We start from the raw sequence: 54,253 nt of genomic DNA on the forward strand, positions 1-54,253 counted from the left end.
CCACGGTCCACCACACCGACATTTCGTGCGGCACCAGATCCTCCGACGGATGCGGGACAGCACCGGACGGCTTCGGATCCGGACGATCCCCGGTCATGCCGCGTCTCCCAAGATCATGGCTGCCAGCAGGGAAGCCTCACCCGGGCCGGTCGCACGGCGCGCGATCAGGCCACGCACCGCCGCCACCTCACCCGCCCCGGGCGGGGCTGCCGGCATGTACCCGATACGCAGGTCCATATCCAGGCCGCGCCCGGCCCGCTGCTTCGCCAGCTTCTGCTCAAACGTCAACGGCTTCGGCGGCGGAGTAGGCCGAGGCGGACGAGCCGCCCGCGGGGCGCGCGGGGCCGGGGCCGGACGCTTGCGCGTCTTCGCCAATTGGGCAGCCTTCGCCGCCGCAGCTTCCTCGGCAAGCGCCACCTTGAACGCCTCCACATCAACACGGCGATACCGTGGCGTCCCCGTAGCGGACACCCGCGGCGGCAACGCCCGGCCCGCCCGCGTCCGCGAGTACACGGTCGCGCGCGCCCAACCCATCACCACGGCCATTTCCTCGGTCGTCAACAGATCCTCGGCGCTCATTCCGCGTCCTCCTTCTTGAAATTGCGTGCGATCGCCTCCGCACCCTGCGGGGTGACCTTGAGCGTGTGCATCACCTCACCCTTGAACCTGGGCGCATCATGTCTCAACACCGGCCGGAAATACGCCCGCTTCTGCGAGTACGCCGAATAGCGCACCATCTTCACGAGGTCCTGCTGCTTCTCCGACCAGCGAGTCGAGGTCTCCTCGTAGATCCAGCCGCGCGCGATCAACGCCTCACGCAGCTCACCCTCCGGGATACCGATAGTCTTCGCCACGGTCCGCAGCAACAGAAGATCCTCGTCCGCGACGAACTGATCCACATACGAAACCTTCGGGGAATCGATCTGGATCTTCGCCTCGAGCGCCGCGGTCTGCTCCACGGTCGCCGCGAGCTCCCGCAGCGCACCCGCATACGTCGCCGGGAGCGCGGGCGAGGTGAGCGCCTGCTTCATCGCGTAGAACTGCTTGACCAGTTCCAGCTTGAAACCGACCACCGCATCGCTGTTGCGCATGAAGGTCATGAGCAGTGTGGACTGCGGCTCGTTCAGCAGGGCGACCTGCAGAGCGGGCCCGGGCACCCCGGGCCGATCTCGCGTTTGAAACGCGAGATCGCCAAACTGCTCAAGTGCAGGGGTGTTCGTGCGAATCAACTCGAGAACGTTCTTGTGCTGGGTACCCGTTCGCTCCGAGATCATCAGCGATGAAACCCGCGGTTCACCGTTCACCGTTTCAAGGACCGAGGCGGCGACCTGCGCCCCGAACGGGGCTACCGCGCTCACTCGTCTCCTCCTACAGTGGGGGCGTCCACACTGCCCGTGGACCCATCAGAAGGAGAAACATGAGCTGGGATATGTACTACAACGGACAACGGATCGGAAGCGGCTTGTCCGACGACACGAAGAGCCAGATTAGTACCACCATCGACGAAGGAATCAGGGAGAGGGAGCCCGTTTGGATTAAAGGCCTCCACCCTGACGGAAGTGTCTTGGAGCTCCTCGTTACTCCGGGCGTTCCCTTTTGGTGGTATGCCAGCAAGGGCTGACCAGGTAACGCCGGGCTCGAGGAACTTGTTTCGGTTCTCAGGCTGCGAGTGCACGGACTCGTTTGATACAGTGTGCTTATTCATAGGTGCACGTCCTTTCGTGTAGTTGGACGCCCCGTTGCACCGGGGCGTTCTTCATTTGGTCGAGATTCCCCGGAGGGATCATCCATGCTTCTGGGGCCAGCTGGTGCCACAAATGCACAGGTGCACGTCGTCATGCACGAGCGAGTCCCTACACTCGTGGGTGCGCCCTGGGGCCTCCGTATGCTTTGACTTGCAGCGGACACGAATGTCACGAATGACCGGGCGGCGCGGGGGTTCCGGTGCCATGTGTTTCTCCTCTGTTATGTGTGCGCGTTTGCGCCGTGCCGCCTCGGGGGTCGATCCCGACAAGACCCCGGCACCAAACGGCACCCCAGGGGACGGCATTAAAGACAGGCGTGGGGTCGCCCCCGTTCACTACTGCCTGCCACCGGGCTGCTAGCCGGTGGGCTTCGCGACGCACCTACGTTCCTTGGCGGGGCCGACGCGGTTGGTCCGCTGCTCCCTCTCGCCGTATTAGTCACTGGTCATCTGCGCATTCCTTCTCGCGCCCCAAACGATGACCGGAAATATCCTCGGTGCTTCGCTGTGTTCAGTTGTTGGCTGGGATCCAGCCGAAGTTCGGTATCTACGCCCGGTTTTGGGCGCGACAATTACCCCTCTATTGGGGTGGCTTTGAAATCGACCTTTTACGCAGGTCGGGCGTGGGCCGCGCACAGAGGCGGCGGGGGAGCACTAGGCGCTGTTCAGCAGCGAGTTGATACGCGCGGAACGGGAGCGCTTAGTAGCAGTAGTGGGAGCCTTTTTCGGCTCGTGCCGGAGCATTTCGGAAACTCGGTCGATGTCCCCTTGGGACATGCGCCGGTTACGCGGGGAATACTCCACGTGAGGCCACCTCCCGGAGTAGACCGCCTTGCGGACTACGTCATACGGGAGCTGCAACGCCTCGGCAACCTGCGGCAGCGTGAACATCTGGTGATCCATTACGCCGCCGCGGATGCCTCAGCGGAGCCAATGATCAGGGAGGGGAGGGGCACCTGCAGGATTGCTGCGATCTGCCCGAGTTCACGGATCGTGAACTGTGCGGGATCCGCGAGGCGGCGGATGAGAGTCTTGTATGCGATGCCGGTGTTCTCTGCCACCCAGGCGACGCTACGTCCGTTGTTTGAGATAGCAGCCTTGACGCCGAGAGTGGCGTCTGCTGCGCTGTTCTGATTGGTCATATGGCTACTGTAATTGACCATTTGGGCAATTGCAAGCTTGAAAAGTGGCCTATTTGGTCAACTAAGTTGACCAAAAGGGTGCTACTATTGCGTACATGGGAAACTACGAAGAAGGCCGCGCATACGAAGATGCGGTCGTAAAGCAGTTGAAGGCCGAGATCTCGGCGGCCGACTATTCAGTCAAGAGCTTCGCCGAGAAGCTGGGTATGAACTACTTCACGATTCGCCGCTACCTAACCGGAGAGCGCGAAATGCCGTTCGGTGTGTTCGCGCAAATCTGCGCCGCGCTTAAGATCGACCCGGCCGACCTGATGGCCCGAGCGATAGCGCGCATGAAGTAAGAGAGGCGGGAGCCACCCCGAGGGCGACGGCGACACCAAATACGTCCCCGAGGGTTGGCTCTCGCCGCATTGCGGGCAGTAGTCCTCGGCAAGGGCAGGTGTGCGAATGTGTCAATTCTCTCCAAGTTATTCGAACGTTTGTTCGAATATTAGCGCACGCGTCGGACTTTTGCATGACACCAACACGGGGCAATTTCACGTTGACGCCGTCAACGCTAGACGGTTATTCGTGGCCACTTAGGGCCACATGTGAACATCTACACCCGCGTAATTCCGCGCCAGACACGCCCGGGCTGGCCGCTCGCGCGGGTTCAAATCCCGCCGTCTCCGCCACAATCAACAGCCCCGACATCCGCTCAGTGCGAGCGAATGCCGGGGCTGTTGTCGTTTCGGCCTCTGCCTCTGCTTCGGTCCCTGCCTCTGTTTCGGGGGCTGCCTCTGCCTCGGGTTCGGCCGTGGTGGCGGGGAAAGCGATTTCTCTCCACATCCTGTCCACACCCCCTGCGGCGTTTTGCACACCGGTTTCCACAGGTTTCAACAGAGTTATCCACAATCTGTGGAGAGTACGGTGGTCGAGTTCCTGATCTCCAGGGTGAGCCCCATCTGTTCGGCCAGGGTTTCGGCGGCGGTGCCCACGGCATCCCGAAACTGGGCGAGATTTCCGCCGGGTTCGGGGAACATCCCGATCACGGCCAGGACGCGGCCGTCCCGCCGCACATCCGCGCGCCCCACAAAGCGGGCACCCACCAGGACGCCGAGGACGTAGTGTCCATAGGTCCGCTTCGTTGCCGGCTTATAGGCCTCAAACGTGTAGTCAAAATTGAAGATGCGACGGCTGCGGTCGCGATCCCGAATCAGTGGATCGAAGGGCCCGATGAAGCGGGGATCCTCGGGGATCGGTTCGGGGGACGCGGCGATCGCGGCGGTTTCGGAGTCGGGACTCAGCCAGGCGGGGGTTCCCCACCCCTCCACCCGGGCGGGCAGCGCGTCCCCGTGTTCCAGGCCGAAGCCCGCATCGGCGGGTACCAGGTTGTAGTGCCGGGCCACATCCGCGGCGGTGGCGATGCCCAGCGAACGGATCGCGCGGTTGGCGAGCCCCACCAGGACCTCGGCGCGGGTGGGAACGCTGTCGCGTAGGCCCGCGGGGATGCGGCGCTCGGGGACGTCGTAGATTCGGCGGTTCAGCCGACGATCGGTGCTGACCACCTCGCCGCGCCACAGCAGGTGTTCGGTGATGCGTTTGCTCTCGGACCAGTCCCAGTCCCCGCCCGCGCGTGGGGCCGTCTCCTCGATCCGGGCGAGGGTGAGTCCGTGATCGCTCGAGCGGACCATCGAGGTGACCGCGGCGAGTTCGGTCCCGCCGGGGGCGTCTCGTCGCTGGGCCGCGGCGAGCCGGTTGAGCCGGAACAGGGGCCAGTCCTCGATCGGGATGAGGGCGGCGGCATGGGTGTAGGTCTCAAACGATATGGCCTCCCCGCGGGACCAGAGCCGCGCGTCGATATCGCCGGCTCGGGCCGCCCGCGGAAGCCGGGCCAGGCAGGTGAGGCGATGGGCGCGATCCACGCGGGTGAGGGCGTCTAACTGAATGAGCCCCACACGGCGTAGGACCGTGCGGGGCTCATCCGCCTGTCCCGGCAGGTGGCTTGCGGTCACCGCGAGGTGACGAGCCGCTTCGGGGCTGACAGTGATGGTGTGGTGCGGGGAGTTGTGGAGAGGCAACGGGGTCTCCGTTCGTCTAAACGCCGACCGGATCGGGCGGAGCACGAGGCACCCTCGGTGGGCCGAGGAGATACACCGGGATCGGTGCGGTGCCGACGTACCGCGCGAGGGGTTCGCGCCGCCGCACAAAAGTAACCACGCTAGCTGTGAATGTTGCCCATGGAAGATAGAAGAATGCTGAGTTTTTAGGACAAAACTACAGACATGTGTTATGAGTCCAACCGCTATGCAGGGCCGGATCCGAAGAGCAATCCGAGCAGATAGGTCACGCCCGCGGCACCGAATCCGATGGCCAGCTGGCGCAGGGCCCGCTTGAGCGGCGACGCCCCGCTCAGCACGCCGACGATCGCGCCGGTGCCCAGCAGGGCCGCGCCCACCAGGACCGCGGCAACCAGGACCGCGGCGAATCCGCCCAGGCCAAACAGGTAGGGCAGCACCGGGATGATCGCGCCCGAGGCGAAGAAGAGGAAGCTTGAGGTGGCCGCACCCCAGGCGGTTCCCAGCGACTCGTGGTCGGCCTCGGTCTCCTCGGCCACCGGTGCCTCCGGTGCGCCGTCGTGGGTGCAGGGAAGGCCCGCGAGGATCTCGTGTGCGTGATCGATCGACTCATCGGTTTCCATCCCACGGGCCCGGTACACCAGGGCCAACTCGTTGGCGTTGATGTCGAGGTGGGGAACCGCGCTCTGGGCCTCGGGGTTCGGGGTCGAGGCATCCAGAAGCTCGCGCTGTGAACGCACGGACACGTACTCACCCGCACCCATCGAGAGTGCGCCGGCGAGCAGCCCGGCCACACCGGCGGCGAGCACCACCGAGGTCTCCACGCCGGTCGCGGCCATACCCAGCACCAGGGCCAGGTTGGACACCAGGCCGTCGTTTGCACCAAAGACGGCCGCCCGGAAGGAGCCGGAGAGCTGGATCCGGCTGCGGGCCGCCAGGCCTCGGACAACCTCCTCGTGGATGCGCTCGTCGGCGGCCATCGCGTCGGTGGCGTGAACATCGGCTCCGTAGGGGGAGCGAGCCTCGGTGCGCTGCATGAGGGCCAGCACAAAGACCGGGCCGAAGTGGCGGGCGAGGAAGCAGCGGAAGCGGGTGCGCATCGCCACCGGCCGGGGCTTGCCGGCGTGCTCGCCCAGGAGGTTGAGCCAGTGCTGTTCGTGGCGACGCTCGGCCTCGGCGAGGGAGGTGAGGATCTCGCGCTCCTCGCCGCTACGGGCGTCGGCGAGGTCCTGGTAGACGGCGCGTTCGGCGCGCTCATCGGCGAGATATCTGCGCCAGCGACGGATCTCGGTGGGGGTGGGGGTGATGGTCACGATACGGCTCCTGGCTTTGGGCCGAAGCGCTCGAATGGCGGCTTCGGCTACGGTCAATAAGTAGCCGAAGGTCTCGCTCGCCCCGCGTGCGGGGTGGGCTGCCGGGCTTGCGCCAGTATGTCGACAGACCGCTTTGCGATTGTGATAATCGCCGGTGGGAACTACTCCCCTTCGTTGAAGCCAGTGTAGCGTAAATGGCTCTGATCAGGGATTCGGTGCACCGAACTTGTGTGATCCTTAAGCGGTTTGGGCGATCTCGGCCGCCCGGATCACATCGTGCAGGGTCTCGCGCAGGTTGGTGAGTTCGGGCAGGCTCATCCCCAGCGCCTCGATGATGCGCGGGGGAATCTTGGTGGCCTGCGCGCGCAGGTCGCGCCCGGTTTCGGTGAGCTCGATATCGAGCACTCGCTCGTCCCGAGTGCTGCGGGTGCGCGTGATTAGGCCGGCGTTCTCCAGACGCTTGAGCAGCGGGGAGAGTGTCGGTGGCTCGAGGGCAAGAGCCACTCCGAGCTCCTTCACCGAGCGTGGGCTGGATTCCCAGAGGGCGAGCATCACCAGATATTGGGGATGGGTGAGGCCCAGTGGTTCGAGGATCGGGCGATAGAGAGCCAGCACGTTTCGAGAGGCCACCGCCAGGGCGAAGCAGACCTGGTTCTCGAGCGCGAGGAGGTCGTCTGGGGTGGTGGTGTTCTCTGACATGTTCCCAGTGTAACAAAACAGGTGTACGCTAATAGTTATGGCACGAACTAAAGGTGAGCCCGGGCCGATTCGGGCCGCGGGTGGCTTTACCAACTGGCTCAATGGAAAGCTGCGTCCCTACATTGGGCCGCCGCCCCTGGGCCCGTACAACGAGGAGCCGCTGCCGGATACGGCCGAGGCTGCCTGCCCTCTGTGTGGGCATCCGATGTCGCAGCATATCGTGGACCGTAGCGGCGAGCGTACCCAGCTGCACTGCCCCAAATAGACGCCTGACATAACAAAGGTCGCACCCGGTTGGGTGCGACCTTTGTTATGTTGTTGGCTGTTCTATTGGCGGCGAGGAGCCGAGAACGAGGTCTGCGGCGTTTCCGGGTGCGTCGGAGCGCCGCGGGGAGCCGCCTAGAGGTTCGAGGAGCTCGCCCAGAGGTTCACGCCGGTGTCTCCGGTGCCCACGGCCTCGTCGATCTCGGCGAGTTCCTGTGCGGTGAATTCCAGGTTGTCGAGGGCACCGAGGTTCTCGTCCAGCTGCTTGATCGAGGAAACCCCGATCAGCGCGCTGGTGGCCCCACCGTCGCGCAGCACCCAGGCGATCGCCAGCTGGGCCAGGCTCTGGCCGCGACGCTGAGCGATCTCGTTGAGGGCGCGCAGACGGGCGATGTTGTCCTCGCTGAGGAAACCGTCCAGGAACGAGGTGCGTGCGGCCGAGGGGGCGGCGCTGGGGTCCTGCAGGTACTTATCGGTCAGCAGACCCTGGGCCAGCGGGGTGAAGGCGATCGAGCCGAGCCCGTTGGTCTTCAGGGTGTCCAGCAGGCCGTCCTCGACCCAGCGGTTGACCAGTGAGTAGGCGGGCTGGTGGATGACCAGCGGGGTGCCCAGCTCACGAGCCGCGGCGATCGCCCGCTCGGTCCGCTCGGCCGAGTAGGACGAGATGCCCACGTACAGTGCCTTGCCCTGACGCACGGCGGTGTCAAGGGCACCGATGGTCTCCTCGACCGGGGTATCGGGGTCCACGCGGTGCGAGTAGAAGATGTCCACGTAGTCGGTGCGCAGGCGCTCGAGCGACTCCTCGAGGCTGTTGAGCAGGTACTTACGGCCACCGAAGTTGCCGTAGGGGCCCGCCCAGTGCGGCCAGCCGGCCTTGGTCGAGACGATCAGCTCGCTGCGGTACGGCTTGAAGTCCGAGTGCAGCAGGCGGCCGAAGTTGTACTCGGCCGATCCGCCGGGAGGGCCGTAGTTATTGGCCAGGTCGAAGTGGGTGATGCCGCGATCAAACGCGTGGGTGAGGATCTCCCGCTGAGTATCAAACGGGCGGTTGTCACCAAAGTTGTACCAGAGGCCCAGGGAGATCGGCGGCAGCAGCAACCCGCTGTTACCCACCCGTCGGTAGCCGAGGTGGGTGTAGCGGTCCGCGGCGGCGCGGTAGGGCTGGTGGATGTCGGGATCTTCGGCGCTGAAGCGAACCTCGTTGGTCATTGCTAGTCCTTCGTGATGTAGGTGGAGAGGGGGAGCAGGAACGAGGTGCCGGGAGCCGCGGGACCGGGCTCGACCCTGCGGTAGTCGGCCACGTCGTGCAGGGTGGTCGCACGCACCTGACGGCGGATGGTCACCGGGGAGGTGGCCGGGGTGCAGCGCAGGTCGATGCGCGGGTTGGCCTCGGCGGCCGCATCCAGGGTGTTATCGGAGTGGGTGGTGCCGATCAGGTCACCGCGATCCACGGTGACCTCGGAGAAGCGCACCGGACCGGTCGAGGTGAGGCGGCTGGCACAGGCATCCCAGTCGCCCAGGTAGTGGGTGCCGGGGCGGCCGTGCTCGAGGATGATGGTGTGGAACCCGGAGGCCGTGCGCGCGCTGATCAGCATGACATCGCCCGCCGCAGCCCCCGGGCCGAGCATCGCGCGACCCTCAAGGCTGAAGGTGTCCGGTCCGGTGACCGTCAGGATCGGGGCGTCGGGGGCGGGCTCGGCGAGGGCCCAGATCCACTCCTCGGTGGCGCTTCGAGTTAGCCACGGGCAGCGCTCTCCCGAGGCCGCGGTGGTGACCAGCAGGGTCAGCGTGCGGTAGTGGTCGGCCAGGATGCGGGCGAGAACGTCATTGTGCTCGGCCAGGACCTGAACGACCTCGGTGCCCAGGCGCAGGGGTGCGCCGGTGCCGCCGTGCTCGCGGGGAATGGTGAGGGAGGCCAGGCCGCTCTCGCGCAGCAGATCCAGCGCGGCGCTCGGCTCGACGCCGCGTGCCTGCGCGGCCACACGGGTGGCAACGGCTCGCCAGTGAGCCGGCGTAGCGGGGCTGGGGAGGATGCTGTTGGGGGTCATCGTTCGCTCCAGGGTTGATGGTCTGTGCCCCGAACCTAACAGGGCTGGCAGTGGCTGCCAAGAGGGTGTGTAACACGAACGGTTGGATTCGATCAGTATGACTAAACATGACCTGTTATGACAATCCGCGGTTGCGGGCGGTCGAACCGCTATTGTCATGGGTATGGTGTTGCGTCGCTATCGCTGGTCGATGATCCTGGCTGTGCCGGCCGGGTTTGTGATCGGTGTGGTGTGGGGAATGATGCTCACCGGGGGAGACCTGGTCGCCTGGGGTGAGTTTGTGTTGTCGCTCGGGTGGTTTTCTGCCTTTATAGCGGCGCTGGCCGCGTTCGGATTATTTCTGGGGGTGCACCTCGGGGACCGAGAGCTTGGGCGTCGGATCGGATCCCGGGTGTTGCTCGGAGCCGCCGGTGCCGCGGGAGTTGTCTTTACGACGTTACTCCTGACTGGCCTGGTCACACAGATTGTTGCTAATCCAGGGTATGCGAATCCGCTGGCTTTTGTGGTGCTGTGGGCGATTCCGGTTTCGCTCGCGGCGGGGGCCGTGGCGGCGGTCGCCGTGCTGGCCACCGATGCCGGGTATCGAAAGCTGCGGATCCTCGCATGATCCCGGGGCGCGAGACGGTGTGGAGGCGGTACTGGCCGCTGGCCCTGATCGCGCTGCCCGAGGGGTTTGTGCTGGGCGGCCTCTACGGTTTGGTGACCGTGGGGGTCGCGAGTCCCGCCCAGCTCTGGCCCACCTTTGCCGGGTTTGGTCTGGGTGGACTGCTGTTTACGGTGCCCGCGGTGATGGGATCGGCGCTCGCCCTGTGGCTGGGGGATCGTGGCCTACGTCACACCCTGCGAGCCCGGGCGCTCCTCTCTGCCCTGGGGGCGGTCCTTGGGGTTGCCGTGATGGTCCTGGTGTTGGAGCTGGTGACGAGTCTGCAGGTGGTGGGACAGGACTTCGGACTGCGCTCGGTGCTGATCGTGGTGGTCCCGCTGGTGGGGCTTCCGGCTGCGCTGGTTGCGGCAGGTTCCGTGGTCGCCTGGGAGTGGCGGTTGAGGCCGCGAAAGCCGCATCCGGCCACGGTCTAAAAATCCGCGGAATCACGCGCGACACGTCGAAGAAAAGCCTCGATTGGCGCGAGCTAAAAAGCTGCGCTAAGCTATCTAACGGCCCGAGGGTGAGAAACAAGCCCGAGGCCACAACTGAAAAATGCGCCCGTAGCTCAACGGATAGAGCATCTGACTACGGATCAGAAGGTTGGGGGTTCGAATCCCTCCGGGCGCACCATATGAAAAGAGCCTCATCGAAAGATGAGGCTCTTTCGTTTAACACCAGTTCGGTTACCCCCGGGCGGATCATTCCGGTAGCCTCAGAAAAGGGCATCACATCGTTGTGTGTGCGGGAGCCGGAGGAAACATCAAGACTGACTTGAAAACGATGTTTACGAAGCCTGTTGACTGGAAAGATCCTCGAAAAATCGGCTTTTTCCTGGGGTTTTTGTGGAGCATCACCATCCTTGGAACCCTGATTGGTTTTCTCATCCAATCGGCTCTGGGGAGTCGCGTGTGGGCGGAGGTGCCCGCTGCAATGCTTCCTGTGTTTCTCGGGGTGTCGGTCGGATATGGTCTGCTTTTGCTGGCCAGTTTTCTCTACTCGAGGCAGCGCTCTCGAAATCATGACTCCTGATTTCACGTGAGGTGTCGGGCGAAGAGCCGAGGCCGCCTACCCGCTACGCGTGATAATTGGGCGCTGCTGTGATGCCTTCGAGATGGTGGGGATGCGACTCCTTGAGCCCGGCCGCTGTGATTCGGATAAATCTGGCACGAGATTGGAGCTCGCCGACATTGCGCGCGCCGACATAAAACATTGACTGGCGAAGTCCGCCGACGAGCTGGTGCAAGACATCACGAAGCGCCCCGCTGTGCGGGATTCGTCCCTCGATGCCCTCGGGGATGAGCTTATCGTCGGCTCCAACATCAGCTTGGAAGTAGCGGTCCTTGGAGTACGAGGTGCGCGCACCTCGGGTCTGCAGAGCGCCGAGGGATCCCATGCCGCGGTAGGTTTTGTATACCCTGCCGTCCGCCAGCACGTGCTCGCCCGGGCTCTCGTCCGTTCCAGCGAGGAGCGAACCGAGCATTACCGTGTTGGCACCCGCAACGAGCGCCTTCGCGATATCACCCGAATACTGTAAACCGCCATCGGCGATGACCGGAACGCCGGCCTGACGCGCGACCAGTGACGCCTCGTACACGGCGGTGATCTGCGGTACCCCGACACCGGCAACGACACGCGTCGTGCAGATGGACCCGGGGCCAACGCCGACCTTGATGGCATCAACCCCCGCTTCAACGAGCGCTCGCGCTCCGTCGCGAGTCGCGGCTTGTCCACCAATCACATCGACACCTTTAAACGCGGGATCCTTTTTGATCTTTCGAATGATGTCGAGAACGCCCTGGCTTTGTCCGTTGGCGGTATCGACGACGATGACATCCACTCCTGCCTCAAGTAGCTCACCTGCCCGCGCCCAGCCGTCTCCGAAAAATCCGATGGCAGCCCCGACACGAAGGCGTCCGGTCTCGTCCCGGGTGCCTCGGATATCCTCGCTCCGTTCCGCGGGTGTGGTGTCTTCCCGTTTGACCCGAGCGACCATGGCCGCCTGATCGGAGATCGATAGATTTCGATGCAGAATTCCCAGTCCCCCGAGCCTGGCCATTTCGATGGCCATTGTGGCTTCCGTCACGGTATCCATCGCGGCTGAAATGAGAGGGATGCTGAGTGACACTCGTTTGGTCAGTCGGGATCGAGTGTCGACCTCGCTGGGAAGCGCATCCGTATGGCCAGGCATGAGCATCACATCGTCATAGGTGAGGCCGAGCGGGCCGAACGGATCGTAGCCGGCGGAAGTCTCGGGCTCTTGGGGCATGATGCACTCTACTTTCACGGGGTCGGGTCGGGGAATCGTGCGGGCGGGAGGGCGTGAGTTATTGGGAGGTGATGACCCGGAGGAGGAGAAGGTGAAGGGTTTCCCGCTCCTGCGGGGACAGGGAGTGCAACAGCTCGTCTTCGATGCTGGCCAGCCGGGTGAAGGTTTTATCGAGCACGAGGGCACCCTCGTCTGTGAGCGCAACGATGTGACGACGTCGGTCCGCATCGTCGCGGCGTCGGAGGATGAGGCCGCGCTCTTCCATTTCGTTAAGGAGCCCCACGACGTTGCTGGCATCCAAGCCGAATACGCGCGTGATGTCCTGCTGCGCCAGGTCCCCGCGCTCCTTCAGGAGCGTGAGCGCAAGGAGCTGCCTGTGCGTGATGTCTCCGGGTTGCGCCGATGCATCCAAGGCTCGCCAGCCTGCTCGCGCCAAATAGCTGACAAGGGGGAGTGTGCGACCGTTATTCAACCATTCCATATCGTTAACGTATCGCAAATCATTTGTGAACCACAAACTATTTAGTGTGCCGGAGGGAAGGCTTCCGGAGGATGGCGGCGAGGGGATAGCCTGGGCAGATGAGCACTCGCCGTCCCTCCCCGCTGCGTGGGGAAAAACCCACTCGGGAGGATCTCCCGCGATTTGCCACCGACAACCCGAATGTGATCGACGACGTCATCGCCGAGGATGCGGACCTGCGTCTGCTGATTGTCGGGGTCAACCCGGGACTGTGGACCGCCGCGGTGAACGCGCCGTTTGCGCATCCGGGGAACCGGTTTTGGCCGGCGCTTGAGCGGGCGGGACTCACCGGCTACCGGATTGACACCGCGCGGGGGCTCAGTGCCGCCGATGAACACCACCTGCACGATCGCGGGATCGGGATCACCAACCTGGTCGGGCGAGCGAGTGTGCGTGCCGACGAGCTCACCCGGGAGGAACTGCAAGCCGGCGGAGAGCGCCTGGTGCGGCGGTTGCCCGAGCTGGCACCGCGGGCCGTAGCGATCGCCGGTATCACCTCGTTTCGCACCGCGTTTGGGTTGCCTCGGGCGGCGATGGGGCGCCAGGACACCGCGCTGATCCCCGGCTGGCCCGCAGACATCCCACTCTGGGTGGTGCCGCAGCCCAGCGGACTTAACGCCCACGAGACCATCGATACGCTTGCTCAGAAGTGGCGTGAGGTGTGGGCCGAGGGTGGCTGCGGAGAAAACGCCTAGATCCCGCCTCGCTCGGGCTGGACGATCGGTTTTGACCGGCGGACGATCGGTTGGGTGCGCGCGGCCGCCGCGCGCCAGAATCAAAATATGACAGTACCCGTAGCATCGCACCTTCCCGCGCGCACAGCGTGGGGCGCCATCGTGATCATGATGGCGACCAGCTTTATTCTCGTGACGGCCGAGTTCCTCCCGCCGAGCCTGCTCCCCACCATGGCCGCCTCGCTTGGCATCACCGAGGGACAGGCCGGACAGGCCGTGACCGCAACCGCGATCATCGGATTCTTTACCGCCCCCACCATCGGCATCATCTTCCCCCGGCTGGACCGGCGCAACCTGCTGGCCGTGCTTGCGGCCGCCGCCGCGGTCTCCAACCTCCTGGTGGCGATCGCGCCCAACCTCGCCCTGCTGCTGATCGCCCGCCTCATCCTGGGCGCGGCCATCGGCGGTTTCTGGGCCATGTCCATCGCCGTGGCCGCCCGCCTCTCCGAACCGCGACACCTGGGCCGTGCCCTGATGCTGGTCAACACCGGCACCACCGTCGCCACCGTCGCCGGGGTTCCGCTGGGCATCTACCTCGGCTCCATCTTCGACTGGCGCGTGGTCTTCGCGGCCGCCGCGATCATTTCGCTCGTGGTAGCCGCCGCGCTGCGCATCGTCCTGCCGCCGGTGGCTCCGGCCTCGGCCACCGGATTCCGCGCCCTCGGCGACACCCTGAAGGTGCCCGGCATGCCGCTGGGACTGCTCGGTCACGTCCTGGTGACCCTCGGCCACTTCGCCGCCTTCACCTATATTCGCCTGGCCCTCGAACGGCTCCCCGATATCGGGGCCGGCGAGATCGCCGTGCTGCTCGCGGTGTTTGGCGTGGGCGGGGTCCTCGGCAACTTCATCATCGGACTGCTCGTGGACCGCCACCTCACGGTCATGCGATTCCTGGTGCCCGCCTTCATCGGTGGCGGCATCGCCGTGGTCACGATCTTCCCCACCCAGCTCTGGGTGGTGGCGGTGGCCGTGGGAATCTGGGGACTGGGATTTGGGGCCTGGCTGCTCGTGGTCTCCACCTGGATGGGTCGCCTCGCCCCCGAGCGCATGGAGGCCGGCGGCGGACTGCTGGTGGCCGGATTCCAGCTGGCGATCACCATCGGCGCGGGCATCGGCGGCCTGATCGTGGACGGCGCGGGCATCACCGTGACCCTCGCCGCGGCCGCCGCCTCGGCCCTGATCGGCGGCCTGATCTTCGGACTGGTGCGCCAGAGCGCGGCCGTTCCCGAGCGTGAGGCCGAGGCCGTAGCGGTGGGTTAGCCGCTCGCCCGGGGATGCCCGGCGGGATCCGGTGGAGACCGGTCCCGCCGGGCATCGCCGCATGTGGGGTGGTACCTACGCCGCGGGCGAGCCGATGCCGAGTCGATGCCGGGGCCTGCGCCGATGCCGAGTCGATGCCGAGCCGATGCCGGGCCTACGCCGCGGGCTGCGATGTGCCGCGCCGGCGCTCGCGCCACACGGCCGGGGCGGAACCGGTGTGCCGACGGAAGGCGCGGCTAAACCCCGCCTCGGACTCGTATCCCAGGCGTCGGGCGGTATCCGAGACGCTGAGACCCTGCCGCGCGAGCAGGTCCATGCCCGCCTCCATCCGCACCCCGGTCAGATAAGAGGCCGGAGTCTGACCCACCAGGGTGTGAAAGCGTTCGGCGAAGGACGAGCGGGACATGGCGGCGACCCGGGCCAGGTCCTGCACGCTCCAGGCCCGGCCGGGTTCGGCGTGCAGGGCGTCGAGCGCGCGGGAGATATACGGGTCGGCAACCCGGTGCAGCCACCGCTCGGGGGCACACCCCAGTTCGACCCACTGGCGTACCAGCGCCGAGGCGATCATGTTGGTCATCAGCCCGCACACCACCAGGTCGCCATCCCGACGAGGCTTGGAAATCCCCGCCTCGGCGGCGCTCAGCACGCACCGCGCCATCGACTCGATCAGCAGGGCCAGGTTGGGTTCGTGTTCGTGAAACCGGGTCACCAGGAGCGCATCGGGAAAGAGCCCCAGCGTGTTCTGGCTGGGATCCGCCGCGGCGAAGGTGACGCTGATGACCTCCGAGTTCGTCCCGGCGCGCACCTCGTGCAGACCGCCACGTGGATAGAACAGTACGTCGCCGGCATCGAGCTCGATCCACTCGGATCCCACCCGCATCGATGCCGTGCCCGAGGACAGGTAGGAGAAACCGGGGGTGTCTACCGGGGAGAGCACCCGCTCGCCCGAGGAATACCGTGTCCGGTGCGATTCGGACAGGACCCATTCGAGCGACGCAAGCGCGCGATCCAGGGCCCCATAGACGGGCACGGCTTCCAGGGTGGGTGACATGTTTCATTCAACCGGATTCCGGGGGCGGGTTATTCCCCGGATGCGGGCCGCCGCCGCGAGAGCGCCGCACCGAGTCCAAGCAGCAGCGCGATGGCCGCGCCGAATACGGGCACGCTGAAACCCAGGCCGGTCGAGGCCAGCGCCGGGTTTTGCGTGGCACCGCCCGCGGTAACCGGGCTGCTCAGCGTCGAGAGATCGGTGATGTGGTTATGTGCATTCCCTCGATTGGGTTCAGCGCCCGGCTGCCAGCGTCGCCAGGGCCTGAGTGGTGGCGCGGGCGATCAGGGCGTTGCTGTATTCGGCGTCCTGCGCGTCCTTGCTGGACATCACCGCGAGCACGAGCGGTGCGCCGGTGGGAGGCCAGAGGATCGCGATGTCGTTGCGGGTGCCGTAGTAGCCGCCGCCGGTCTTATCGGCGACCACCCAGTCCGCCGGGACCCCGGCTCGAATCAGCTCGCCCCCGGTGGTATTGGCCTTCATCCAGCCGGTCAGGAGCTCACGCTTCTCGGCGGGGAGGTGATCGGAGATGCCGAAGCGCGCGAGGGTGTGCGCGTGGGCGCGCGGGGTCGTGGTGTCGCGTGGGTCTCCGGGGGTGGCCTCGTTGAGGTCGGGCTCGATGCGGTCCACGTTGATGGTGTGATCTCCGGACTCGCGCAGTAGTTGCTGCAGGCCGGAGGGGCCGCCCAGGCGATCAAACATGAGATTGGCGGCGGTGTTGTCGCTGTACTGAAGCGCGGCGGTGACCACCTCGTGCAGCAGCATGCCGTCCTCGAAGTGCTGCTCGGTGATCGGGGAATAGGAGACGATCTGCTCGGCGGTGAAGGTGACGTGCTCCTGGAGCGCGGCGATCTCGCGGGTCTGCAGGATTGCCGCCGCCTGATGCGCCTTGATCGTGGAGGCGAAGGCGAAGCGTTCATCCGCCCGATACTCGACCGTGCGTTGGGCGCCGGTGTCGATCAGGAACAACCCGAGTCGGGCACCGTATTCGGCTTCGAGGGCGGCGAAAGCCGTATCGGAACGGAGGGCCGTGGGGATGCCTGGGGAGTGTCGGAGGGCATGGTTGGAGGCGTCGAGTGCGCGGGTTTGGCCGTGCAGGCGGTTCGGGGTGAGGTTCTTTCTTGACTCACCCCGAACCCACCCGGTCGCTAGGAGCAGGTAATCCGGGTAATGCCGCTGGTGCTGGATGCGCCCGATCCGGTCGAGATCGTGTTCTTCAGCGTGGTGCCCGCATACGCGCGCACGGTGCCCGATCCGCGATTATTGGAGATCGACCGCACGGTGCCGATCGCACCCAGGCTCGTGTTGGTTGCCGGGCAGGCCGAGTAGGTGAGCCTGTCGCCGCCGAAGTTGAGCGAGGAATACGCGCAGTAGCGACCGCTCGCGCAGTTTCCCACCGAGAGCGCCGAAAGCGAGCGGGCGGACGCCGCTGACTCGGCACCGAGGGTGGCGATCACGTCGCCCCCGTCCCAGGTGATCTCGTTCCAGGCGGTCTGTACCCCGCCATGGGCGGCGATGATTGTGTCCACGCGCGCCTGCATGGGATCGGTCACCGATCCCTGCGCGGAGGCGATGCTCGGGACCGAGAGAGCCAGGAGGGTCAGGGCCGCGGCGGCCAGGGAGGTGCGGAGAAATCGCATGTTTCGGGTATCCGTTTCGGGAGGGCACGCGGTGGGTGACGCGTGTGCGACGGCGGATCCGCTAGCGCTCCCAGGCGACGTAGTCGATCACCGACGGGGAGGCGATATCGGTCCTTGAGCTTCCAACATAGAGGGTTTCCGCCGCCAGAATCTGCCCGTGTTTGGGGGACACGATGAGCCGATCCTCGAAGTCGGGTGAGCGATCTCGCGCCTGGAAAACGATGCCTTTGCGGCCCAGTCGGTCGGTGGTCTGGCCCGCCACCGTGATGTTGTCCAGGGTCGCCAGGTATCCCAGCAGCGCCGCCTCCTGGGCGCGCGTGATCGGGAAGTTGGAGAGGATGCCCGCGATCTCGCGAAGGGTTTGCCCGTCGCTCAGGTTCGGGTCATCGGTGAGGGCAGCCAGATAGGCGCCCACCTCGTCCACGCTCGTTGGCGGGCCCGCCTCCGCCGGGAACTCCCACTGCCCCGAGGGGAAGCTTTCATCCACCAGCACGGTGCCCGGCTTGGGCAGCCCGGCGGCTTCCTGCCCCGGGAAGGGTGGTGCCGCGGTGAGGACCAGGTGGACCGAGCCGTCCGCGGCAAAAACCGTCTCGCTGCGCTGAGGTTCGGTGACCGAGGACTCGATTGACCCGTCCTCGGCGATGGAGGTGTTGAGTGCCCACATCTGTGCGCGAATGGTGTCGCCCGCGGGAGGCTGGGTGCGTTGCATCTGGGCCATCTCCGTCAACAGTTCGGGTGCCGAACCCGACACCCTGGTGAGCTCAAGCAGGGGCGGGGTCGCGGCCAGAGCCGGCCCCGGATTGATCAGCGCCACAACAAAAATCGCCACCGCGGCGAACGCCGCAATCGCGCCGGCGGCCAGACCCAGCCGCCCGCGCGGGCGAAGGCGTGCGGGTCGTCCGGCCGGGCGTCGACTGCCTCGGGCCTCCACACCGCTTCCGCTTCGATCCGCCGACGATGGTCGACGGGTGCCCGCGCGCACGTGGTGTGCCTCGGCGGGGGTGGACGTACCGGCACGCTCGGCCGCCTCGGTGGCGGCAAGGTCGTGTTTGGCGGCCTCGTTGGTGGCGAGCTCGTGTTCGGACGTCTGGTTGGTGGCGGCAGGGTCGCGTTCGGACGTCTGGTTGGTGGCGAGCTCTCGTTCGGCCGCCTCAAAGGCGGCGAGTTCGCGTTCGGCCGCCTCAAAGGCGGCAAGTTCGCGCAGGGCCCGCTCGGAGAGCGGGGAGTCTCGACGCACGGTGCCCGGATCGGCCGCCCGGAGGACATCGCCCAGGAGATCATTCATGAGTTGAAACCTCCGTGCTGGTGTGCTGGTCAAGGTCGGCGAGGGCTGAACGCAGGAGTCTGCGTGCGCGCACCAGCCGGGTGCGTATCGCCAGCGGGGTGGTGCCCAGAATCTCGGCAATCTCCCGCGTGGTGAGATCCTCCCAGTAGGTCATCATCAGGACATCGCGATGAATATGAGGGAGGCGTTGCAGGGCATCACGCACATCGGCGTGGGTTTCATCAAGCGAGTCGGGGTGGGAGGAGAGCTCCTCCCCGAGGTGGGTGTGCAGGTTTTCCTGGCGGTCGCGGCGACGGTACTCGTTGCCGATCAGGTTGCGGACCACCCCGTAGAGCCACGGAACGCTGAGCGGTTCCCCGGCCCGGTGTCGTTCCCAGGCGATTCGGAACGCCTCGGTGGCGATCTCCTCGCCGTCCTGACGGGAGCTCAACCGGCGCTCGGCCACACCCACCACCAGCGAGTGGTTGGCGCGGAAGAACTCCGAAAACTCGCTCACCACGTCACCTCACCAACCTCGGGATTTCCACCAAAATGAGACGGAGATCCCGCCCGCCCCCGCCCACACGGGAACACCGAACTGTAGCATTCGGGTGCTGCCGGATGTGTGAGCATGGATTCTGCGGGGTGGGTGAACGTGGGCCGGTTAGTGATGACGCGGGGGACCGCTGCCGTGGAACAGGTGCGAGTCGAGTCGTCCCATACATGCCCCGAACAGGGCAAAGATGACGCCCGCCGTGCCCAAAAGTCGTCTCACATTCATCAGACGGCCCTCCCCCCGGATAGGCACGGCGGTTCTCGCGTGCAGTGCGAGGCGAAGTGCCTCATCTAGGTTGTTTCCGGAAGTGGGGGATATGTGACATCAGCCCCCAAACTTTTTTTAAAGTTTTTTCGGGGCCCGATGGATGACTAGTTTGTGGGCGGCAGGGTGAGGATTTCCACGCCGTTCTCGGTGATCGCCACCGTGTGCTCGGTGTGGGCGGTGCGCGCGCCCGTGGCGCTGCGCAGGGTCCAGCCGTCGGGGTCTGTGATCAGGCGGTCGGTGTCCTCCATGACCCAGGGCTCGATCGCCAGGAGGAGGCCCGGACGCAGGGTGAAGCCGCGGCCGGGGCGGCCGGCGTTGGAGATGTGCGGATCCTGATGCATGGTGGATCCGATGCCGTGGCCGCCGAATTCCAGGTTGATCGGATAACCGGCATCCGCCAGCACGCCCCCGATCGCGTGGGAGATATCGCCCGTGCGTTTTCCGGGCCCCGCGGCGGCGATCCCGGCGGCCAGCGCGCGCTCGGTGGTTTCGATCAGCGCGACGCTCGCCGGCGGGCGGGTCTCGCCCACGATAAAGCTGATCGCCGCGTCGGCCGAGATGCCGTCGAGGGTGACCGCCAGATCCAGGGTGAGCAGGTCGCCATCGGTGAGTGCATAGTCGTGGGGGAGGCCGTGGAGCACGGCATCATTGACGGCGGTGCAGATGTAGTGCCCAAATGGACCGCGGCCAAATGAGGGGGCGTAGTCCACGTAGCAGGAGACGGCCCCGGCGTCGAGGATCATCGCGCGTGCCCAGCGATCAATCTCCAGCAGATTGGTGCCGACGCGGGTGCGGTTCTTCAGGGTCTGCAGGATGGTGCCCACCAGAGCGCCGGTCTTGCGGGCGCGGTTCAGCTCGTCGGGGGTCAGGATTTCGATCATGGGGGCCTCTCGCCAAATTCCAATAACTATACCGGTCAAACTATACCGGTATAGGATTGGGGCATGGTTAGACTGCCCCTCACCCCGGAAGAGGTCGCCCGCGGGGAACGCCTCGGCGCACTCCTGCGGCGTGCCCGCGGCGAGCGATCGATGCTCATGGTCGCGCTGGATGCGGGGATCTCACCCGAAACCCTGCGCAAGATCGAATCCGGCCGGGTAGCCACCCCCGCCTTTTCCACCATCGCGGTGATTGCCGGGGTCCTGGGGCTCTCCCTCGATGCCGTCTGGGCCGAGATGAGCCCGGTCGAGTGCGCGGAAGACGCGCGCCGAGCGCAGCCACTGGCCTCCTAGCCGCGGAGGTCGGTGAGCACGTTCGTCGTGCCCCTCGGTGTCGCGCCTCCCGATCCCCAACTCTTAGCGCCGCTGGCCGCCGGCCGCCTACCGCTGCCGGGCGCCGCCGGCCGCTTGCCCTCGCCTACCGCTGCCTACTACCGATTGCGGTCGTCGCCGGTCGGCCCCACCTGCGGGCGTGGCCGCAGCTCGGCCACCGATGCCCAGTCGTCCCCGGCGTAACCGGCATCGATCGCCTGATCAAACACCGACTCCAGCACCGCACCGAGCGGAAGCTGCTGCCCCTGCGCCCTCGCCGCGGAAAGCGCCAGGCGCAGATCCTTTCGCCCCAGCTCGGTTGAGAGACCCGCGGGCTGGTAGGTGCGCGCGGCCATCAGCGCGCCATAGGCCGAGTAAACCGGGCCGGGGAAAATGGTCGAGGACAGCAGCTCCACCAGGTCGGCACCCTCAACGCCCGCGCCCTCGCCCACGCTCATCACCTCTCCGAGTGATTGGATGGCCGAGGCGATCAGATAGTTCCCGAGGACCTTCACCAGGTTCGCCCGTTCGGGGGTCTCCCCGAGCCGCCACGTCCGTGTTCCAAAGGTGGAAAGCAGGGGCTCAACCGCGTCAATGGCGAACGTGGGGCCCGCAGCCAGAACGTTGAGTGCCCCAGCCTCGGCCACCGGAACCCGGCCAAACACCGGGGCGGCGAGGTAGGTCAGGCCGTGCTCCGCGTGCAGGCGTGTGGCTTCTCGAGCCAACTCCACGCTCACGGTGGACAGGTTGATGTGGATGGCACCCGCGGGCGCCTGGGACAGAACATCCGCGTTGAGGAGGGTCTCGCGGACGGCAGCATCATCGGCGAGCATCGAGAAAATCACCGGTACTCGGAACGCCTCCGCGGGGGTGTGTGCCAGGTGGGCTCCGGCGGAAACCAGGTCGGCGGCGCGGGAGGCGGTGCGGTTCCAGACGGTCAGGGTATGCCCGGCGGTGAGCAGGTGCCCGGCCATCGGGCGTCCCATCGCGCCGAGTCCGATGAAGGAAATCTGGGTCATTATGTGCCTTTCGGGGAAACAAAAGGGTGGGGACCATGTTGGCCCCCACCCCTCGATCCGGAGTGTTAGTTGTTGTTGATCGCGGTGGCCACGAGGGTGGCCCGGGCAAGAATGTGGCCCGAAATGTTGAACCCGAGGAAGGCCGGAGTCGCATCGGGGCCCACGCCCAGATCGGCCACATCGAGGGCGTGCACGGTGATGAAGTAGCGGTGTTCGCCGTGGCCCGCGGGCGGGGCCGAGCCGAGGAAGAGTGCCGCGCCGCTGTCGCCGCGCAGCTGGAACGACCCGTCCGGGAGGCCCGATCCGGTCTCATCCCCGGCACCCTCGGCCAGCTCGGTGACCGAGGCGGGAATGTTCGCTACCGCCCAGTGCCAGAAGCCCGAACCGGTCGGTGCGTCCGGGTCAAAAACGGTGACGGCGTAGCTCAGGGTGCCCTCGGGGGCACCGCTCCAGGAGAGCTGCGGGGAGCGGTCCTCGCCGCCGGGAACACCGAACAGCCCCGAGTACTGGGCGGGACCAAACGCCTCGCCGTCGGCGACGGTGGTGCTGGTCAGGGTGAAGGAGGGGACCTCGGGAAGTCGGGCAAAGGGGTTGTTGAGGGTGGTCATGAATGCTCCTTATGAGTGGTGGGGGACGGGAGGCGGAGGAGGGCGAGAATGATCAGGGGAACCAGGCCCACGCCGACCATCATGGCCCCGATAGCTGAGGGTCCGGTGATACCGAGCGAGGACTCCAGGGCCAGCCCGGCCACCCAGGATCCCAGCGCGACGCCACCGTTGTAGGCGGCAACCGCGGAGGCGGCGGCGAGGGTGGGCGCGGTGGGGGCGAGTCGGATCGAGAGCCCGGTGGCCAGGGGCGGCACACACATACCCGCGGCACCCACCACGAAGAACAGGACAAAGCTCCAGACCGGGTTGATCGAGAGCGGCACCAGCAGGGCCAGGGCGATCGCGCCGATCAGCGTGGCCCCGAGGTAGGTCGCGATCGCGTGCCGGTCTCCCAGGCGCCCGGCCAGGTTGGTTCCCAGCAGGCAGCCGACGCCATAAACCACCAGCACGATCGGGACGCTCCAGCCGGGCAGGCCGGTGCGGTTCACCAGCAGCGGCTGAATGTAGCTGAACGCGGCCATGACGCCGCCGCTGACCACCGCGGTGGCCAAGAGGACCAGCCAGATGCGAATCTGGCCGAATGCGCGCAACTCGGCACCGATGGAGGTTTGGTCGCCGGTGTTGTGGGTGAGGGTGATGCGGGAGATGATCACCGCGGCGATCGCGGTGAGGATGGTGAGCAGCCAGAAGGTGCCGCGCCATCCCACCAGCTGGCCAACGAAGGCGCCCAGCGGGACACCGGCCACGGTGGCGAGCCCCACGCCGCTCATCATCAGCCCGAGCGCACGGGAGGCCAGTGCGGGGCCGGCGGCCGAGGTGGCAACCACCGCGGCGACGGCCCAGAATGCGCCGGTCGCCACCGCAGAGATGAACCGGGCAACCAGGCTCATCTCGAAGCTACTGCTCAGCGCGGTGAACGCATGGCCCAGCGCGAAGATCACCAGCGCGCCCACGAGGGTCACGCGCGGATGTAGTTTTCGGGTGGCCACGGCCATGACCGGTGCCCCGATGACCATGCCGATCGCGAAGATGGTGATCAGCAACCCGGCGCGAGCCTCGGTGACGCGGAGGTCGCCGGCGATCTGCGTGAGCAGGCCGGCCACGATGTTCTCGGTGGTGCACATGAGGAAGGCACCCACCATCAGAATCGGGACGACGGCCGGCATCCGACCGGGAGCGGCGTGGCGGGTGGCGGTGGTGCCCGGGGGACTCTGGTGTGACATTTTTACGCTTCCTGTTGAGACACGGGGATCGCGGAGCCGGGTTGAACACGGCTCGACGCGAAGATCATGTTTCTAGAAAACTCCCTTTCCCCAGGGGGCGGAACGCCCGCTCGAACAGTGGTCCGGCTCACCCAGGGTCTGGCAGGGCACCCCACACTCGACGGTTTGCAACCTAGGATGGGCCTCATGGACAATCGACGAGCCGAGATTAAGACGTTTCTCGCCTCGCGGCGTGCCCGAATCACCCCCGAGGAGACCGGCGTACCGACCTTCGGTGGGGTGCGACGGGTTCCCGGCCTGCGGCGCGAGGAGGTTGCGTTCCTGGCCGGGGTGAGTGTCGACTACTACGCCCGGATCGAGCGTGGGCATACGTCCGGGGTGTCCCCCGAGGTGCTGGACGCGATCGCCGATGCGCTGCGCCTGGACGAAGCCGAGCGCGAACACCTGTTTGACCTGGTGCAGGCAACCAGGCCGGTGGGTCCCGGCGCGCGCTCCGCCCGTCGCGCCATCCCCACCACCCGGGTGTCCCTGAATCTCCAGCTGGTGTTGGATGCGATCGCCGTCCCCGCATTTGTGCAGAATCTGCGTGGGGATCACGTGGCCGCCAATGCGATCGGCCGAGCCCTCTACGGGGACCCGAGCGACGAACCCGGTGCGCCCTTCAACTATGCGCGCTTTGTGTTCCTGAACCCCCGCGCCCCCGCGTTCTATCGCGATCTGGACCGGATGAAGCGTAATAACGTGGCCCTCCTGCGCCAGGCCGTGGGCCGTGCCCCCGAAGACCCGGGGCTCCAGGCGCTGGTGGGGGAACTCTCGACTCGGAGCGTCGAATTTGCGGACCTCTGGGCGTCCCATGACGTGCTGCGCTACCGGTCCGGGAGTAAGCGCTACCACCACGCGCTGGTGGGAGACGTGGAGTTTGGGTACGAGTCCTTCGAGGTGACCGGGGCCTCCGATCTGCTGATGCTGGTCTATACGGTCGAACCGGATTCGCCCACGGCACAGGCCATGCAGCTTTTGGCCAACTGGAGTGTTCCGGCGGAGAACTCCCACTGACGTCGGGGTCCCGAAGTGTGCGCTTGGCCGCGCCGCGGACCGGGACTTCTAGTCGGCCCGATCGCTGGTGCGAAAGCGCTGCTGAAACACGCTGGGCGGCATGCCGAGGCGGGTGACAAACAGGCGACGCATGGTCTCGGCGCTCTGGAATCCAGCACGACGGCTGGTGACACTCACCGACTCACCACGCAGGAGCAGAGCCTTGGCTGTGTCCAGCCGCACCCCCTCGATAAACCGGGCCGGGGTCATGCCCAGCTCGGCCTGGAAGAGACGTGAGAGGTGGCGGGTGCTGAGCCCGGCCGCGCCGGCGAGGTCGGTAATCGTATGGGCGGCGGCGGGGGTCTCGATGATGGTCTCGATCACCCGCCGCACCGCATCGTGGCTCCCGCGGGACACCTCGTTCAGGGTCGAGAACTGCGATTGCCCACCCGGTCGCCGCAGGTACACCACCAGCTGGCGGGCGACCTCGCGGGCCAGCTCGGGACCATGATCGGTCTCGATCAGCGACAGCGCCAGGTCGATGCCCGAGGAGACCCCGGCGGAGGTGTGAAAGCGACCGTCGCGAACAAAAATGGAGTCCGGCGTGACCGTGATGGACGGATACAGTCGGGCAAGAAGGCCCGCATGGGCCCAGTGGGTTGTGGCTCGGCGTCCGCTCAGCGCACCGGTGGTTGCCAGCAGGAAGGCTCCGGTGCAGACCGAAGCGACGCGGGCCGAGATGTCGACCAGTCGCGCGGTGGCCGCCAAGATATCCGGGGGAATCGCGGCCGTGGGGAGGGCGTCGCCGCCGGGGATGATCAGTGTGTCCGCGCGGGTGAGGTCCCGGGCACGGGTGGTCGCGGGGAACGGCGCACCGATAGAGGTGGAGACCGGGGCACCATCCGCCGAGACATACAGCAACTCGTAGCGGGCACCCAGCCGATTCGCCTCGGCAAAAACCTCGGCCGGGCCGACAATATCCAGCTGTTTGACACCGGGAAACAGCAGGAAGGCGATCGAGTGGCTGGGCATCCTTCAGTATGTCCATATTCGAGGGATATCTGTCAATTCGGACACTGTGAGATCGGCCGCGTCCGCGGGAGCCTGGAAGCAGGCTCCCGAGCGGTTCGGCGGGCCGGACATTCAAGGAGAACACCATGACCGAAACGATCGCCGGAATCACGATCCCCGACACCGCCCTAGTCCGCGATATCACCGAGTATGTGCGCGAACACGAGAGCGAGCTGCTCTTCCATCACTCCCGCCGCGTGTTCTTGTTTGGTTCCCTGATGGGGCAGCGCCGCGGGCTGAGCGTGGACCCCGAACTGCTCTACGCCGGCGCCATGTTCCACGACCTCGGGCTGACCGACACCTTCCATACCTCGCAGCTGCGCTTCGAGGTGGACTCGGCCAACGCGGCCCGGGCGTTCCTGACCGCCCGCGGCGTGAGCGCGGCGGATGCCCAGAAGGTGTGGACCGGCATCGCGCTGCACACCACCCCGGGGGTGCCCGAGTTTATGGAGCCCGAGGTGGCGCTGGTCACCGCCGGGGTGGAGACGGATGTGCTGGGCATCTGGTACCACGAGATCACCGCGGAGCAGCGGACTGCGGTGGCCGAGGCGCACCCGCGTCCGGACTTCAAAAACCGAATCCTGGCGGCCTTTACCGCGGGCAATGTGCACCGACCCGACTCGACCTTTGGCAACGTTAATGCCGATGTCCTGGCCCACTATCTGCCCGGGTTTGAGCGGGGTGACTTTGTCGAGGTGATCCGGCAGAGCCCCTGGTCCGAGTAGCGGGAGGCGCGGTGGCGGGTGGCGGATCTGTCGCCCGCCGCCTACCGAACGGGTTCCAGCGCGGCGTCCAGCGCGCGGATGACCGCCAGGTGCTGAAGCTGGGCCGTCCAGACTTCGGGATTGCCGGCGGCCAGCACGCACACCCCCTCGGTGGTCGCGGCGAGCAGTGCCGCGCGGGCTTCGGCCTCGGCGTCGTCGATCCCGGGAAGTGCCGCCTGGATGAGCCGGGCCAGCCGGATCCGGAACGAGCCGCTGTGGAGTGCATGGCGTTCGGCGAGCACCTCGTCGCCGAAGGCCGAGGCGAGAAACCCCACCCACACGCGGGCGTTTGCCAGGCCGTCGGGGTCGGCGGCGAGTGTCCCCAACGCAACCGAGCGGAGCGCGTCTTTTGGATCGGCGGCCTCGGCTTCGAGGCGTTCGGCGCGCAGCCGGGTGCGCTCGTGCAGTCGATCGCGAGCATCCAGCAGGAGCGCCCGCTTATCGGTGAACGTATGCAGGACCAGGCCGGTGGTGCACCCAGCCCGCTCGGCAACCGCGCGGAGTGTGAGGCCGCCCGGCCCGTGTTCGGCAAGGGTCGCCCATACGGCTTCGGAGAGCAGCTGACGCTGGGCGTGGGGGTCTCGAATTCGAGGCATGATCTCAGCGTAACATGTGTTACGGTAACACCTGTTACGAAAGGACTTTGGCATGAACTGGCAGATCGAAAGCGTTCCCTGGGACGATCCGGAGGGGGCCGCGCTGCGCCTCGCGCAGCGTGCGGAACTCGACGCCCGCTATGGGAGCGACGATCACGAACCCGGACACGCCCCCACCGCCGATGAGGTGCCGGTCTTCCTGGTGGCTCGCGATGAATCGGGAACCGCGATCGCCTGTGGCGGGCTGCGGTTTGTCCCCGAGGAGGTATGCGGCCCCGGACACATCGAGGTCAAGCGGATGTATGTCACCCCGGCCGCCCGCGGCACCGGCCTGTCCAGGGCGGTGCTGTACCGGCTGGAGGAGGCGGCCCGGGCGCTTGGCGCACACCGCATGGTGCTGGAAACCGGCGAGCGTCAGCCCGACGCGATCGGGTTCTACACCCGCGAGGGCTATCAGCCGATCCCCGGATTTGGCGTGTACGCGGGTGCCCCCGAATCGGTCTGCTTTGGCCGGGATCTGACGCCGAGAAATCCGGGAACGGTCGAGTCCGATTCTGGCCAGCCCTAGCGAATGAAACCTGCTTGGCTGGAGCCATGAAGCGGACCGAAACCTTCAGATCCCTGCACGTCGCATCCAACCCGCTCCTGCTGCCCAGTGCCGAGCTCAACCGCCTGGTTGCCCGGGGGTAGGGTTCGAACATGGGCGAGGAGATTGTGGCGGAGGAGAGCGGCGCGGTGTGCCGCCCCGGTGATCCCGGATTCGCCGCGCGCTATCGGGCCATCGATGCGCGGGATACCCGGTTCGACGGACAGTTCTATACCGCCGTCTCCTCCACCGGAATCTATTGCCGCCCGTCGTGTCCGGCCCGCACGCCCGCTGCCAAAAACGTGAGCTTTTATCGGTCGTCCGCGGCCGCCCAGATCGCCGGATTCCGGGCGTGCAAGCGCTGTGTGCCCGAGGCGGTGCCGGGAACACCCGAGTGGGATCTGCGCGGGGATGTGGCGGGTCGGGCGATGCGATTGATCGCCGACGGGGTCGTGGATCGCGACGGCGTGGATGGCCTGGCCGCGGCTCTCGGATTTACGCCGCGGCACCTGGTCCGGATCCTCACCGAGCAGCTGGGCGCGGGTCCGCGCGCCCTGGCGCGTGCCCGGCGAGCGCAGACGGCGCGGGCGCTGCTGGTGGGCACGGACCTCCCGAGCGCGCAGGTGGCATTCGCCGCCGGATTTGGGTCGATCCGCCAGTTCAACAACACGATGCTTGAGGTTTTTGACCAGACCCCGGGCTCGCTGCGGGGGCGTGGGCGAACCGCCGTCCGCGGAACGGGTGTCGGCCAACCGGACACCCGGGGGTCGAGCGCTGCTTGGCAGGACGCATCCGAATCGGATGCCCGCGTCGCGCCCGCCGACATCCCGGGCACCGGCGACGCTGTGCGCATCACCCTGGATCTGCCGGTGCGCGCCCCCTACGATGCGCCGGGGGTCTTCGCCTTCCTGGCGGCCCGGGTGATCGAGGGGGTCGAGGCCGTGGACCTGGGCAATCCCGACCGACTGCGCTACGCGCGCACGCTGCGCCTGCCCGGCGGACCCGCGGCCGCCCAGATACATGCCGAACGAGGAATACGGGGCTGGGCGCTGCGGGCGGAGCTTGAACTCTCCGATCTGGCGGACCTGGGTACCGCGCTGTCCCGGCTGCGAAGGCTCCTCGATCTGGACGCCGACCCGCAGGCGGTGGATGCCGCGCTCTCGGCGAATCGAAACCTGGCCGCGCTGGTCGCCGAGGCACCGGGGATCCGCGTGCCCGGCGCCGTGGACGCCCAGGAACTTGTCATTCGGGCGCTGATCGGCCAGCAGATTTCGGTCGCGGCCGCCGGTACCCACCTGGGGCGGATCGCCGCGCAGCTTGGTGAGAGCTATTCCTCCCGGTTCGCGGGCCTGTCCCGTCTGTTTCCCACGATGCGCGCGCTGGCCGAGGGAATCCCCGAGCCGGTCCCCGGTGCCACCCCCGATCCCGGACGCGTGTTGAGACTGCCCGCGCGCCAGGTGGCGACGGTCAGGGACACGGCCGCGGCCCTGGCCGAGGGAACCCTCGGCGTGCATGCGGGAGGCACTGCGGGCGGCGCTGGTTGCTCGGCCGGGAATCGGCCCGTGGACGGCAAGCTATATCGCGATGCGGGTGCTCGGTGATCCCGATGCCTGGCTGGAACGAGACGTGGCACTGCTGGCCGGGGCCCGCCGGATCGGCCTAATCGCCCCCGAAACACCGGCCGCCGCCCACCGCGAACTGGCCGAGCACGCGCGGGCCTGGTCGCCCTGGCGCTCATATGCGCAAATGCACCTGTGGCGGGTGGCCGCGCAATAGGCTGAGTTCATGGATTGGACCGGAGAGCTGCGCCGTCGAATGTTCCTGGACACGGGTGAGGGGGATGGGGAACTCACCGAGTACAACTGCGTACTCTTTCCCGGGGAGGAGCACGAGCTCACGATTCAGGCCTATGCGCCCGGGCTCGAGGAGCTCAGCCGGTTTGTGCTGCCCGAGGTGCGGGAATTCCTCGGCGGGCTGGACGCCCTGATCGAGAACCGCGACGAGCTCGATGCCGACCTCGCCCAGGTGATTCATTACCGTGGACGCGTCGGGCTGGTGTGGTGGTCGCGCGGGATGAATAACGAGTTTGTTGGCATCTATCGGCCCGATCCCGCGGGCTGGCGTTTCCTCGGCTTCGGCGACATCTTCGAGGACTGATCCGCCCGAAACTGATCCGCCCGAGACTGACGGGTACCGACTGGCCGGTCACGGCGGTTCCGGTAACGACCGGCTGGGCGACGCGTGAGCAGGCGGCGACCGTTTCTGCGATGCCTCATCCGAGCGTGGAATCCTCCCGATAACCGGGCAAAGAAAATGCCCGGGGTTGGTGGTCCGCAGCGGACGGTTTACCAGGGGGAATAACGCTGCGGGGCCACCAACCCGCGGGCGGGGGATCCGAGAATTACGTTACGCCGCCGATTCGGCGAAGGCCAGGGTTCCCCGGAAGCGTTCAGGAATCTCCCTGCTAGCTATCGGATTCGGCCAGCTGTTCGGACTCGGCCAGCAGCTCGGCCACGTCCAGCAGCGGCGAGGACTCGATCAGGCGCTCGCCCGCGGGTCCGTGCAGCAGCGCCTGGTCATCCCGCACCGGGACGATGCGGAAGCGATCGGCGTAGCGCGCCAGGGTGCGCTGAATCAGGACCAGCGGGTACGGCGGCAGCAGTCCGTCGGCATGGGGCAAAACCACCGCGTCGGTCAGGCCGAGGCCCGTGGTGTCGGTGCCGGCGTGCAGACCCTTGGGGTCATCCAGCGGGCCGATCGGCCGAATGTCCGGACCGGCCAGAACCGAGCCGGCGCTCGACCCGATATAGGGCAGTCCCGCCTTCACTCGCTGTGTGAGGAGGTCGGCGACGCCGGCCGTGCGGACGGCGTCCAGGAGGGCAAAGGTGTCGCCGCCGGCCACGTAGATCGCGTCCACCTCATCGAGGGCCGCGGCGAGCGACTCGGGGGTGTGGGCGGAGAGGGGGAGTTCCAGGATGGGGTTGCCCAGCGAGGCCAGGGCTTCGCGCTCGGCGCGCACAAACGGGGCGTCGGTGAAGTCGCGGGTGGCGTCGGGAATATAGCCGATCAGCGGGGTCTTATGGGGCACCGTTGCCGCCAGGAATGCGGGGACGGCACCGAGGCCGCGGGAAAGCAGGAGAAGATGAGTCACCCACCTACGGTACTCGTCCGCGCCGACATTTGCGCGGATCGAGACCTGGGAAAACCGTTAGTTAGGCGTCCTCGCGGCGCAGGTGCAGCAGCGGGAACGGGCGTCCGTCACCGTCCAGCTCCGAGCGGCCGGCCACCGCAAATCCGCGCGATTGATAGAACCCTAGTGCCCGTGGGTTCTGTTCGTTCACGTCGATGGTCAGGTCGGGATGAGCTGCCACGGCGGCCGAGAGAAGTGCCGAACCCACGCCGCTGCCGCGCGCATCATCGTGGACAAACAGCATCTCCAGCGAGCCCTCAACCAGTCCCGAAAACCCCACGGGCACATCATCGATGGTGGCCACGGTGAGGATGACGGCGTCGAGGTATACGCTTTCGATGCGCTCCCGATAGAACTCGATGTCCTCGGGGGTCAGGAAGTCATGGGTCGCGGTGACCGCGCTGTGCCACACACTCATCAGGGCGGGATACTCGCGAGAACCGAGCGTGGGCCGCAGCGTGATGTCGTCGTTTTTCACGCCCCGATCGTACCGCAACACGACTTCTTCGTGAGTTGCGGGCGAGGGTGGTGGCTCGTACAGGCCCGGAGAACCTGCGTCGATGAAGCCGTGCGGGCGTCGCTGGATCCGCGGGGTTTTGGGCGGATTGGCGCGCTAGGCTGAAGGCGACTGATCCCGAATCGAACGGACCAGCATGCGAGAGGACGGTGAACCCGATGCCGGATGTGGCACGCAACCAGCAGGGCGCGCGTGAGCGTCGAGACGCCATCGTGACGCTGCTGCGCGAGCGCGGCAGCCTCGCCGTCGCCGAGTTGCCCGAGACCTTCGAGGTGTCCCCGGAGACCATTCGCCGGGACCTGCGCGAGCTCGAACGAGAGCGCCGGGTCGAGCGCCGCTACGGCGTGATCCGGATGGTCGAAAGCGGCGCGGTGGAAACCCCGATCGCGTTCCGTGAGACCAACCACACAGCCGAAAAGGTGCGCATCGCCCAGGCCGCCGCCGGTCGCCTGGCGCAGGCGCGCACGCTGTTCCTGGACGAGGGGTTCCTGCCCGCACTGGTGGCCGAATCCCTGCCCGATGATCGCCCTCTCACGGTGATCACCGCCTCGATTCCCGCGGTGCTGCGCCTGGCCAATCGGCCGCGAATCGAGGTCATCATGCTCGGCGGGCGGATTCGCCCGGCAACCCTTGGTGCGGTCGACTTCTGGGCGACCCGGGCGCTCGAGGGGTTCGTCCCGGACCTGGCGATCCTCGGTGCCAACGGCGTCTCGGTGGACGGGCTGCTGACCACCCCGGACCCGGCGGTGGCCGCGGTCAAGGAAACCGCGGTCAGGGTGAGCGCGCGCCGGCTGTTTGTGGGGGATCACAATAAGTTCGGACGCACCAGCTTTGTGCGCTTCGCCAACGTCACCGACTTCGAAACGATGATCACCGGGCAGGCACTCTCGGCTTCCATCGCCCGCGAGTACGCCGAGCGTGGGGCGCGGATCGTCCGGGTGTAGCCCCCCGCTGCGTCCGGCCGTCGACCCCGTTTGGGTATCCGGCCACCGCGTCCGAAGGCCACCGCGTGCGCCCTATTTCGGCCGTGCGGTGATGATCTCCACCACCCACCGCGCACAACGGTCACCGTACGCGTGCAACCGGTCAGATTGGGACCGGTCACATCCCGCACGGCCCCGAAATACACGGATCTGGGTGCACACACATCGGTCACAAACCCACCATTCAATCGGTGGATCGTGTCCCGTGTCGCGTGAAAGTCTGAGGGAACGGGTGAACACGCCCCGTGAGTCCCCAAAGGAGCAGACCGATGACCACCCAGCCGATTCCCGTGCCCATTGCCACGCTGGTGCACGCCGCCGCCGATGCCAAGCCCGCCGAAACCCCCGCGGTGACCGCGTCCGGATCGGCCCCGGTGGAACTGCCCCGCTACGACCGTGCGGGCATCCGCACCGGCATCGTGCACTTCGGCCTGGGTAACTTCCACCGCGCCCACCAGGCCATGTTCCTGGATCGTCTGCTGACCCTCGGCGAGGGCAACGAGTGGGGGATCTGCGGCGTGGGCGTGATGCCCGGGGACGCCCGCATGCGCGACGTGCTGGCCGCCCAGGATTCGCTCTACACGCTGGTGCTGAAGTCCGGCACCGGGGAGCTGGATGCCCGCGTCATCAGCTCGATCCACGACTACCACTTCGCCCCCGACGACCGCGAGGCCGTGCTGTCCGAGCTGACCGCCGAGACCACCCGCATCGTCTCGCTCACCGTGACCGAGGGCGGCTACCGCCTGCCCGAGGAGGGCACCGAGAACCCGCTGGGTGTGTTCGACCTGATCGTCACCGGGCTCGCTCGTCGCCGCGCCGCCGGCACCGTTCCGTTCACCGTAATGAGCTGCGACAACCTGCCCGGCAACGGCGAGGTTGCCCGCGGCGTGATCCTTGAGGCCGCGCGCCGCCGGGATCCCGAGCTTGCTGCCTGGATCGCCGAGAACGTGGCCTTCCCCAGCTCGATGGTGGACCGGATCACCCCGGTCACCACCGACGCCGACCGCGCCCTGGTGCGCGACACCTTTGGCGTCGAGGACGCCTGGCCGGTTGTGGCCGAGCCGTTTGTGCAGTGGGTCCTGGAGGATCACTTCACCGCCGGTCGTCCCGCGCTGGAGAAGGTCGGGGTGCAGCTGGTTTCCGACGTTGCCCCCTACGAGAAGATGAAGCTGCGCCTGCTCAACGCCAGCCACCAGGGCATGGCGTACTTTGGCCTGCTGCTGGGGCACACCTTCGCCCACGAGGCCACCACGGATCCGCGGATCGTCGCGTTCCTGCACCGCTTCCTGGCCGAGTCGCGGCCGACCCTGGACCCGGTGCCCGGGATCGACCTCAACGACTATGTAAACACGCTGTTTGAGCGCTTCACCAACCCGGCCATTGCGGACACCCTGAACCGCCTGGCGACCGATGCGGGCTCGCGGATCCCGACCTTTGTGCTGCCCACCATCGTGGATAACATCGCCGCCGGACGGGACGTCACCTTCGGTGCCGCCCTGGTGGCCAGCTGGGTCTTCCAGCTTGAGCGCGACGGTCACGCCCAGCCCGCGCAGACCGAGATCGAGCACGACCTCACCGCCCTGGCGGCCAAGCTGGAAGCCGAGCCGCGCGCGATCATCGAGTACGTCCCGGTCTTCGGCGACATCGCGACCCACGACGCCTTTGTCACCCCGTATCTGGCAACCCTGGAAGCCCTGCGCCGGGACGGTGCCGCGGCGACCCTGGATGCACTGAACGGTTCGGCTGCGTGAGCCGATCCACTAGCCTGAAGACACTGGTTGTCAAAGGAGAAACCGCATGAGTAACCCCCGCGCATTTGTGATCGGCGAGGCCCTGACCGACATCGTTTCGGGACCGAACGGCACCGCCGAACACCCCGGCGGGAGCCCGCTGAACGTGGCGATCGGCCTGTCCCGGCTCGACGTGCCCACGACCCTGCACACTCGTTTTGGCAAGGATGAGCGCGGTGCCGCGATCACCGCCCACCTCGCCGAGAGCGACGTTCAGCTGAGCGCCGAGTCTGTGACCGACGCCCCCACCGCGACTGCCCAGGCCAACCTGGATGAGACGGGCGCGGCGACCTACACGTTTGAGATCACCGGCGAGCTGGCCTCGATCGAGGTGCCGGCGGATGTGACCCTGGTGCACACCGGCTCGATCGCCGCGTTCCTTGCTCCCGGCGCGGACGTGGTCGAGTCGATGCTTGCCGCCGCCCGCTCCCACGCGCTGATCAGCTTTGATCCCAACGTGCGTCCGATGATCGTGCCCGACCGCGAAGACGTGCGGGCGCGTACCGAGCGGATCGCCGCGCTGGCCGACGTCATCAAGCTCAGCGATGAGGACGCCGCCTGGCTCTACCCCGAGCTGACCCAGGAGCAGGTGCTCGCACACCTCGCCTCCTTCGGCGCGGGCCTGACCGCGATGACCCGCGGCGGCGAGGGCTGCCTGCTGTTCACCGGCGGGGTGCACACCGAGGCGCAGGCTCCGCGGGTCAGCGTGGCCGACACCATCGGCGCCGGCGACTCGTTTATGGCCGCGATGCTCGCGGCAATCCTGCGCCTGGATGCCGGAGCATCGGTGCGCGCCGGCTCGCTCGACGCGCACACCCTGGACCTGATCGCCCGGGATGCGCTGACCGCCGCGGCGATCACCGTCTCCCGCGCCGGGGCCAACCCGCCGCGCACGGCGGAGCTGCGCGGCTAGAACTGAATCAGGGGTATCGCGAACACCAGTAGAGCGTGAGCGGAATCCCAACATGGCCAGCCCGGGCAGAGCAATCCCCGGGCTGGTTTTTGTTTCCGCGGGCCTACCCCGATTCCCAGGTCAGACGGCCGCGGGCTCCGCAGACTTCTCGGTCGCGGCCCCCACCCCCTGCTCTTTTGCCCAGTGCTGACCCCAGGCATCCATCATCGCGACCATGTCGCGCAGCGATTCGCCCAGCGGGGTCAGCGAGTACTCGACCTTCGGCGGCACCTGCGGGTACACCTCGCGGTGGATGATCCCGTCCGCCTCAAGCTCGCGTAGCTGGCGGGTGAGGACCCGATCGGTGACGTAGCCGACCTCGCGGCGCAGCTCGCCGAAGCGCAGCGTGCCCTCGAGCAGCTTCTGAATGATGGTGAGCTTCCAGCAGCCGCCGAGCAGGCTCACGGTGACCTCGACCGAGCAGATTTCCATGGCTTCGGCGGTGCTTGTACGCATTGACACTATCCCAACGGTTAGTAGCTGACAGAAAAGTGCATACTTCCCAAAATTGAATGCACCTGTTGGAATCGTCTCATGACAAAAACTCAGCCACAAGCCCTCTGGATTTACGCCCACCCCGAGGCGAAGTCCTTCAACCGCGACCTCTTTGACGCCGGCCGGGCCGAGCTGGAGAAAACCCACACCGTGGAAACCAGCGATCTCTATGCGATGGGTTTTGACCCGCTGCTCACCAGCGCCGACTTCGGCAGCCACGCCCACGACGACGACCCCTTCATGACCCGCTGGGTTTCGGCCCGCGCCGACGGCGAGGTTCCCGCCGACGTCCTCGCCGAGCAGAACAAGCTCCTGGCCGCCGACCTGATCGTGATTCAGTTCCCGCTGTGGTGGTACGCGGTTCCGGCGATGCTCAAGGGGTGGATGGACCGGGTGTTTGCCTCGGGCTTCGCGTTCGACATCGAGGATCCCGAAACCGGTGGCAGCCTGCGCTACGGCGATGGCCTGATGCGAGGCAAGCGCGCGCTGATCGTGGTCACCGCGGGGGAGCACGCGACGGCCCTGGGCCCGCGCGGCATCTCCGGGGACATCGACACGCTGCTGTTCGGGCTGACCCACGGCACCCTGTTCTACACCGGAATGTCGACCCTGCCGATCCACCTGATCGACCAGGCCGATGACATCACCGCCGAGAGCTCGGCGCGGGAGATCACCCGCCTGACCGAGCGCCTGGCCGGGGTACACGAGGAGGTACCGGTGCCATACCGCACCCGCAAGAGCGGCCAGTACCGGCCCGCGCGTGTGCTGCGCGACGAGTTCGTCCCGGGCCGCGTGGATCTGGGAATCCACCGCACCCAGGGCGAGTAGCGAGGACGCCCGGCCACGCCGTTACCCCCTAGGGGTCTTGGTTGCTGTCCGGACGGTTTTCCCGTGCCTGGCCACGCCGCCTCCCCCTGGAGCGTGGTCGGGCCTCCCGGCTAGACTCGGTTCCAGGCGTGTGCGACCTCCGGCCGCGCCCCGACAGCAGGGATGGTTCTTCGATGACGCAGGCCGAGCAGGTTACCGATCCGATCGCCTATCACGGGGAGGGTGCCGTGTGGTCGCCCGCCTGGGGTGGACTGCGCTGGGTGGACATGCTCGCCGGAGACATCCTCAGCCTCGATGCGCGCACCGGCCGGGTGGATCGCCTGGACACCGGATCCTCGGTGGCCGCGATGATCCGTCCTCGCGAAAACGGCGGCTTTCTGGTGGTGACCGAGCGCGAGTTTGCCCTCTGGAATGAGAGCGGCCGGGAGTGGGTCTCGGATCCGGTGTGGCAGGGTGCCACGCACCGCTTTAACGAGGGCAGCACAACCCCCGAGGGCAATCTCTTTGTGGGGACGATGGGCTACGACCAGGTTCCCGGAACCGCCGAGGTATTCGGTTTCGGCGCGAACCGTGAAATCACCCCGCTCTTTGACGGCGTAACCATTTCCAATGGCATGGGTTTCACCGCGAACGGTTCCCTGATGTACTACGTGGACACCCCCACCCGCCGCATCGACGTGTTCGACTATGCGGACGGCGTCCCCGCCAACCGTCGCCCCTTCGTGACCCTGCCCGAAGGCATCGGCGGCCCGGACGGGCTGTGCGTGGATGCCGAGGACGGCGTCTGGCTCGCCCTCTACGGCGGCTCGGGCGTGCGCCGGTATGACCGCCACGGGGTGCTGACCGACACGATCGATCTGCCCGTCAGTAAGGTCACCTCCTGCACCCTCGGCGGCGAGGACCTGCGCACCCTCTACATCACCACCTCGCGGGAGTTCCTGGAGCCGCATGAGGAGCCGCTGGCCGGATCGGTGTTTGCGGCAACCGTCGCGATCCCGGGTCGCCCCGTCACCCCGTTTGCGGGTTAGGGCATGAGCGCGCTGAACGAAACCCCGCTGCTCGGGGTCCTCTTCGATATGGATGGCACCCTGGTGGATTCCACCGAGTTCATCGAGTTCGCCTGGGCCAGCTGGGCCCGGGACCTCGGCGTGGAGACGCCGCCGCTCGAGCGCCGTCACGGCCGCCCGGCTCGCGACATCATCGCCGAGTTTGCCCCGCCCGAGCGCTTTGACTACGCCTTCGACCGGCTGGAATGGTGGGAAACCCGTCCGGATGCGCCGATTACCCCGCGGCCCGGGGTGCACGACTTCATCGCGCAGCTGGGCGATATCCCCTGGACCGTGGTGACCTCGGCCACCTATCCGGTGGCCCTCGCCCGGCTGAACGCCGCGGGCATCCCGGTGCCGGACACGATGGTGACCGCCCGCGACGTGACGCGGGGCAAGCCCGATCCCGAACCCTTTACGACCGGGGCCGCCCGGCTGGGCCTGGACCCGGCCACCTGCTTCGCGGTGGAGGATGCTGAGGCCGGAGTGCGCGCGGCCGTGGGCGCGGGGTGTATCACCCTGGCCACCTCCTCGATCGCCTCCGAACGCACCCTGCTGACCCCGCTCGCCCACGCGGTGCTGCCGGATCTGCGCGGGGTGCGGGTGGATGGGGATCGTGCCGGGTTCCACATCCTGCTGCCCGAGGGCTAACCGCGTATTTCATTGATCCGCGAATCATGTTAGCGTTGATTCATGGATCATCGTGAACGCATCATCGAGGTGACCGCGCGCCTGCTCGCCGACTCACCCACCGGCGAGGTCTCCACGCGCGCCGTGGCCGAGGCCGCGGGCGTACAACAGCCGACCCTGTATCGCCTGTTTGGAGACAAGGACGGCCTGATTCGCGCCACCATCGACGCCGCGTTCGAGTCCTACCTCGGTGGGAAGCGGGCGGCGGTACCGGGGGATGACCCGGTGGCCGATGTGCGCGAGGGCTGGGATCGCCACACCGCGTTTGCCCTGGCCCATCCGGCCCTCTACCGACTGACCTTCCAGGGCGGGGCCGATGCCCCGGGCGGTGCGCTCGCCGAGGCCTATGATCTGCTCGGTGCCCTCGTGGTGCGCGCCGGTGCCGCCGGCCGGTTGCGCATCGACGCCGACTGGGCGACCCGCACGATCATGGCCGCCAACACCGGTATCGCCCTCGCCCTGGTCACCCGTCCCGAGCTGCACCCGGACCCCTCGATCTCCGATACCGTTCGGGATGTGACCCTCGCCGGGATCTTCACCGACGCCGCGGCCCCGGGCACCTCGGCGGTGGCCGGGGCCGCCACCACCCTCGCCAGCGCCCTGGAACACGGGACCGACGAGCGCGTGGACGCCGCCGCCTTTACCGCCGCCGAAACGGCCTTGCTGCGCGAATGGCTGGGCCGGATGGGAGGTGCCGCATGATCGGCGGCGCGGTGGTTGAGTTCCTGCGCGAGTGGCCGGGTCGGCTCGGAGGTGTCTCGTGATCGGCGGTGAGGCGGTCGAGTTCCTGCGCACGGTGACGGAGGGCGACCGGATCGTGGTGCGTTATCGCCTGCCCGACGGCAGCGCTACCGACGCCCTGGGCTGGTTCCTGCGCTCGGATGAGAGTGCGGTGGCGATTGCCACCAGGCGCGGCATGGAGGTCGTCGATCTGTCGACCGTCATCGCCGCCAAGCAGGTCCCGCCGCCCCCGGAACCCCGGAGTCGTCGCACCGCCTAGTGCCCCGCGCACACCATGCTCGGGGAACCCCGGAGTCGTCGCACCGCCTAGTGCCCCGCGCACACCATGCTCGGGGAACCCCGCGGCCGTCGCGCCGCCTAGTGCCCGCGTGCGTTGGTGAGCAACTCGATGCGCTCGCCGAGGTAGGCACCGAGGCCGATCGCCGCCGCATCGTTGCCGGGGACCCAGCGCACCAGGGGCTCGCCGTCGCGCAGAAACAGTGCCCCGGGGGAGACCGCTAAGGCTTCGGGATCCTGATCAATCGGCGTCCATCCCAGGTTGATCACGGTGCCCGGCGCAATCTTTGCCCGCTGCGCGGCGCTGCGATACTCCCGGCGCTGCTCGGCGAGCACCGACTGGTGTCCCGGCCAGCCGGGTTCGCTCGCCCGCACCACCTCACCGGTCTCATACAGGTCGCCCTCGGGCCCGAGCAGCAGGCTGCCCAGCCGCCACACCTCGCCCCGGGGGATCATCGCCGCCCGACGCGGAATCATCAGCCGGGTGTGGGCGGGCACAAACTCGGCGCGCAGTTCGGCGGGGATTCCCGCCGCGCGCAGGGTGGCGAGGGCCCGGGTGATGATCTCGGGCAGCGGGGGAACACGATCACTCATGGGGATCCTTCGAGACTCGCGGATGTGCTGCCCCTATCGTCCCATGCCGCTCGAACCCGAGGGGCGAACCCGCTACGCTCGGAGCATGTCCGACATCACCTATGCCTCGATTGATCCGCGTGACCCGCTCGCCCTGTCGATTCTGACCTCGTATCTGCGCGAGGAGGCCGAGCTTCGGGACGGCGTGACCCCCGCCCCCGAGCGCCTGCGCGAGGCACTCGGATCCGCCGAAATCGCCGGGCTGCAGGGTGCGGGCGGCGACCTGATCATCGCCCGGCGCGGGGATTCGGTGCTCGGCTGTGGCGGCGTGCGCTGGATCGACGTAGACGCCGCCGAACCCACGCTGATCTATGCGCTTCCGGCCTTCCGCGACGCGGGCATCGAGGCCGGAATCGCGGCCGAACTGGAACGCCGTACCCGCCTGACCGGCCGCCGGTTCACCCAGTCGGGCGACCCCCGCTAGTACACACCGCCGGCCGCGACCCACAATCTGGTTCGCGGCCGGCGGTGTGTGTGACGACCTAGTCTTCGGCCGGGTAGGTGTAGAAGCCCTCGCCCGTGCCGCGTCCCAGCTTGCCCTTGTCGATGAAGTTCTCCTTGAGGTACGCGGCGAACTCGGCCCGCGGCGCACCCGCGGCCAGCGCGATGTTGTAGGCGGTGTTCAGCCCCACCACATCGAGGATCTGGAACGGACCCATTGGTGAGCCGGTGCCCACCCGCCAGGTCTGGTCCACGCTCTCCGGGGTGGCGTATCCGCCGGTCACCAGGTCCGCGGCCGCATCCAGCAGCGGGACCAGCAGCGAGTTGAGCAGGTAGCCGGCCTTCTCCTTGAAAATCTCGATCGGGACCATGCCGATCTCCTGGGCAAATTTCACCACCTGGGCAAACACCTCCGGGTCGGTCCCGGGGTTGCCCATGATCTCGGCCGTGTTGTGGATCCAGACGCGGTTGGCGAAGTGCAGCGCGAGGAAGCGATCGGGGCGTCCGGTGGACGGGGCGATATCGCTGGGCAGCAGCGTCGAGGAGTTGGTGGCGAAGATCGTGTGCTCGGGGGCCGCCGCCGCGAGACGGGTGTAGGTGTCGGTCTTGATGGTGATGTTTTCCGGCACCGCCTCGATCACCAGGTCCGCATTCGCCACGGCCTCGGCCAGATCGGTGGAATAGGAAATGTTTGCCAGGCCCCGTGCGGCACTCTCCTCGGTGGCCCCGGGGAGTTCCCGGGCATAGACCTTGGCGAGTTCGGCGAAGCGGGTTCGGGCCGCCTCGATTGCCGCATCGTTGATGTCATAGGCCACCACGGGGAACCCGTGAATCGCGGTCTGGAAGACAATCTGAGAGCCGAGAACACCGGTCCCAAGAACGGTGATGTTACGCATGCTGACCTCTTCTGAAGATACCTTGATGGGCCCGGGATTGTGGGCCCGTACCTCCATCATGCACCTGTTATGAAAACTCGGCTAGGGGGTGCCCGATTCGAGTGCCCCGTTTGCGGGTGTATGTTCGCCGAGCGCAGAAATGTATAGTGACGGCGGGGGCGAACCGGCCAGATCCAGACCGGCGGATAGCGGGAAAGATCACAAGGAGCCGAAACTGATTCGCCTATCAGCGCGCCTACCACGGCTCGCACTCACCCGAGCAACGCTGATTCCGCGCCTGGATATTTCCGGGTTGGTGCTGATCGAAGCCCCACCCGGTGCCGGCAAAACCACGCTGGTATCCCAGTGGTCGGCGGCTCGTCCCGAGCGCTCGGGCGTCTGGGTCGGGGCGAGTCGCACCGAGTCCCGCGCGCGCTTCTGGGGTGTCCTGCACCTGCTGCTGACCGCCCGGGAACCCATCGATCCGGTCGGCGCGTTTTCCCGCGAGGGACTGATTCGCTGGCTCGGGCCGCTGGGGGAGCAGACCATCGTCATCCGGGATGCCCACCGCATCACCGATCCGGAGATCCTCGAGGACATCGTGCGGGTGGTTCGTGCCTGCGCCAATATTCGTTTTATCGTGTTTGGCCGCGACCTGGGGGCGCTGCTGGCTCGGGCCGACGGTGCCGGGATCGAGCGTGAGCTGCTCACCCGCGATGACCTCCTGCTGGGGGCGGACGAGACCGCTGGCTACTTCCGCCTGCTGGGATATCCCGATCCCGATCGCGCCGCCGCCGCTGCCGGTACCCGCCTGGATGGAACCTTCGGCACCCTGCACGCGGTGGCGCACGGTAACCCCGCCCATCCGCTGACCACCCCGTCCGGCGGGCTGCTGAACGGCGGAGACACGGTCTTCGACTGGTATCTGGACCGGGTGCGCGCCGACCTCATCACGGACACCAGCTTCGCCCGCTTCCTGGCCCTCGGCCTGCCCGACGAGATCCCCGCCGACCTGATTTCGGCGGTCACCGAGGGGGATGCCGCGGCCACCGCGCAGATCTCGGGCCTGCTGAACGTGGGGGTGTTCGGGCCCGATGCCCGCAATGCCGACGCCGCCGGGCGCTATCCGCTGATCCTGGGGTCCCGCCTGCGCGCGCGAATGGTCACCGAGCTGCGCGAGGCCCACCCGACCCAGCATGCGGCGGCCGCTCGCCGCATCATCCGCTGGAAGATGCGCAACGGATACCCGGCCGAGGCCCTGGCTCGGGCGGTCGAGATCGGCGACCTGGACCTGGCCACCGAGGTGGTGTGGCGCAACTTTGGGCCGCTGATGAGCCGGCACGGTTCGGTGGTGGCCCGCAGCCTGCGCCGCATCCCGCTCGGCGAGATCCGCCGCTTCCCGATGCTCTGCATGACCCTCGCCCTGGTCTACAACTCCAGCGGTCTGACCCGCCTGCGCGGAACCGAGTACTTCGGGCTCGCCCTCGCCGCCGTGCGGGACCGGCTGGTCACCGCGCCGGTTCACGAGCGGGCACTGCTGCTCTCGATGCAGTCGGTGGCCAACCGGGTGATCGGCCGGTTTGGTCCCGCGGTCGCGGCCGCCAAGCTCGCCGAGGACGCGATCACCGCGTTGCCCCTGGACGCCCGGGAAACCCTGGGCCCGGTGCTGCCCGTGCTGGGTGCCCACCTGGCGATTACCCTGCACTATGCCGGAAGCAGCGTGCACGCCCTGGACATTCTGGGGGCGGCGCTGGCCGCCACCGACTCCGCGATCCCCGAGGATCGGGTGCATGTGCTCGCGCTGATCGCCGGAATCTCGGCGGCCCGCGGCGACTTTAGTAAGACCCGCGAGGCGCTCGACCGGCTCGATCAGATCGGTCCGCTGGTGGCCCAAAACCGGCTCTACCTCACCACCCTGGAGGCCACCGCCCGTGCCACGCTGGCGCTCGAGGCGGGGGAGCCGGATCGGGCCGTCGCCTTCCTGGAGACGTACCGGGAGGAGCTGGAAACCAGCGAGCACTGGCCCGCGGCGCTCAGCATCCTGACCCTCGCCGATCTGATGCGGGGCATGCGGGTGGGGGCCATCACCCGGCTCGACTCGCGGCTCAACGACGAACGACGTCCGCCGATCCATCCGCTGGTGCGCAGCCGGTTAACCATCCTGCGCGCGGATCTGGAACTCTTTGGCGGCGACCTGGCCCGCGCCGACCGGCTGGCCGCGCAGCTGATCTCCTCGGATCCCGAGACCGTGCTGTATCGCGCCCGACGCGAGCTGGCCGCCGGGCAGGTGCGCGACTGCGCGGTGCGGGTGAGCGAGCTGACCCTCGATGCCCTCACCCCGCGCTGGCAGGTGCTCTCCAAACTGCTCCTGGCGGCGGCCACCGTGGATGATGACGATCCGCGGCTCAGCCTGGACGCGCTGGAGGGTGCCCTGGCGATTCTGGCGGAAACCTGGGTCACGCTGGCGCTGCTGGCCGTGCCCCATGAGCGCCTGGTTCGGCTCGAGGCCCGCGCCCGCGTCGAGGGAAGACTGGCCCTGGCCGAGGCCCTGAACGCGCGGCTGAGCGTGCTGCCCAACGTGTGGGAGTCGGCCCCCGAACACGTTCACCTCACCACCCGGGAGCGCCTGGTGCTGCGCCATCTGGCCCACGGGTTGACGGCACCCGAGATCGCGCGGGCCCTCACCGTGTCGCCCAATACCGTGAAAACCCAGTCCCGATCCGTGTATCGCAAGCTGGGGGTGAGCACCCGGGGCGACGCAATCATGCGCGCGGCTCGGCTGGGTCTGATCGGGGATCCCACCCCGTAACGGATGCCGGGTGAACCCGAGGGTGAAAACCGGACCTCCGGGGTTCGACCACCAACATTCGGGGGTTACGCTGATCCACGAATCCTCCTCCCCCCTAAGGACGGACCGTCCCCGCCTCGATGCCCACAACTGCTTGAGGCGGGGATTTTTCACTCGCGACCGCCGGGCCCTCGGGCGTGTACCCGGGCGCGCTGGCTAGGATGGCCAGACAGCGCACACAGCCGAGGAGACCCGCGATGAGTGATACCGAGCCCGCATCCGTTCCCGTTTCGCGTGATGCCCGACATGCTCGCGCGACCCCGGAACCCGCGGAGCCGGGCGCCCGTGCCTCCCATGATTTTCGGGTGGATCTGGAGCGGATTCGATTCTCGCCGTATTTCTCCCGGCTCTCCGCGGTCACCCAGGTGATGCCCCAGGCCACCAGCGGCCCGGTCATCCACAACCGGCTCACTCACTCGATTAAGGTCACCGCGGTGGCCCGCGAGATCGCCGTGGGGCTGCTCTATGCCGACGCCCCGACCCGGGCGATCATCGACCGCCTCGGCGGCTGCGATCCCGTGGTGGTGCAGGCGGCCGCGAGCGCGCACGACCTGGGACACCCGCCCTTTGGCCACCTCGGCGAGCAGGTGCTGGATCGGGTGGCCCGCGATCATCTGGGGCTCACCGAGGGCTTCGAGGGCAACGCGCAGACCCTGCGCATCCTGGCCGAGCTCGACACCCACGGTGCCGCCCAGCCCGGGCTCAACCTCACCACCGCGGTGCGCGCGGCGGTGCTGAAGTACCCCTGGACCCGGCTCGAGTGGCGCGATGCGTATACCGATCTGCCGCCGCATGAGCGTCCGCGCGGCGTGGGCCAGCCGAGCGTCACCGGGGCGCATAAGTTCTCCGTGTACTCGCTGCATGCTCGCGAGGTGGAGGCCGTGCGCGCCGCCTATCCGGCGATCGCGCCGTGGCAGCAGACGGTGGAGTGTTCGATCATGGACATCGCCGACGACATCGCCTACTCGCTGCACGACCTCGATGACTTTTACCGGGCCGGGGTGCTGCAGCACGCGACCGTCTCGGCCGAGCTGCGCAGCTGGCTGCGGGACCGGGCGGAGATGGCGGCCCTGGATGCCGCCGAGCTCGCGGCGCGTCCGCGCGTGCCCGGCTACCGGCTGGAGGCCCTGCGCCGACACCTGCTCAGCCGCGACGGCTGGATCGCCGACGATGAAGCCTTCGGTAACGCGGTGGATCGGGTGGCCGAGGAGCTCGTGGACGGGCTGCTGGCGGTCCCCTTCGACGGCGGGATCGGGAGTGAACGCGAGCTTTCGGCGTTCATCCGCCGCTGGCTCGATCGCTTCCAGGGATCGATCGTGGTTGAGGAGCACCCGCACGTGCGCAGCAGCCACGTCCGCCTGGCCACGCAGGCCTGGCACGACGTGATGGTGCTGAAGTTTGTGCACACCCGCTTTGTGCTGGAAAACCCCGACCTCGCCACCACCCAGCGCGGGCAGGCGCGGCTGGTGGAGGCGCTGGTGCGCGGGCTGGATGAATGGCTGCGTGATCCCGACGATGCCGCCCGTGCCCCGCGTCGCCTGCTGGAGCAGGTGGAGGAGGCGACCGAGAGCTACCACGAGCTGCGTCGGGACGACCCGTGGCGGCTGCAGGGGGTCAGCGACGACGCCAGCCTGGCCCGCCGCGGCCGGGGGCGCGCGGTGATCGACTACGTCGCCTCGCTCACCGATGCGCAGGCGCAGTCGGTGACGGCGCAGCTCGGCCGCTAACTGTCCCCCATTTGGTCGACCGCTTGTCCCCAGTTTCGCTCGGGCGCGGCGTGTTGGCGGAACCGATTGGTGCGCATCCGCATCCGGCAATATTCTCGGAGCTGAATTTTCGCGCGCCCGAATCGCGCGAAAATGGGCGTGAATCCCGGCGAAATACCCTTCGCTCGGGCACTCACGCGTCGTAAACGCGGCGAACGCGCGTGAGAGGACCTCCCCCCGATGACCCCGGAACCCAAACCAAACGTCGGCCCCAGCACCTGGATTATCGGTGCCCTGGTGGCCATTTCCGCCTTCTCGATGCTGGGCAGCGGCGGCTTTGGCCGGATGCTCGCCACGCTGGGTCTGGCCGGGTTGGCCACCGGCATCTTCGTGGCCGCCACCGGACGCACCAGCTGGGCGCGCCTGCCCCGCTCGCGCGCGGTGGGCGGCATGGTGGTGGCGCTGAGCCTGGTGGCCATGATGGTTGGTTCGGCGATTTCCCCGACCCGGGCAACCCAGGCCGATGAGCGCCCGGCGGCCTTCGCACCGAGTGCCTCGGCGCGGGCGAGTACCGCCCCCTCGCCGACCCCCTCGGCGACCGGGCCGGCCTTCCCCGGAACGTTTAAGGAGTCGGAGACCGCCGGCGACGTGCTGGAGGCGCTGGACGTGCAGCCGGTATCCACCCAGGTCCCGTATGAGGGTGGTGGGCAGTTCGGGGTTGAGGACTCGGAGTCGACGCGCGTCTCGGGCGACGTGACCGATCCCTACACCGGCCGGGTAATCAAGGCCCGCAAGGGAGTGGTTCCCGCCGCCGCGATCCGCCAGGACCACGTGGTGTCACTCAAGAACGCCTGGGAGACCGGCGCGCAGGAGCTGAGCCCCGAGCGGCGCAGGATGCTGGCGACCGACCCCCTCAACGTGGTCACCGTCTCCGCCGCGACCCAGAAGCAAAAGCTGGATGCCGATGCAACCGGATGGCTGCCCACCGACGGTGCCTACCGTTGCGCGTATGTCGCCCGTCAGCTGTCGGTCAAGGCGGTCTACGGGCTGTGGGTGACCCCCGAGGAGCACGCGCGCATGGCCGAGGTCCTGGCCAGCTGCCCGACCCAGGTGACCGTGCACTCGCCGGTGACCCGGGCCGAGCCGCGTCCCACGCCGACCCCGGAGCCCGAGCCCGCTCCGGAACCCGCTCCGGTTCCGGCGCCGCCCGCACCCGCACCCGCACCCGCGCCTGCGCCGGCCAAGCCCGCTCCGGCCAAGCCCGCTCCCGCGAAGCCCGCCCCGGCACCGGCGCCCGCGAAGCCCGCGGCACCGCCCGCACCCGCCCCGGCACCCGCCCCGCCGGCCGGCGGGGGAACCGTACACCCGGGATCGTTCTGCTCCTCGGGCGGCGCGACCGGGCACACCGCCAAGGGAACCCCGATGGTCTGCGGCACCGCCAAGGACGGCCGTCTGCGCTGGATCTCGCAGTAGCCCGCCGATACCGGAGAAGCACCCGGCCCGGCGGCGGGTCACACACGCACCCGTGCCGCCCGGCAACATCCGGGCGGCACGGTCGAATGCCTAGTGGGCGGCTCCGGCGACGTAGTGTCCCGGCACCATTCGGGTGGCTACACCGAAACGGTTGAACGCGTTGATGGCCACGATCACGCCGATCAGGTGCACCAGCTCGGTCTCGTCAAAAACCGCCGCCGCGCGAGCATAGACGGCATCGGGCACAAACCCATCGGTGATGACAGTGACGGCCTCGGTCAGCTCGATCGCGGCGACCTCGCGGGCGGTATAGAAGTGGCGTGACTCCTCCCAGGCGGTGAGCTGGATGATTCGTTCGGCGGTGTCCCCGGCCGCCAGGGCGTCCTTGGAGTGCATGTCCAGGCAGAACGCGCAGTGGTTGATCTGCGAGGCGCGGATCTTCACCAGGTTGATCAGTGCGGGATCCAGGGTGCCCCCGGTGACCGAGTCGAGTCGGACTAGCGCCCTGAAAATCTCGGGTGCGTGGGCGCTCCAGTCGGTGCGCGGGGTGTGCTCATTGTTCAGGGTGGTTGTTGTGTTCATGCTTCGAGCGTAGGGTGCGGTTGGTCCGGGAGTAAGATCCACCTATATGGGAAAAAACCAGACCAATTCCGACTCGCCCCTGCTGGCTCACGCGGGGGTGGATCTCCACCTGGATCTCGCCGAAACGGGCATCCGGGCGGGCCTCGTGACGGCGCTGCGGGAGGCCATCACCACCGGTCGGCTGAGTCCGGGCACCCGGCTGCCCGCTTCCCGCGCGCTCGCTGCGGACCTGGGCATTGCCCGCAGCAGCGTGACCGAGTGCTATGCGGAGCTGATCGCCGAGGGGTGGCTGATCGCCCGTCAGGGGTCGGGGACCCGGGTCGCCGCCCGCACCGTGCCCCTCACCTTGACCCCGTCGCCCCCGCATCCCGAACCGCGACGGAGGCCCGCGGCCACCCTGATTCCCGGGGCCGCCAACTTCGCCGAGTTTCCGCGTTCGGCCTGGCTGGCCGCCGCCCGTCGGGCGCTGACTGCCGCACCCCACACCGCGTTTGGGTACGGCGATCCGCTTGGACAGCCGGTCCTGCGCCGTGCCCTCGCCGACTATCTGGGCCGCGTGCGCGGGGTCCGGGCGGATCCGGCGCGGATCGTGATCACCGCGGGGTTCTATGACGGCCTGGACATCATGGCGCGTGCCCTGCGCGCCCGCGGGGCCCGAAGCGTCGCCACCGAGGCGTACGGGCTGGGGCTCTACCGGAGGCGGCTCGCCGAGGCGGGTCTGACGCTGCCCACCCTCGCGGTGGATGAGTCCGGCGCTCGGATCCGGGACCTGGCGGCCCTGGATACCCCCGCGGCGGTCCTGCTGACTCCCGCGCACCAGTTTCCCACCGGGGTGGTGCTCTCCCCGGAGCGCCGCGGCGCGGCACTCGCCTGGGCGCGGGACACGGATGCGGTGATCCTTGAGGACGATTACGACGGCGAGTTCCGCTATGACCGCCGCCCGGTGGGCGCGCTCCAGGGGTTGGATCCCGAACGGGTGGTGTACTTCGGGACCGCGAGTAAGTCGCTGGCCCCGGCGCTGCGGGTTTCCTGGATGGTGGTGCCCGAGCACCTCCTTGCGGCGGTGCAGGGGGCCAAGGGTGCGCTGGATAACGTGAGCGCGCTTGAGCAGCTGACCCTGGCCGAGTTCATCACCTCGGGTGCGCTGGATCGCCACGTACGGATGCGGAGGCAGAGCTATCGGCGTCGTCGCGACCAGCTCGTGGATGCGGTGCTGCGTACCTCCCCGGACCTGCGGGTCAGCGGGGTTGCCGCCGGGTTGCAGGCGGTGATCGAGCTGCCCTCGGGGACCGAGGGGCGGGTGCTGCATGCGGCGCGGGAGCGCGGGGTCATGGTGAGCGCGCTCTCGGAGTTTCGGCAGGTCGAGGCCGCGGCGGACACCCGGGTGCGCGAGGGGCTGGTGGTGAACTTCTCGGCGGTGTCCGATGCCGTGTGGGAGTCGGCGCTGACCGAGCTCTGCCAAATCCTGCCCTAGCGGGGTGTGACCCGGCCACGGTCGGTGGCTCATGGTCTGATGGTTTCGGGCGATCATCCGCGCCATCCACCCCACCACCAGAGGATTTGTTGTGTCTGCCCGTCGTCGTCGCCCCAGCCCCAAAACCGCCGCACTGCTGTCCATTCCGGCACTGATCGCGGCCCTGATTGTCGGGGCGCTTTCGCTCGGGGAGACCGATGCCCAGCCGTATCCCACCCCCGGGGTGGCCGCGACCGGCACCCCCGGCACCCCCGGTACCGATGCGTTCCCGGCCGGGTTTGAATCGGCGGGCAATGCGCGGGATCTCCTCGCCACCATCCCGGTGCGCGGACGCGCGCCGGGCACCGGATACGATCGGGTCGCCCGCTTCGGGACCGCCTGGTTCGACGTGGAGAAAAACGGGTGTGACACTCGCAACGATATCCTCGCCCGGGATCTCACCGAGGTGACCACCAGCGGCGGCTGCCGGGTGCTGACCGGCGTCCTGGACGACCCCTACACCGGCAATCGGATCGAGTTTGAACGCGGGGAGAAAACCTCCCAGGCGGTGCAGATCGATCACGTGGTGGCGCTGAAAAATGCGTGGCAGACCGGGGCTCAAGCCCTCACCGATGATCGCCGTCGAGAGCTGGCCAACGACCCGATCAACCTCCTCGCGGTGGATGGCCCGACCAACACCCAAAAGAGCGATGGCGACGCGGCCACCTGGCTGCCCCCGCGCCGCGCCGCCTGGTGTGGGTATGTCGCCCGGCAGGTGTCGGTGAAGGCCGCCTATGGACTCTGGATGACCCAGGCCGAACACGACCGGATCGGCGAGATCCTCGAATCCTGCCCCGACCAGCAGGCGGCCCGCTCACCCCTCGCCGGCTAGGCCAACGGTGCCGGCTTGGTCCGTGGGATCAGCGGGCTGGGCACTCGGAACTCGCTCCGGCACCGAGGCCAGCGGGTCACCGGGGAGAGCGGGCATCAGAAACCAGCGGTCCGCCGTGATCAGCGGGCGGATCCGGCCGACCAGGCGCTCTGCACCATGTCCGCCAGGGTGTGGCGCATCTCCCATTCGAGGTCGCGGGCGGCGGCGGATCCGTCGGCCACGATCCGGTCGGGATCACCCGGGCGTCGCGGGGCAATGTCCGGGTCGAAGGCGATCCCGGTGACCCGCGCCATCTCGTCCATGATCTGCCGAACCGAGAGCCCGTCTCCGCTGCCCAGGTTGTAGACGGCGGCCAGGGGCGTTCCCGCGTCGAGGGCTCGCGCGGCGGCCACATGGGAGTGGGCCAGATCGGCCACGTGCACGTAGTCGCGCACGCAGGTGCCGTCGGGGGTGTTGTAGTCGGTGCCGTTAATGCGCGGGGTTTTTCCCGCCCGCAGCGCATCGATCACCAGCGGGAACAGGTTGTGCGGGCTGGCGTCCCAGAGCCCCGGTTCCCCGGATCCCACCACGTTGAAGTAGCGCAGACTCACGTGGCGCAGGCCCGTGGCCACACCCTGATCGCGCAGCAGCCACTCACCGATGAGCTTGGATTCTCCGTAGGGAGACTCGGGGTTGGTTGCGGTCGACTCGGTGACCAGGTCGGTGTGCGGGGTGCCGTAGACCGCGGCGCTCGAGGAGAAGACGATCCGGCTGATGCCCAGCTCGGCCATCACCTCCAGCACGGTTGCGGTGCCGGTCACGTTCTGCGCAAAGGTGTGCAGCGGACGCTCGACCGAGACCCCGGCGAACTTATATCCGGCCACATGGATGACCCCGGTGACCCGGTGGGTGACCATGGCCGCGCGCAGGGCGTCTCGATCCAGAATATCGCCGCGCTCGAAGGCGACCCCGGCGGGGATGAACTCGGGCAGCCCGGTCACCAGGTTGTCGTAGACGACGGGGGTGAGGCCCGCCGCGCTCAGGGCACGCACCACGTGGGCGCCAATGTATCCGGCACCGCCGGTTACCAGCCAGGTCATCGGTTCTCCTTGGGGTTGGGGGTGGTGGTCTGCGGGGTCTCCGGCGTCCGGGTGGGATCCGCGGGGTCGCCCGCCCGGATCACGCTGTCGATGGACTCGGCCAGCCGGTCCCGGGCGGCGTCTTCGAGCCCGGCATCGCTGAGGAACACGTCCGCGGCGTCCAGCTCGGCGATCTGGCAGAGCCCGGTGACGCCCCACTTATGGTGATCGGCCACCACCACGACGCTTGCGGCCGACTCGATAAACGCCCGGTTGGTCTCGGCCTCCAGCAGGTTGGGGGTGGTCAGCCCACCCTCGGGGCTGACCCCGTGTACGCCGAGGAAGCACACGTCCACGCGCAGCGCGCGCAGGGTCTGCACGGCAAAGGGCCCCACCAGCGCATCGGAGGGGGTGCGGATGCCACCGGTCAAAATGACCGTTTGTCCGGTGCCTCCCTCATCAAAGACCGCGGCGATGCGCGGCGAGTTGGTGATCACGGTGAGGTCGGGGATGAGCGCCAGGCGGCGGGCCAGCGTATGCGTGGTGGTGCCGGCATTGAGCGCGATCGACATCCCCGGGCGCACCCGCTCGGCGGCCACCTGGGCGATCTGCTCCTTCTCCTCGGCGGCCACCTGGAGGTTGTGGGCAAAGCCCGGTTCGCTGCTGGTGGTGCCGCCGGGCAGGGTGGCGCCGCCGTGGGTTTTGGCCAGGTCGCCGCGGTCGGCGAGGATGCCCAGGTCGCGGCGCACGGTCATCTCCGAGACCGCCAGTTCGGTGGCGAGTGTGGTCACGCGCACCTGTCCGTCCCGACGCAGGCGCTCGAGGATCAGGGTGTGCCGCTGGGGCGGGAGCATCTCGGTCATGGGCCTCATCAGACGTCGGAATATGTGCGAATGTGTTCATTATGCCGGAAAATGCACCTTGAGCCAAGCCTGAATGTAAGTATATGATCGCTTTTGTTCGATTCTGAAAGGTAGCCCCCGCATGACCACCGTGTCCCTGCTTCGCACCACGCTCGCCGATGAGCGCGAACTCATTTACTTCGCCGACGCCGGGCACACGATCCCCGAGCCGCCCGCCGATACCCGAGACCTGCCGCCGCGCCCCGGCGCGCACACCGCCGAAACCGAGGCGCTCGGCTCGACCATGCGCTTTGATCCGCTGCGCGGGGACTGGGTCGCGTTTGCCGCCCACCGTCAGACCCGGATCTATCTCCCGCCCGCCAACCAGTGCCCGATCTGCCCCACCGCCCCGGGCAACGCAACCGAGATTCCCGCCGCCGACTACGACGTGGCGGTGTTTGAAAACCGCTTCCCGTCGTTTGGCCCCGAGCCCGCCGCGGTGGATCTGACCCCGGGCCTCGGCGCGGTGCGCCCGGCCGTCGGACGCTGTGAGGTGATCGTGTTCGGGTCCGATCACGAGGCCTCTTTGAGTGATATGTCCCCCGAGCGGATGCGCACCATCGTCTCCGCCTGGGCCCAGCGCACCGCCGAGCTGCGGGCGATGGAGGGGGTCGAGCAGGTCTTCGCGTTTGAAAACCGCGGGTCCGAAATCGGCGTGACCCTGCACCATCCGCACGGGCAGATCTACGCGTATCCGTTTGTGACCCCGACCACGCGGATCCTGCTCACCCAGGCCGCCGAGCACCGCGCACGCACCGGCGGCAACCTGTTTGCCGACATCCTGGACTTCGAGCTGTCGAGCGGGGAACGGGTGCTCGAACGCGGACGGTACTTCACCGCGTTTGTGCCGTTCTCGGCGCGGATGCCGATCGAGGTCCACCTGTACCCCAACCGCCACGTGGGCACCCTCGATGAGCTCACCGCCGAGGAGCGCGAGGAGCTCGCGGACATGTACCTGCGCCTGGTGCGGGGGATTGACGCCCTCTATGGCGACCGCACCCCGTATATTTCGGCCTGGTTCCAGGCACCCGCCACCCATCCGGACCGCGCCGAGGCGCGACTCCACCTGCAGATCACCTCGCCGCGTCGCGCCGCCGATAAGCTCAAGTATCTGGCCGGATCGGAGGCGGCGATGGGTGCCTTTATCGGCGATGTGATCCCCGAGGAGACCGCCGCCCGCCTGCGTGCCACCGCCCCATATGTCGAAGGAGCCCGCGCATGAGTGCAGTTCCCACCGCCCCGTACGTTGAAGGAGCCCGCGCATGAGTGCAGTTCCCACCTCCCTGGCCGCCGAGTTCCGTGGCCGATTTGGCGCGGATGCCGACGGCATCTGGAGCGCCCCGGGCCGGGTCAACCTGATCGGGGAGCACACCGATTACAACGCCGGATTCGCCCTGCCCTTCGCCATTCCCGCCCGCGCCTTCGTGGCGGTGCGGGTGACCGAGGGCGGCGAGGCCGTGCTGGCCAGCACCTTTGCGGGGGCGGGTTCGGTGCGGGTGCGACTGGACGAACTGGGCCCCGAGGACCCCGGATTTTCGGGCGCCGGGGGCTGGGCGCGCTACCTCGCCGGCGTGGTGTGGGCCTTCGCCCGGCGGGGAATCACGCTGCCGGGCATCGAGGTGCTGCTGCACTCGGATGTCCCGGTGGGTGCCGGACTCTCCTCCTCCGCCGCGGTGGAGTGTGCGGTTGCGGTTGCCGTCAACGACCTGGCCGGGGCCGGGCTGGACCGCTCGGAGCTGGTGCAGATCTGCCACGAGGCCGAGAATGACTTTGTGGGGGCACCCACCGGGATCCTCGATCAGTCGGCCTCGCTCCTCGCCTCGGCGGGCTCGGGACTGTTCCTCGACTGCCTCGATCGCAGTACCCGTCAGGTTCCGCTGGATCTGGAAGCCCGGAACCTGGTCCTGCTGGTCATCGACACCCGAGTGACCCACGCGCATGAGAGCGGGGGATACCGCGACCGAGTGGCGTCCTGCCGACTCGGCGAGCGGGTGCTCGGGGTCGGCTCGCTGCGCGAGGTCACGGCCCGAGACTTCGCCGAGCGTGCGCACCTGCTCGATCCCGAAACCCTGCGCCGGGTCCGCCACATTGTGACCGAAAACGCTCGGGTCCAGGATGTGGTGTCCCTGCTGGATGCCGGTCGGCTCGAAGACATCGGTCCGCTGCTGACCGCGAGCCACGTCTCGATGCGGGATGACTACGAGATCTCCAGCCCCGAACTGGATGTGGCGGTGGATACCGCGCTGGACGCCGGGGCGCTGG

General features: G+C 67.7%; 58 protein-coding genes and 1 tRNA gene (1 of these 59 cut by a window edge). 30 read left to right on the top strand and 29 right to left on the bottom strand.

What is annotated here, in order from left to right; translation table 11 throughout:
- Window positions 1-93 precede the first annotated feature (93 nt).
- From IE92_RS0113795 to IE92_RS0113815, 3 genes are all read right to left on the bottom strand, one after another.
- On the bottom strand, window positions 94-561 hold the full coding sequence (locus tag IE92_RS0113795) for a hypothetical protein (RefSeq protein ID WP_156027575.1): 468 nt from the start codon (window positions 559-561) through the stop codon (window positions 94-96).
- Between the two features lie 14 nt (window positions 562-575).
- A complete protein-coding gene (locus tag IE92_RS0113800; protein WP_051701978.1) occupies window positions 576-1,358 on the bottom strand; it encodes a Rha family transcriptional regulator in 783 nt (260 codons plus the stop codon).
- Between the two features lie 1,288 nt (window positions 1,359-2,646).
- A complete protein-coding gene (locus IE92_RS0113815) occupies window positions 2,647-2,886 on the bottom strand; it encodes a hypothetical protein (RefSeq protein ID WP_030149096.1) in 240 nt (79 codons plus the stop codon).
- Window positions 2,887-2,981: 95 nt separating this feature from the next.
- Between IE92_RS0113815 and IE92_RS16840 the strand changes: the two genes are divergently transcribed.
- Window positions 2,982-3,227 (top strand): helix-turn-helix domain-containing protein, encoded by a 246-nt coding sequence (locus IE92_RS16840; protein ID WP_043322246.1) that lies wholly within the window; start codon window positions 2,982-2,984, stop codon window positions 3,225-3,227.
- Between the two features lie 543 nt (window positions 3,228-3,770).
- Here IE92_RS16840 and IE92_RS0113825 read toward each other — a convergent pair.
- The 3 genes from IE92_RS0113825 to IE92_RS0113835 form a co-directional block, all read right to left on the bottom strand.
- The gene (locus IE92_RS0113825) at window positions 3,771-4,946 is read right to left on the bottom strand and encodes a DNA glycosylase AlkZ-like family protein (protein WP_162178510.1); all 1,176 of its coding nucleotides are present in this window, start codon (window positions 4,944-4,946) and stop codon (window positions 3,771-3,773) included.
- 224 nt (window positions 4,947-5,170) lie between these two features.
- Window positions 5,171-6,259 (bottom strand): VIT1/CCC1 transporter family protein, encoded by a 1,089-nt coding sequence (locus IE92_RS0113830; RefSeq protein WP_030149098.1) that lies wholly within the window; start codon window positions 6,257-6,259, stop codon window positions 5,171-5,173.
- A gap of 234 nt (window positions 6,260-6,493) precedes the next feature.
- Entirely contained in the window at window positions 6,494-6,955 is a 462-nt protein-coding gene (locus IE92_RS0113835; RefSeq protein ID WP_030149099.1) for a MarR family winged helix-turn-helix transcriptional regulator, read from the bottom strand.
- A gap of 37 nt (window positions 6,956-6,992) precedes the next feature.
- On the opposite strand from IE92_RS0113835, the gene IE92_RS17945 reads away from it, so the two are divergent.
- On the top strand, window positions 6,993-7,220 hold the full coding sequence (locus IE92_RS17945; protein WP_081864149.1) for a hypothetical protein: 228 nt from the start codon (window positions 6,993-6,995) through the stop codon (window positions 7,218-7,220).
- A gap of 134 nt (window positions 7,221-7,354) precedes the next feature.
- Here the strand turns inward: IE92_RS17945 and IE92_RS0113840 are convergent, their stop codons facing one another.
- Window positions 7,355-8,428: an aldo/keto reductase gene (locus IE92_RS0113840; RefSeq protein WP_030149100.1), complete on the bottom strand. Its 1,074-nt coding sequence runs from the start codon at window positions 8,426-8,428 to the stop codon at window positions 7,355-7,357.
- A gap of 2 nt (window positions 8,429-8,430) precedes the next feature.
- Window positions 8,431-9,267 (bottom strand): acyl-CoA dehydrogenase family protein, encoded by an 837-nt coding sequence (locus IE92_RS0113845; RefSeq protein WP_030149101.1) that lies wholly within the window; start codon window positions 9,265-9,267, stop codon window positions 8,431-8,433.
- Window positions 9,268-9,424: 157 nt separating this feature from the next.
- Between IE92_RS0113845 and IE92_RS0113850 the strand changes: the two genes are divergently transcribed.
- The 3 genes from IE92_RS0113850 (at window position 9,425) to IE92_RS0113860 (ending at window position 10,543) form a co-directional block, all read left to right on the top strand.
- Window positions 9,425-9,874: a hypothetical protein gene (locus tag IE92_RS0113850; RefSeq protein WP_030149102.1), complete on the top strand. Its 450-nt coding sequence runs from the start codon at window positions 9,425-9,427 to the stop codon at window positions 9,872-9,874.
- Window positions 9,871-10,344, top strand: a complete 474-nt coding sequence (locus tag IE92_RS0113855; protein WP_030149103.1) for a hypothetical protein — start codon at window positions 9,871-9,873, stop codon at window positions 10,342-10,344. Before IE92_RS0113850 ends, IE92_RS0113855 begins: the two co-directional genes overlap by 4 nt.
- Before the next feature lie 123 nt (window positions 10,345-10,467).
- Window positions 10,468-10,543 (top strand) — tRNA-Arg (locus IE92_RS0113860).
- Between the two features lie 442 nt (window positions 10,544-10,985).
- Here IE92_RS0113860 and guaB read toward each other — a convergent pair.
- Entirely contained in the window at window positions 10,986-12,179 is a 1,194-nt protein-coding gene (gene guaB / locus IE92_RS0113870; protein ID WP_030149105.1) for an IMP dehydrogenase, read from the bottom strand.
- 58 nt (window positions 12,180-12,237) lie between these two features.
- A complete protein-coding gene (locus IE92_RS0113875; RefSeq protein ID WP_030149106.1) occupies window positions 12,238-12,660 on the bottom strand; it encodes a MarR family winged helix-turn-helix transcriptional regulator in 423 nt (140 codons plus the stop codon).
- Window positions 12,661-12,758: 98 nt separating this feature from the next.
- On the opposite strand from IE92_RS0113875, the gene IE92_RS0113880 reads away from it, so the two are divergent.
- Together IE92_RS0113880 and IE92_RS0113885 are read left to right on the top strand one after the other, a co-directional pair.
- The gene (locus IE92_RS0113880) at window positions 12,759-13,394 is read left to right on the top strand and encodes a mismatch-specific DNA-glycosylase (protein ID WP_030149107.1); all 636 of its coding nucleotides are present in this window, start codon (window positions 12,759-12,761) and stop codon (window positions 13,392-13,394) included.
- Between the two features lie 87 nt (window positions 13,395-13,481).
- A complete protein-coding gene (locus IE92_RS0113885) occupies window positions 13,482-14,693 on the top strand; it encodes an MFS transporter (RefSeq protein ID WP_051701980.1) in 1,212 nt (403 codons plus the stop codon).
- A 154-nt stretch (window positions 14,694-14,847) separates the two neighbouring features.
- Here IE92_RS0113885 and IE92_RS18435 read toward each other — a convergent pair whose 3' ends face one another.
- From IE92_RS18435 to map, 6 genes are all read right to left on the bottom strand, one after another.
- The gene (locus IE92_RS18435; RefSeq protein WP_156027577.1) at window positions 14,848-15,744 is read right to left on the bottom strand and encodes an AraC family transcriptional regulator; all 897 of its coding nucleotides are present in this window, start codon (window positions 15,742-15,744) and stop codon (window positions 14,848-14,850) included.
- 231 nt (window positions 15,745-15,975) lie between these two features.
- Window positions 15,976-16,710: a class A beta-lactamase gene (gene bla / locus IE92_RS0113895; RefSeq protein WP_051701981.1), complete on the bottom strand. Its 735-nt coding sequence runs from the start codon at window positions 16,708-16,710 to the stop codon at window positions 15,976-15,978.
- 179 nt (window positions 16,711-16,889) lie between these two features.
- Window positions 16,890-17,381, bottom strand: a complete 492-nt coding sequence (locus IE92_RS0113900) for a peptidase inhibitor family I36 protein (protein ID WP_030149111.1) — start codon at window positions 17,379-17,381, stop codon at window positions 16,890-16,892.
- 61 nt (window positions 17,382-17,442) lie between these two features.
- On the bottom strand, window positions 17,443-18,666 hold the full coding sequence (locus tag IE92_RS17475) for a hypothetical protein (RefSeq protein WP_030149112.1): 1,224 nt from the start codon (window positions 18,664-18,666) through the stop codon (window positions 17,443-17,445).
- Window positions 18,659-19,162, bottom strand: coding sequence for an RNA polymerase sigma factor (locus IE92_RS0113910; protein WP_162178511.1), 504 nt, complete (start codon window positions 19,160-19,162; stop codon window positions 18,659-18,661). The genes IE92_RS17475 and IE92_RS0113910 overlap by 8 nt, the downstream gene beginning before the upstream one ends.
- A 410-nt stretch (window positions 19,163-19,572) precedes the next feature.
- Window positions 19,573-20,349 (bottom strand): type I methionyl aminopeptidase, encoded by a 777-nt coding sequence (gene map, locus IE92_RS0113915; RefSeq protein ID WP_030149114.1) that lies wholly within the window; start codon window positions 20,347-20,349, stop codon window positions 19,573-19,575.
- 63 nt (window positions 20,350-20,412) lie between these two features.
- On the opposite strand from map, the gene IE92_RS0113920 reads away from it, so the two are divergent.
- A complete protein-coding gene (locus IE92_RS0113920) occupies window positions 20,413-20,700 on the top strand; it encodes a helix-turn-helix domain-containing protein (protein WP_030149115.1) in 288 nt (95 codons plus the stop codon).
- Window positions 20,701-20,837: 137 nt separating this feature from the next.
- Here IE92_RS0113920 and IE92_RS0113925 read toward each other — a convergent pair whose 3' ends face one another.
- The 3 genes from IE92_RS0113925 to IE92_RS0113935 all read right to left on the bottom strand — a co-directional run bounded on the left by IE92_RS0113925 (window position 20,838) and on the right by IE92_RS0113935 (window position 23,568).
- Window positions 20,838-21,737 carry an NAD(P)-dependent oxidoreductase gene (locus tag IE92_RS0113925; protein ID WP_030149116.1) on the bottom strand — a complete coding sequence of 300 codons (900 nt, stop codon included), beginning with the start codon at window positions 21,735-21,737 and terminating at the stop codon, window positions 20,838-20,840.
- 65 nt (window positions 21,738-21,802) lie between these two features.
- Window positions 21,803-22,345 (bottom strand): YbhB/YbcL family Raf kinase inhibitor-like protein, encoded by a 543-nt coding sequence (locus IE92_RS0113930; protein ID WP_030149117.1) that lies wholly within the window; start codon window positions 22,343-22,345, stop codon window positions 21,803-21,805.
- Complete coding sequence (locus IE92_RS0113935) at window positions 22,342-23,568, bottom strand: MFS transporter (protein ID WP_051701983.1); 1,227 nt, start codon at window positions 23,566-23,568, stop codon at window positions 22,342-22,344. Before IE92_RS0113935 ends, IE92_RS0113930 begins: the two co-directional genes overlap by 4 nt.
- 186 nt (window positions 23,569-23,754) lie before the next feature.
- Between IE92_RS0113935 and IE92_RS0113940 the strand changes: the two genes are divergently transcribed.
- The gene (locus tag IE92_RS0113940) at window positions 23,755-24,624 is read left to right on the top strand and encodes a helix-turn-helix domain-containing protein (protein WP_030149119.1); all 870 of its coding nucleotides are present in this window, start codon (window positions 23,755-23,757) and stop codon (window positions 24,622-24,624) included.
- A gap of 48 nt (window positions 24,625-24,672) precedes the next feature.
- Here IE92_RS0113940 and IE92_RS0113945 read toward each other — a convergent pair whose 3' ends face one another.
- Window positions 24,673-25,635, bottom strand: coding sequence for a GlxA family transcriptional regulator (locus tag IE92_RS0113945; RefSeq protein ID WP_030149120.1), 963 nt, complete (start codon window positions 25,633-25,635; stop codon window positions 24,673-24,675).
- A gap of 125 nt (window positions 25,636-25,760) precedes the next feature.
- On the opposite strand from IE92_RS0113945, the gene IE92_RS0113950 reads away from it, so the two are divergent.
- Window positions 25,761-26,399 (top strand): HD domain-containing protein, encoded by a 639-nt coding sequence (locus IE92_RS0113950; protein ID WP_030149121.1) that lies wholly within the window; start codon window positions 25,761-25,763, stop codon window positions 26,397-26,399.
- A 41-nt stretch (window positions 26,400-26,440) separates the two neighbouring features.
- Here IE92_RS0113950 and IE92_RS0113955 read toward each other — a convergent pair whose 3' ends face one another.
- The gene (locus IE92_RS0113955) at window positions 26,441-27,034 is read right to left on the bottom strand and encodes a TetR/AcrR family transcriptional regulator (protein ID WP_030149122.1); all 594 of its coding nucleotides are present in this window, start codon (window positions 27,032-27,034) and stop codon (window positions 26,441-26,443) included.
- A gap of 52 nt (window positions 27,035-27,086) precedes the next feature.
- Here IE92_RS0113955 and IE92_RS0113960 point away from each other — a divergent pair, with 52 nt between their 5' ends.
- The 4 genes from IE92_RS0113960 (at window position 27,087) to IE92_RS0113975 (ending at window position 29,777) form a co-directional block, all read left to right on the top strand.
- Window positions 27,087-27,602, top strand: coding sequence for a GNAT family N-acetyltransferase (locus IE92_RS0113960; RefSeq protein WP_030149123.1), 516 nt, complete (start codon window positions 27,087-27,089; stop codon window positions 27,600-27,602).
- A 131-nt stretch (window positions 27,603-27,733) separates the two neighbouring features.
- Window positions 27,734-29,221 (top strand): AlkA N-terminal domain-containing protein, encoded by a 1,488-nt coding sequence (locus IE92_RS16850; RefSeq protein WP_081864151.1) that lies wholly within the window; start codon window positions 27,734-27,736, stop codon window positions 29,219-29,221.
- Complete coding sequence (locus IE92_RS19110) at window positions 29,205-29,396, top strand: DNA glycosylase family protein (RefSeq protein WP_081864152.1); 192 nt, start codon at window positions 29,205-29,207, stop codon at window positions 29,394-29,396. The genes IE92_RS16850 and IE92_RS19110 overlap by 17 nt, the downstream gene beginning before the upstream one ends.
- Before the next feature lie 9 nt (window positions 29,397-29,405).
- Window positions 29,406-29,777 carry a hypothetical protein gene (locus IE92_RS0113975; protein WP_156027581.1) on the top strand — a complete coding sequence of 124 codons (372 nt, stop codon included), beginning with the start codon at window positions 29,406-29,408 and terminating at the stop codon, window positions 29,775-29,777.
- A gap of 307 nt (window positions 29,778-30,084) precedes the next feature.
- Here IE92_RS0113975 and IE92_RS0113980 read toward each other — a convergent pair whose 3' ends face one another.
- Window positions 30,085-30,771 carry a Type 1 glutamine amidotransferase-like domain-containing protein gene (locus IE92_RS0113980; protein WP_051701985.1) on the bottom strand — a complete coding sequence of 229 codons (687 nt, stop codon included), beginning with the start codon at window positions 30,769-30,771 and terminating at the stop codon, window positions 30,085-30,087.
- A 61-nt stretch (window positions 30,772-30,832) separates the two neighbouring features.
- Window positions 30,833-31,288 carry an acetyltransferase gene (locus IE92_RS0113985; RefSeq protein ID WP_051701986.1) on the bottom strand — a complete coding sequence of 152 codons (456 nt, stop codon included), beginning with the start codon at window positions 31,286-31,288 and terminating at the stop codon, window positions 30,833-30,835.
- A 197-nt stretch (window positions 31,289-31,485) separates the two neighbouring features.
- On the opposite strand from IE92_RS0113985, the gene IE92_RS0113990 reads away from it, so the two are divergent.
- The 3 genes from IE92_RS0113990 to IE92_RS0114005 all read left to right on the top strand — a co-directional run bounded on the left by IE92_RS0113990 (window position 31,486) and on the right by IE92_RS0114005 (window position 35,013).
- A complete protein-coding gene (locus tag IE92_RS0113990) occupies window positions 31,486-32,271 on the top strand; it encodes a DeoR/GlpR family DNA-binding transcription regulator (RefSeq protein ID WP_030149127.1) in 786 nt (261 codons plus the stop codon).
- A 308-nt stretch (window positions 32,272-32,579) separates the two neighbouring features.
- Window positions 32,580-34,061, top strand: coding sequence for a mannitol dehydrogenase family protein (locus tag IE92_RS0114000; protein WP_081864153.1), 1,482 nt, complete (start codon window positions 32,580-32,582; stop codon window positions 34,059-34,061).
- 46 nt (window positions 34,062-34,107) lie between these two features.
- Window positions 34,108-35,013, top strand: a complete 906-nt coding sequence (locus IE92_RS0114005; protein ID WP_030149129.1) for a carbohydrate kinase family protein — start codon at window positions 34,108-34,110, stop codon at window positions 35,011-35,013.
- 120 nt (window positions 35,014-35,133) lie between these two features.
- Here the strand turns inward: IE92_RS0114005 and IE92_RS0114010 are convergent, their stop codons facing one another.
- Window positions 35,134-35,508 carry a winged helix-turn-helix transcriptional regulator gene (locus IE92_RS0114010; protein ID WP_030149130.1) on the bottom strand — a complete coding sequence of 125 codons (375 nt, stop codon included), beginning with the start codon at window positions 35,506-35,508 and terminating at the stop codon, window positions 35,134-35,136.
- Window positions 35,509-35,586: 78 nt separating this feature from the next.
- Between IE92_RS0114010 and IE92_RS0114015 the strand changes: the two genes are divergently transcribed.
- The 5 genes from IE92_RS0114015 (at window position 35,587) to IE92_RS0114035 (ending at window position 39,111) form a co-directional block, all read left to right on the top strand.
- Entirely contained in the window at window positions 35,587-36,375 is a 789-nt protein-coding gene (locus IE92_RS0114015) for an NAD(P)H-dependent oxidoreductase (RefSeq protein ID WP_030149131.1), read from the top strand.
- A 173-nt stretch (window positions 36,376-36,548) separates the two neighbouring features.
- A complete protein-coding gene (locus tag IE92_RS0114020; RefSeq protein ID WP_030149132.1) occupies window positions 36,549-37,403 on the top strand; it encodes an SMP-30/gluconolactonase/LRE family protein in 855 nt (284 codons plus the stop codon).
- A gap of 3 nt (window positions 37,404-37,406) precedes the next feature.
- Window positions 37,407-38,072, top strand: a complete 666-nt coding sequence (locus tag IE92_RS0114025; RefSeq protein WP_051701987.1) for an HAD-IA family hydrolase — start codon at window positions 37,407-37,409, stop codon at window positions 38,070-38,072.
- A 42-nt stretch (window positions 38,073-38,114) separates the two neighbouring features.
- Window positions 38,115-38,813 (top strand): TetR/AcrR family transcriptional regulator, encoded by a 699-nt coding sequence (locus tag IE92_RS0114030; protein WP_030149134.1) that lies wholly within the window; start codon window positions 38,115-38,117, stop codon window positions 38,811-38,813.
- Between the two features lie 31 nt (window positions 38,814-38,844).
- Window positions 38,845-39,111: a thioesterase family protein gene (locus IE92_RS0114035; RefSeq protein WP_245601307.1), complete on the top strand. Its 267-nt coding sequence runs from the start codon at window positions 38,845-38,847 to the stop codon at window positions 39,109-39,111.
- Window positions 39,112-39,209: 98 nt separating this feature from the next.
- On the opposite strand, the gene IE92_RS17480 is transcribed toward IE92_RS0114035, so the two are convergent.
- Window positions 39,210-39,722, bottom strand: coding sequence for a hypothetical protein (locus tag IE92_RS17480; protein ID WP_051701988.1), 513 nt, complete (start codon window positions 39,720-39,722; stop codon window positions 39,210-39,212).
- An 85-nt stretch (window positions 39,723-39,807) separates the two neighbouring features.
- On the opposite strand from IE92_RS17480, the gene IE92_RS0114045 reads away from it, so the two are divergent.
- On the top strand, window positions 39,808-40,185 hold the full coding sequence (locus IE92_RS0114045) for a hypothetical protein (RefSeq protein WP_156027583.1): 378 nt from the start codon (window positions 39,808-39,810) through the stop codon (window positions 40,183-40,185).
- Between the two features lie 58 nt (window positions 40,186-40,243).
- On the opposite strand, the gene IE92_RS0114050 is transcribed toward IE92_RS0114045, so the two are convergent.
- A complete protein-coding gene (locus IE92_RS0114050; RefSeq protein WP_030149138.1) occupies window positions 40,244-41,098 on the bottom strand; it encodes a 3-hydroxyacyl-CoA dehydrogenase in 855 nt (284 codons plus the stop codon).
- A 295-nt stretch (window positions 41,099-41,393) separates the two neighbouring features.
- Between IE92_RS0114050 and IE92_RS0114060 the strand changes: the two genes are divergently transcribed.
- The 3 genes from IE92_RS0114060 to IE92_RS18785 all read left to right on the top strand — a co-directional run bounded on the left by IE92_RS0114060 (window position 41,394) and on the right by IE92_RS18785 (window position 47,104).
- The gene (locus tag IE92_RS0114060; protein WP_156027585.1) at window positions 41,394-43,886 is read left to right on the top strand and encodes a LuxR C-terminal-related transcriptional regulator; all 2,493 of its coding nucleotides are present in this window, start codon (window positions 41,394-41,396) and stop codon (window positions 43,884-43,886) included.
- A 236-nt stretch (window positions 43,887-44,122) separates the two neighbouring features.
- Window positions 44,123-45,652, top strand: coding sequence for a deoxyguanosinetriphosphate triphosphohydrolase family protein (locus IE92_RS0114065; RefSeq protein WP_051701990.1), 1,530 nt, complete (start codon window positions 44,123-44,125; stop codon window positions 45,650-45,652).
- A 219-nt stretch (window positions 45,653-45,871) separates the two neighbouring features.
- On the top strand, window positions 45,872-47,104 hold the full coding sequence (locus tag IE92_RS18785; RefSeq protein ID WP_051701991.1) for an HNH endonuclease family protein: 1,233 nt from the start codon (window positions 45,872-45,874) through the stop codon (window positions 47,102-47,104).
- 90 nt (window positions 47,105-47,194) lie between these two features.
- On the opposite strand, the gene IE92_RS0114075 is transcribed toward IE92_RS18785, so the two are convergent.
- The gene (locus IE92_RS0114075; RefSeq protein WP_030149142.1) at window positions 47,195-47,686 is read right to left on the bottom strand and encodes a carboxymuconolactone decarboxylase family protein; all 492 of its coding nucleotides are present in this window, start codon (window positions 47,684-47,686) and stop codon (window positions 47,195-47,197) included.
- 46 nt (window positions 47,687-47,732) lie between these two features.
- On the opposite strand from IE92_RS0114075, the gene pdxR reads away from it, so the two are divergent.
- Both pdxR and IE92_RS0114085 read left to right on the top strand, forming a co-directional pair.
- Window positions 47,733-49,160 carry a MocR-like pyridoxine biosynthesis transcription factor PdxR gene (pdxR, locus tag IE92_RS0114080; RefSeq protein ID WP_051701992.1) on the top strand — a complete coding sequence of 476 codons (1,428 nt, stop codon included), beginning with the start codon at window positions 47,733-47,735 and terminating at the stop codon, window positions 49,158-49,160.
- 91 nt (window positions 49,161-49,251) lie between these two features.
- Window positions 49,252-50,031 carry an HNH endonuclease family protein gene (locus IE92_RS0114085; protein WP_081864156.1) on the top strand — a complete coding sequence of 260 codons (780 nt, stop codon included), beginning with the start codon at window positions 49,252-49,254 and terminating at the stop codon, window positions 50,029-50,031.
- A gap of 119 nt (window positions 50,032-50,150) precedes the next feature.
- Here the strand turns inward: IE92_RS0114085 and galE are convergent, their stop codons facing one another.
- Both galE and IE92_RS0114095 read right to left on the bottom strand, forming a co-directional pair.
- The gene (gene galE / locus IE92_RS0114090; RefSeq protein WP_030149145.1) at window positions 50,151-51,110 is read right to left on the bottom strand and encodes a UDP-glucose 4-epimerase GalE; all 960 of its coding nucleotides are present in this window, start codon (window positions 51,108-51,110) and stop codon (window positions 50,151-50,153) included.
- Window positions 51,107-51,952 (bottom strand): DeoR/GlpR family DNA-binding transcription regulator, encoded by an 846-nt coding sequence (locus IE92_RS0114095; protein WP_156027587.1) that lies wholly within the window; start codon window positions 51,950-51,952, stop codon window positions 51,107-51,109. Before IE92_RS0114095 ends, galE begins: the two co-directional genes overlap by 4 nt.
- Window positions 51,953-52,073: 121 nt before the next feature.
- Between IE92_RS0114095 and galT the strand changes: the two genes are divergently transcribed.
- Together galT and galK are read left to right on the top strand one after the other, a co-directional pair.
- Window positions 52,074-53,213 (top strand): galactose-1-phosphate uridylyltransferase, encoded by a 1,140-nt coding sequence (gene galT / locus IE92_RS0114100; RefSeq protein WP_030149147.1) that lies wholly within the window; start codon window positions 52,074-52,076, stop codon window positions 53,211-53,213.
- Window positions 53,214-53,253: 40 nt separating this feature from the next.
- A protein-coding gene (galK, locus tag IE92_RS0114105) for a galactokinase (RefSeq protein ID WP_030149148.1) crosses the window boundary here: on the top strand, window positions 53,254-54,253 show its 5' portion. The gene runs 170 nt beyond the window's last position; the window shows 1,000 of its 1,170 coding nt (coding positions 1-1,000); its start codon is at window positions 53,254-53,256; its stop codon lies off the right edge, out of view.

Origin of the sequence: Mycetocola saprophilus (genome assembly GCF_000718085.1) — a bacterium.
GTDB classification, from domain to species: domain Bacteria; phylum Actinomycetota; class Actinomycetes; order Actinomycetales; family Microbacteriaceae; genus Mycetocola; species Mycetocola saprophilus.

Bases quoted from the DNA above. Each gene is read 5' to 3' on its own strand.
- IE92_RS0113815 (WP_030149096.1), bottom strand. From the start codon at position 2,886: ATGACCAATCAGAACAGCGCAGCAGACGCCACTCTCGGCGTCAAGGCT.
- IE92_RS16840 (WP_043322246.1), top strand. From the start codon at position 2,982: ATGGGAAACTACGAAGAAGGCCGCGCATACGAAGATGCGGTCGTAAAG.
- IE92_RS0113835 (WP_030149099.1), bottom strand. From the start codon at position 6,955: ATGTCAGAGAACACCACCACCCCAGACGACCTCCTCGCGCTCGAGAAC.
- IE92_RS17945 (WP_081864149.1), top strand. From the start codon at position 6,993: ATGGCACGAACTAAAGGTGAGCCCGGGCCGATTCGGGCCGCGGGTGGC.
- IE92_RS0113840 (WP_030149100.1), bottom strand. From the start codon at position 8,428: ATGACCAACGAGGTTCGCTTCAGCGCCGAAGATCCCGACATCCACCAG.
- IE92_RS0113845 (WP_030149101.1), bottom strand. From the start codon at position 9,267: ATGACCCCCAACAGCATCCTCCCCAGCCCCGCTACGCCGGCTCACTGG.
- IE92_RS0113850 (WP_030149102.1), top strand. From the start codon at position 9,425: ATGGGTATGGTGTTGCGTCGCTATCGCTGGTCGATGATCCTGGCTGTG.
- IE92_RS0113855 (WP_030149103.1), top strand. From the start codon at position 9,871: ATGATCCCGGGGCGCGAGACGGTGTGGAGGCGGTACTGGCCGCTGGCC.
- guaB (WP_030149105.1), bottom strand. From the start codon at position 12,179: ATGCCCCAAGAGCCCGAGACTTCCGCCGGCTACGATCCGTTCGGCCCG.
- IE92_RS0113875 (WP_030149106.1), bottom strand. From the start codon at position 12,660: ATGGAATGGTTGAATAACGGTCGCACACTCCCCCTTGTCAGCTATTTG.
- IE92_RS0113880 (WP_030149107.1), top strand. From the start codon at position 12,759: ATGAGCACTCGCCGTCCCTCCCCGCTGCGTGGGGAAAAACCCACTCGG.
- IE92_RS0113885 (WP_051701980.1), top strand. From the start codon at position 13,482: ATGACAGTACCCGTAGCATCGCACCTTCCCGCGCGCACAGCGTGGGGC.
- IE92_RS18435 (WP_156027577.1), bottom strand. From the start codon at position 15,744: ATGTCACCCACCCTGGAAGCCGTGCCCGTCTATGGGGCCCTGGATCGC.
- IE92_RS0113900 (WP_030149111.1), bottom strand. From the start codon at position 17,381: ATGCGATTTCTCCGCACCTCCCTGGCCGCCGCGGCCCTGACCCTCCTG.
- IE92_RS17475 (WP_030149112.1), bottom strand. From the start codon at position 18,666: ATGAATGATCTCCTGGGCGATGTCCTCCGGGCGGCCGATCCGGGCACC.
- map (WP_030149114.1), bottom strand. From the start codon at position 20,349: ATGATCGAAATCCTGACCCCCGACGAGCTGAACCGCGCCCGCAAGACC.
- IE92_RS0113920 (WP_030149115.1), top strand. From the start codon at position 20,413: ATGGTTAGACTGCCCCTCACCCCGGAAGAGGTCGCCCGCGGGGAACGC.
- IE92_RS0113925 (WP_030149116.1), bottom strand. From the start codon at position 21,737: ATGACCCAGATTTCCTTCATCGGACTCGGCGCGATGGGACGCCCGATG.
- IE92_RS0113930 (WP_030149117.1), bottom strand. From the start codon at position 22,345: ATGACCACCCTCAACAACCCCTTTGCCCGACTTCCCGAGGTCCCCTCC.
- IE92_RS0113935 (WP_051701983.1), bottom strand. From the start codon at position 23,568: ATGTCACACCAGAGTCCCCCGGGCACCACCGCCACCCGCCACGCCGCT.
- IE92_RS0113940 (WP_030149119.1), top strand. From the start codon at position 23,755: ATGGACAATCGACGAGCCGAGATTAAGACGTTTCTCGCCTCGCGGCGT.
- IE92_RS0113945 (WP_030149120.1), bottom strand. From the start codon at position 25,635: ATGCCCAGCCACTCGATCGCCTTCCTGCTGTTTCCCGGTGTCAAACAG.
- IE92_RS0113950 (WP_030149121.1), top strand. From the start codon at position 25,761: ATGACCGAAACGATCGCCGGAATCACGATCCCCGACACCGCCCTAGTC.
- IE92_RS0113955 (WP_030149122.1), bottom strand. From the start codon at position 27,034: ATGCCTCGAATTCGAGACCCCCACGCCCAGCGTCAGCTGCTCTCCGAA.
- IE92_RS0113960 (WP_030149123.1), top strand. From the start codon at position 27,087: ATGAACTGGCAGATCGAAAGCGTTCCCTGGGACGATCCGGAGGGGGCC.
- IE92_RS16850 (WP_081864151.1), top strand. From the start codon at position 27,734: ATGGGCGAGGAGATTGTGGCGGAGGAGAGCGGCGCGGTGTGCCGCCCC.
- IE92_RS19110 (WP_081864152.1), top strand. From the start codon at position 29,205: ATGCGGGTGCTCGGTGATCCCGATGCCTGGCTGGAACGAGACGTGGCA.
- IE92_RS0113975 (WP_156027581.1), top strand. From the start codon at position 29,406: ATGGATTGGACCGGAGAGCTGCGCCGTCGAATGTTCCTGGACACGGGT.
- IE92_RS0113990 (WP_030149127.1), top strand. From the start codon at position 31,486: ATGCCGGATGTGGCACGCAACCAGCAGGGCGCGCGTGAGCGTCGAGAC.
- IE92_RS0114000 (WP_081864153.1), top strand. From the start codon at position 32,580: ATGACCACCCAGCCGATTCCCGTGCCCATTGCCACGCTGGTGCACGCC.
- IE92_RS0114005 (WP_030149129.1), top strand. From the start codon at position 34,108: ATGAGTAACCCCCGCGCATTTGTGATCGGCGAGGCCCTGACCGACATC.
- IE92_RS0114010 (WP_030149130.1), bottom strand. From the start codon at position 35,508: ATGCGTACAAGCACCGCCGAAGCCATGGAAATCTGCTCGGTCGAGGTC.
- IE92_RS0114015 (WP_030149131.1), top strand. From the start codon at position 35,587: ATGACAAAAACTCAGCCACAAGCCCTCTGGATTTACGCCCACCCCGAG.
- IE92_RS0114020 (WP_030149132.1), top strand. From the start codon at position 36,549: ATGACGCAGGCCGAGCAGGTTACCGATCCGATCGCCTATCACGGGGAG.
- IE92_RS0114025 (WP_051701987.1), top strand. From the start codon at position 37,407: ATGAGCGCGCTGAACGAAACCCCGCTGCTCGGGGTCCTCTTCGATATG.
- IE92_RS0114030 (WP_030149134.1), top strand. From the start codon at position 38,115: ATGGATCATCGTGAACGCATCATCGAGGTGACCGCGCGCCTGCTCGCC.
- IE92_RS17480 (WP_051701988.1), bottom strand. From the start codon at position 39,722: ATGAGTGATCGTGTTCCCCCGCTGCCCGAGATCATCACCCGGGCCCTC.
- IE92_RS0114045 (WP_156027583.1), top strand. From the start codon at position 39,808: ATGTCCGACATCACCTATGCCTCGATTGATCCGCGTGACCCGCTCGCC.
- IE92_RS0114050 (WP_030149138.1), bottom strand. From the start codon at position 41,098: ATGCGTAACATCACCGTTCTTGGGACCGGTGTTCTCGGCTCTCAGATT.
- IE92_RS0114065 (WP_051701990.1), top strand. From the start codon at position 44,123: ATGAGTGATACCGAGCCCGCATCCGTTCCCGTTTCGCGTGATGCCCGA.
- IE92_RS18785 (WP_051701991.1), top strand. From the start codon at position 45,872: ATGACCCCGGAACCCAAACCAAACGTCGGCCCCAGCACCTGGATTATC.
- IE92_RS0114075 (WP_030149142.1), bottom strand. From the start codon at position 47,686: ATGAACACAACAACCACCCTGAACAATGAGCACACCCCGCGCACCGAC.
- pdxR (WP_051701992.1), top strand. From the start codon at position 47,733: ATGGGAAAAAACCAGACCAATTCCGACTCGCCCCTGCTGGCTCACGCG.
- galE (WP_030149145.1), bottom strand. From the start codon at position 51,110: ATGACCTGGCTGGTAACCGGCGGTGCCGGATACATTGGCGCCCACGTG.
- IE92_RS0114095 (WP_156027587.1), bottom strand. From the start codon at position 51,952: ATGACCGAGATGCTCCCGCCCCAGCGGCACACCCTGATCCTCGAGCGC.
- galT (WP_030149147.1), top strand. From the start codon at position 52,074: ATGACCACCGTGTCCCTGCTTCGCACCACGCTCGCCGATGAGCGCGAA.